The sequence below is a fragment of the Bradyrhizobium sp. CW1 genome, from assembly GCF_023100665.1.
Taxonomy (GTDB): Bacteria; Pseudomonadota; Alphaproteobacteria; order Rhizobiales; family Xanthobacteraceae; genus Bradyrhizobium; species Bradyrhizobium canariense_D.
The window spans coordinates 285628-343144 of record NZ_CP064685.1 but is presented as its reverse complement, the minus strand read 5'-3'; the positions used below and the strand labels follow the sequence as shown (position 1 = coordinate 343144).

At 60.4% G+C, this 57517-nt stretch carries 46 protein-coding genes and 7 pseudogenes (2 of these 53 running past the window's edge); 26 read left to right on the top strand and 27 right to left on the bottom strand.

Features of this window, described 5'->3' with window-relative positions; all coding sequences use genetic code 11:
* Window positions 1-509, top strand: the 3' portion of a protein-coding gene (locus IVB54_RS41215) for an NYN domain-containing protein (RefSeq protein WP_247777619.1). It extends 109 nt beyond the left edge of the window; the window shows 509 of its 618 coding nt (coding positions 110-618); its start codon lies off the left edge, out of view; it ends in the stop codon at window positions 507-509.
* 1196 nt (window positions 510-1705) lie between these two features.
* On the opposite strand, the gene IVB54_RS41210 is transcribed toward IVB54_RS41215, so the two are convergent.
* Window positions 1706-3121, bottom strand: coding sequence for a caspase family protein (locus IVB54_RS41210; protein ID WP_247777649.1), 1416 nt, complete (start codon window positions 3119-3121; stop codon window positions 1706-1708).
* A gap of 364 nt (window positions 3122-3485) precedes the next feature.
* Here IVB54_RS41210 and IVB54_RS41205 point away from each other — a divergent pair, with 364 nt between their 5' ends.
* Together IVB54_RS41205 and IVB54_RS41200 are read left to right on the top strand one after the other, a co-directional pair.
* A complete protein-coding gene (locus tag IVB54_RS41205) occupies window positions 3486-4127 on the top strand; it encodes an OmpA family protein (RefSeq protein WP_247367297.1) in 642 nt (213 codons plus the stop codon).
* Between the two features lie 1126 nt (window positions 4128-5253).
* Complete coding sequence (locus IVB54_RS41200) at window positions 5254-5469, top strand: hypothetical protein (RefSeq protein WP_247367295.1); 216 nt, start codon at window positions 5254-5256, stop codon at window positions 5467-5469.
* Between the two features lie 1034 nt (window positions 5470-6503).
* Here IVB54_RS41200 and IVB54_RS41195 read toward each other — a convergent pair.
* A pseudogene (locus tag IVB54_RS41195) lies at window positions 6504-6991 on the bottom strand (NYN domain-containing protein); the annotation flags it as partial.
* Window positions 6992-7773: 782 nt separating this feature from the next.
* On the opposite strand from IVB54_RS41195, the gene IVB54_RS41190 reads away from it, so the two are divergent.
* The 4 genes from IVB54_RS41190 to IVB54_RS41175 all read left to right on the top strand — a co-directional run bounded on the left by IVB54_RS41190 (window position 7774) and on the right by IVB54_RS41175 (window position 11853).
* Entirely contained in the window at window positions 7774-8703 is a 930-nt protein-coding gene (locus IVB54_RS41190) for a metal ABC transporter ATP-binding protein (protein WP_247777618.1), read from the top strand.
* A gap of 50 nt (window positions 8704-8753) precedes the next feature.
* A complete protein-coding gene (locus IVB54_RS41185) occupies window positions 8754-9569 on the top strand; it encodes a metal ABC transporter permease (RefSeq protein ID WP_247367300.1) in 816 nt (271 codons plus the stop codon).
* On the top strand, window positions 9566-10504 hold the full coding sequence (locus tag IVB54_RS41180; protein ID WP_247777617.1) for a zinc ABC transporter substrate-binding protein: 939 nt from the start codon (window positions 9566-9568) through the stop codon (window positions 10502-10504). The genes IVB54_RS41185 and IVB54_RS41180 overlap by 4 nt, the downstream gene beginning before the upstream one ends.
* Window positions 10505-10587: 83 nt before the next feature.
* Window positions 10588-11853: a choice-of-anchor tandem repeat NxxGxxAF-containing protein gene (locus IVB54_RS41175; RefSeq protein ID WP_247371399.1), complete on the top strand. Its 1266-nt coding sequence runs from the start codon at window positions 10588-10590 to the stop codon at window positions 11851-11853.
* A gap of 2 nt (window positions 11854-11855) precedes the next feature.
* Here IVB54_RS41175 and IVB54_RS41170 read toward each other — a convergent pair whose 3' ends face one another.
* Window positions 11856-12869 (bottom strand): substrate-binding domain-containing protein, encoded by a 1014-nt coding sequence (locus IVB54_RS41170; protein WP_247478116.1) that lies wholly within the window; start codon window positions 12867-12869, stop codon window positions 11856-11858.
* Window positions 12870-12903: 34 nt separating this feature from the next.
* Window positions 12904-13923, bottom strand: coding sequence for a cyclase family protein (locus IVB54_RS41165; protein ID WP_247367280.1), 1020 nt, complete (start codon window positions 13921-13923; stop codon window positions 12904-12906).
* A 1065-nt stretch (window positions 13924-14988) separates the two neighbouring features.
* Here IVB54_RS41165 and IVB54_RS41160 point away from each other — a divergent pair.
* The 3 genes from IVB54_RS41160 to IVB54_RS41150 all read left to right on the top strand — a co-directional run bounded on the left by IVB54_RS41160 (window position 14989) and on the right by IVB54_RS41150 (window position 17562).
* Window positions 14989-16092 (top strand): DUF2336 domain-containing protein, encoded by a 1104-nt coding sequence (locus IVB54_RS41160; RefSeq protein ID WP_247367277.1) that lies wholly within the window; start codon window positions 14989-14991, stop codon window positions 16090-16092.
* Complete coding sequence (locus tag IVB54_RS41155) at window positions 16089-16412, top strand: PilZ domain-containing protein (protein WP_247367273.1); 324 nt, start codon at window positions 16089-16091, stop codon at window positions 16410-16412. The genes IVB54_RS41160 and IVB54_RS41155 overlap by 4 nt, the downstream gene beginning before the upstream one ends.
* Before the next feature lie 100 nt (window positions 16413-16512).
* Window positions 16513-17562, top strand: a complete 1050-nt coding sequence (locus IVB54_RS41150) for an HD domain-containing phosphohydrolase (protein ID WP_247478114.1) — start codon at window positions 16513-16515, stop codon at window positions 17560-17562.
* 312 nt (window positions 17563-17874) lie between these two features.
* On the opposite strand, the gene IVB54_RS41145 is transcribed toward IVB54_RS41150, so the two are convergent.
* Window positions 17875-18219 (bottom strand): hypothetical protein, encoded by a 345-nt coding sequence (locus IVB54_RS41145; RefSeq protein WP_247478112.1) that lies wholly within the window; start codon window positions 18217-18219, stop codon window positions 17875-17877.
* 1265 nt (window positions 18220-19484) lie between these two features.
* On the opposite strand from IVB54_RS41145, the pseudogene IVB54_RS41140 reads away from it, so the two are divergent.
* A pseudogene (locus IVB54_RS41140) lies at window positions 19485-19797 on the top strand (hypothetical protein).
* A gap of 1018 nt (window positions 19798-20815) precedes the next feature.
* On the opposite strand, the gene IVB54_RS41135 reads toward IVB54_RS41140, so the two are convergent.
* Entirely contained in the window at window positions 20816-22141 is a 1326-nt protein-coding gene (locus tag IVB54_RS41135; protein ID WP_247478110.1) for an extracellular solute-binding protein, read from the bottom strand.
* Window positions 22142-22430: 289 nt separating this feature from the next.
* The gene (locus IVB54_RS41130; protein WP_247777616.1) at window positions 22431-23132 is read right to left on the bottom strand and encodes a hypothetical protein; all 702 of its coding nucleotides are present in this window, start codon (window positions 23130-23132) and stop codon (window positions 22431-22433) included.
* A gap of 59 nt (window positions 23133-23191) precedes the next feature.
* Here IVB54_RS41130 and IVB54_RS41125 point away from each other — a divergent pair, with 59 nt between their 5' ends.
* Complete coding sequence (locus IVB54_RS41125; RefSeq protein WP_247375540.1) at window positions 23192-23386, top strand: hypothetical protein; 195 nt, start codon at window positions 23192-23194, stop codon at window positions 23384-23386.
* Window positions 23387-23518: 132 nt separating this feature from the next.
* Here the strand turns inward: IVB54_RS41125 and IVB54_RS41120 are convergent, their stop codons facing one another.
* Genes IVB54_RS41120 through madL form a run of 3 tightly spaced genes read right to left on the bottom strand, consistent with a single transcriptional unit; the run spans window position 23519 to window position 25416 of the window.
* Window positions 23519-24220: a GntR family transcriptional regulator gene (locus IVB54_RS41120; protein ID WP_247369423.1), complete on the bottom strand. Its 702-nt coding sequence runs from the start codon at window positions 24218-24220 to the stop codon at window positions 23519-23521.
* A complete protein-coding gene (gene madM / locus IVB54_RS41115) occupies window positions 24221-24985 on the bottom strand; it encodes a malonate transporter subunit MadM (RefSeq protein WP_247298855.1) in 765 nt (254 codons plus the stop codon).
* A complete protein-coding gene (gene madL / locus IVB54_RS41110) occupies window positions 24982-25416 on the bottom strand; it encodes a malonate transporter subunit MadL (protein WP_247777615.1) in 435 nt (144 codons plus the stop codon). Before madL ends, madM begins: the two co-directional genes overlap by 4 nt.
* A 186-nt stretch (window positions 25417-25602) precedes the next feature.
* Here madL and mdcA point away from each other — a divergent pair, with 186 nt between their 5' ends.
* From mdcA to IVB54_RS41075, 7 genes are read left to right on the top strand one after another with little or no spacing between them, the layout of a single operon-like run.
* Window positions 25603-27249 carry a malonate decarboxylase subunit alpha gene (gene mdcA, locus IVB54_RS41105; protein WP_247369429.1) on the top strand — a complete coding sequence of 549 codons (1647 nt, stop codon included), beginning with the start codon at window positions 25603-25605 and terminating at the stop codon, window positions 27247-27249.
* A 10-nt stretch (window positions 27250-27259) separates the two neighbouring features.
* Window positions 27260-27577 carry a malonate decarboxylase acyl carrier protein gene (gene mdcC / locus IVB54_RS41100; protein WP_018456505.1) on the top strand — a complete coding sequence of 106 codons (318 nt, stop codon included), beginning with the start codon at window positions 27260-27262 and terminating at the stop codon, window positions 27575-27577.
* Window positions 27574-28488 (top strand): biotin-independent malonate decarboxylase subunit beta, encoded by a 915-nt coding sequence (locus IVB54_RS41095; RefSeq protein ID WP_247371414.1) that lies wholly within the window; start codon window positions 27574-27576, stop codon window positions 28486-28488. The genes mdcC and IVB54_RS41095 overlap by 4 nt, the downstream gene beginning before the upstream one ends.
* A complete protein-coding gene (gene mdcE / locus IVB54_RS41090; RefSeq protein WP_247371417.1) occupies window positions 28475-29212 on the top strand; it encodes a biotin-independent malonate decarboxylase subunit gamma in 738 nt (245 codons plus the stop codon). Before IVB54_RS41095 ends, mdcE begins: the two co-directional genes overlap by 14 nt.
* Window positions 29205-29852, top strand: coding sequence for a malonate decarboxylase holo-[acyl-carrier-protein] synthase (gene mdcG / locus IVB54_RS41085; RefSeq protein ID WP_247478106.1), 648 nt, complete (start codon window positions 29205-29207; stop codon window positions 29850-29852). The genes mdcE and mdcG overlap by 8 nt, the downstream gene beginning before the upstream one ends.
* The gene (gene mdcB, locus IVB54_RS41080; protein ID WP_247298869.1) at window positions 29849-30703 is read left to right on the top strand and encodes a triphosphoribosyl-dephospho-CoA synthase MdcB; all 855 of its coding nucleotides are present in this window, start codon (window positions 29849-29851) and stop codon (window positions 30701-30703) included. Before mdcG ends, mdcB begins: the two co-directional genes overlap by 4 nt.
* Window positions 30697-31614: an acyltransferase domain-containing protein gene (locus IVB54_RS41075; protein ID WP_247371421.1), complete on the top strand. Its 918-nt coding sequence runs from the start codon at window positions 30697-30699 to the stop codon at window positions 31612-31614. The genes mdcB and IVB54_RS41075 overlap by 7 nt, the downstream gene beginning before the upstream one ends.
* A 1171-nt stretch (window positions 31615-32785) precedes the next feature.
* On the opposite strand, the gene IVB54_RS41070 is transcribed toward IVB54_RS41075, so the two are convergent.
* Together IVB54_RS41070 and IVB54_RS41065 are read right to left on the bottom strand one after the other, a co-directional pair.
* The gene (locus IVB54_RS41070; protein ID WP_247478101.1) at window positions 32786-33208 is read right to left on the bottom strand and encodes a hypothetical protein; all 423 of its coding nucleotides are present in this window, start codon (window positions 33206-33208) and stop codon (window positions 32786-32788) included.
* Between the two features lie 18 nt (window positions 33209-33226).
* A complete protein-coding gene (locus IVB54_RS41065) occupies window positions 33227-33448 on the bottom strand; it encodes a hypothetical protein (protein ID WP_247298876.1) in 222 nt (73 codons plus the stop codon).
* 1039 nt (window positions 33449-34487) lie between these two features.
* On the opposite strand from IVB54_RS41065, the pseudogene IVB54_RS41060 reads away from it, so the two are divergent.
* Window positions 34488-34679 (top strand): annotated as a pseudogene (locus IVB54_RS41060) (hypothetical protein); the annotation flags it as partial.
* Here the strand turns inward: IVB54_RS41060 and IVB54_RS41055 are convergent.
* The 5 genes and pseudogenes from IVB54_RS41055 to IVB54_RS41035 all read right to left on the bottom strand — a co-directional run bounded on the left by IVB54_RS41055 (window position 34615) and on the right by IVB54_RS41035 (window position 40082).
* On the bottom strand, window positions 34615-35484 hold the full coding sequence (locus IVB54_RS41055; RefSeq protein ID WP_247777614.1) for an ABC transporter permease: 870 nt from the start codon (window positions 35482-35484) through the stop codon (window positions 34615-34617). The pseudogene IVB54_RS41060 and the gene IVB54_RS41055 overlap by 65 nt on opposite strands.
* Entirely contained in the window at window positions 35477-36337 is an 861-nt protein-coding gene (locus tag IVB54_RS41050) for an ABC transporter ATP-binding protein (protein ID WP_247371431.1), read from the bottom strand. Before IVB54_RS41050 ends, IVB54_RS41055 begins: the two co-directional genes overlap by 8 nt.
* Window positions 36334-37392 carry an ABC transporter substrate-binding protein gene (locus IVB54_RS41045; RefSeq protein ID WP_247371434.1) on the bottom strand — a complete coding sequence of 353 codons (1059 nt, stop codon included), beginning with the start codon at window positions 37390-37392 and terminating at the stop codon, window positions 36334-36336. Before IVB54_RS41045 ends, IVB54_RS41050 begins: the two co-directional genes overlap by 4 nt.
* 21 nt (window positions 37393-37413) lie before the next feature.
* Entirely contained in the window at window positions 37414-38340 is a 927-nt protein-coding gene (locus IVB54_RS41040; protein WP_247298883.1) for a TauD/TfdA family dioxygenase, read from the bottom strand.
* 302 nt (window positions 38341-38642) lie between these two features.
* Window positions 38643-40082 (bottom strand): annotated as a pseudogene (locus tag IVB54_RS41035) (NAD(P)/FAD-dependent oxidoreductase).
* A gap of 373 nt (window positions 40083-40455) precedes the next feature.
* On the opposite strand from IVB54_RS41035, the gene IVB54_RS41030 reads away from it, so the two are divergent.
* The 3 genes and pseudogenes from IVB54_RS41030 to IVB54_RS41020 all read left to right on the top strand — a co-directional run bounded on the left by IVB54_RS41030 (window position 40456) and on the right by IVB54_RS41020 (window position 42940).
* Window positions 40456-41292 (top strand): class I SAM-dependent methyltransferase, encoded by an 837-nt coding sequence (locus tag IVB54_RS41030; protein WP_247441181.1) that lies wholly within the window; start codon window positions 40456-40458, stop codon window positions 41290-41292.
* A 45-nt stretch (window positions 41293-41337) separates the two neighbouring features.
* Window positions 41338-42682, top strand: a pseudogene (locus IVB54_RS41025) (LLM class flavin-dependent oxidoreductase).
* Window positions 42683-42727: 45 nt separating this feature from the next.
* Window positions 42728-42940 (top strand): hypothetical protein, encoded by a 213-nt coding sequence (locus IVB54_RS41020; protein ID WP_247298893.1) that lies wholly within the window; start codon window positions 42728-42730, stop codon window positions 42938-42940.
* Between the two features lie 750 nt (window positions 42941-43690).
* On the opposite strand, the gene IVB54_RS41015 is transcribed toward IVB54_RS41020, so the two are convergent.
* A complete protein-coding gene (locus IVB54_RS41015) occupies window positions 43691-44314 on the bottom strand; it encodes an NUDIX hydrolase (RefSeq protein ID WP_247282776.1) in 624 nt (207 codons plus the stop codon).
* Between the two features lie 804 nt (window positions 44315-45118).
* On the bottom strand, window positions 45119-45607 hold the full coding sequence (locus tag IVB54_RS41010) for a GNAT family N-acetyltransferase (protein WP_247298897.1): 489 nt from the start codon (window positions 45605-45607) through the stop codon (window positions 45119-45121).
* Window positions 45608-46123: 516 nt separating this feature from the next.
* Here IVB54_RS41010 and IVB54_RS41005 point away from each other — a divergent pair.
* On the top strand, window positions 46124-46828 hold the full coding sequence (locus IVB54_RS41005) for an MFS transporter (protein WP_247478097.1): 705 nt from the start codon (window positions 46124-46126) through the stop codon (window positions 46826-46828).
* A gap of 913 nt (window positions 46829-47741) precedes the next feature.
* Window positions 47742-48037, top strand: a pseudogene (locus IVB54_RS41000) (chorismate mutase).
* A gap of 85 nt (window positions 48038-48122) precedes the next feature.
* On the opposite strand, the gene IVB54_RS40995 reads toward IVB54_RS41000, so the two are convergent.
* From IVB54_RS40995 to IVB54_RS40985, 3 genes and pseudogenes are all read right to left on the bottom strand, one after another.
* Window positions 48123-48728: an rRNA adenine N-6-methyltransferase family protein gene (locus IVB54_RS40995; RefSeq protein WP_247478132.1), complete on the bottom strand. Its 606-nt coding sequence runs from the start codon at window positions 48726-48728 to the stop codon at window positions 48123-48125.
* Window positions 48726-49321 (bottom strand): annotated as a pseudogene (locus IVB54_RS40990) (IS481 family transposase); the annotation flags it as partial. The pseudogene IVB54_RS40990 and the gene IVB54_RS40995, both read right to left, overlap by 3 nt.
* Before the next feature lie 280 nt (window positions 49322-49601).
* Entirely contained in the window at window positions 49602-49979 is a 378-nt protein-coding gene (locus tag IVB54_RS40985; RefSeq protein WP_247337871.1) for a nuclear transport factor 2 family protein, read from the bottom strand.
* Between the two features lie 376 nt (window positions 49980-50355).
* On the opposite strand from IVB54_RS40985, the gene IVB54_RS40980 reads away from it, so the two are divergent.
* Window positions 50356-50616, top strand: coding sequence for a hypothetical protein (locus IVB54_RS40980; protein ID WP_247337870.1), 261 nt, complete (start codon window positions 50356-50358; stop codon window positions 50614-50616).
* Window positions 50617-50622: 6 nt separating this feature from the next.
* On the opposite strand, the gene pyk is transcribed toward IVB54_RS40980, so the two are convergent.
* From pyk to IVB54_RS40955, 5 genes are all read right to left on the bottom strand, one after another.
* A complete protein-coding gene (gene pyk, locus IVB54_RS40975) occupies window positions 50623-52035 on the bottom strand; it encodes a pyruvate kinase (RefSeq protein WP_247478094.1) in 1413 nt (470 codons plus the stop codon).
* Window positions 52036-52334: 299 nt separating this feature from the next.
* Entirely contained in the window at window positions 52335-54110 is a 1776-nt protein-coding gene (locus IVB54_RS40970; protein WP_247371465.1) for an FAD-dependent oxidoreductase, read from the bottom strand.
* A gap of 30 nt (window positions 54111-54140) precedes the next feature.
* Window positions 54141-54965 (bottom strand): phosphoenolpyruvate hydrolase family protein, encoded by an 825-nt coding sequence (locus IVB54_RS40965; protein WP_247285603.1) that lies wholly within the window; start codon window positions 54963-54965, stop codon window positions 54141-54143.
* Window positions 54958-56136 carry a Tm-1-like ATP-binding domain-containing protein gene (locus IVB54_RS40960; protein WP_247285602.1) on the bottom strand — a complete coding sequence of 393 codons (1179 nt, stop codon included), beginning with the start codon at window positions 56134-56136 and terminating at the stop codon, window positions 54958-54960. Before IVB54_RS40960 ends, IVB54_RS40965 begins: the two co-directional genes overlap by 8 nt.
* A gap of 919 nt (window positions 56137-57055) precedes the next feature.
* Window positions 57056-57517 carry the 3' portion of an ABC transporter ATP-binding protein gene (locus tag IVB54_RS40955; protein ID WP_247369468.1) on the bottom strand. 240 nt of this gene lie beyond the right edge of the window, so the window shows 462 of its 702 coding nt (coding positions 241-702); its start codon lies beyond the right edge, outside the window — the gene reads right to left on this strand; the stop codon is at window positions 57056-57058.

The window sequence follows — 57517 nt, the reverse complement described above, 5'->3', positions numbered from 1 at the left end:
AGTTTCAGAGCCGCGGGACGCTACTTAGGGCGTTCTACTACACCGCGATCATCGAGGATCAGGAGTACTCCTCGATCCGGCCGCTGATCGACTGGCTCGACTACAACGGCTACACCGTCGTCACCAAGGCGACCAAGGAGTTCATCGACGCCTCCGGCCGCCGCAAGGTCAAGGGCAACATGGACATCGAGCTCGCCGTGAACGCCATGGAGCTCGCCGAGCACATCGACCAGATGGTGCTGTTCTCGGGTGACGGCGACTTCCGCTCCCTGGTCGAGGCGGTTCAGCGTCGCGGCGTGCGGGTCACGGTGATTTCCACGATCGCCAGCCAGCCGCCGATGATCGCCGACGAACTGCGCCGCCAGGCTGACGTCTTCACGGACCTCGTCGAGCTGCAGTCCAAGCTCGGTCGCGATCCGTCCGAACGCCCCGCTCCGCGTGACCGCGAAGCGCGTGCACACCTGCCGAAATTCTTGCAAGAGCCGAAAGGAAACGACCCACACGATTAGACTGCTAAGGCGCGCGTGTTTCGATCAATTTGAGCAGGTTAATCACGATCGATTTCAGAAGAAAAAACGCCGCCTGCTTGAATAATCGCAGGCGGCGGCTTCCCAGCCCCGGGGGATGAGCAAAATCCCGGTGGCAAGTCCCGAGCATAAGTCGTGCCAAGAATTGGCATCGGTTCTGACTTTCTATGTCAGCGCCCAGGCATCCCCCTTGCTAGGTCGCCCACTGGAGCGTTCTTTTCATGCAGAGCATCGGGTATTCCCCTTCTGATCAAAGCCACATCTAGCGCACGTCCAGTTTGAAACGATCCATCCCTTCTTGGACGGCACTGGTCGCCTTGGCCGCCTGCTCATTACCTTCCAGCTCTGCGAAGCGGCGAGCTCAAGCAGCCAGAGCTTTATCTCAGCCTCTATTTCAAGGCTCACCGGAAGCGGTACTACGAACTCCTCCAGAGCGTCCGCGAGACCGGCGATTGGGATAGCTGGATTTTGTTTTTCCTTGAAGGCGTTGTCGAAACCGCTACGCAGGCAACTGACACCGCCGGCCAACTTCTGGACTTGTTCGAGAAGGACCGGCGAGCCACATCGGCACTCGGCCGGCCTGCAGCATCGACCTACGTGAGCACGAACTGCTGAAGAAGCGTCCGCTTTTTTCCGTCCCTGCGACCACAATGGAGCTTGGTCTTTCAAGGCCCACTCTGGCTAAGGCGATTGAGCATCTTGCAAAACCAGGCATCGTCCGAGAAATCACTGCGAAGTAGCGGCGCCGTGTCTATGCTTCGGGTCGCCGATGCCAAGTTCACCGAGTTGTTAGCGCGTCGGGTCTTTCTTTGGCTGCGGTCGGTCGACCTCAAAATGCCCGTCATCCTGCGCAATTGCGCAATATTGATCACAAGCTGATCTGGAAGGCGCGAGCCTACCACAGCGTTATGCAGATTACTGCGGCGTACGCCGAATGGATACGTTTGGAGTAAGCAGCATTTGGATAAATCGGCGGGTCGCAGCACATCAGCTACTTAACACTGAATTCGATCGTCATCCTGCCGGCAATGGATGCCAGCGGTTCAATCTGGTCTCCCCACCGGGTCCACAGACCAGAGTTTCAATTTCTAGCACGAGGGGCGCAAGCTTCCCTAAGTATTGCGGCCCTCGCTTTGGAATGATCTTAAAACTTGAACCTGAGGTCCTTGATCACCGTGTTACCGTCGAAACATACCGCGCATCATACCTCCGAAAAGCTGCCCCGGACCTGCAAACGCTCCGCCACCGCCCCCGCCCCCGCCACCGCCGCCGCTCCGGCGCGCTCGCCGGGCGGGCTTGTCCTCGGAAGGTTCGTCGCTGCTTCCCGAGTTGCTCGCAACAATCTCCCCAAGTAACGCCTTGTGCTGGAGCTTGTTGAGATAGCCGGTCGAGGGATAGCCGCGGGCGGCCTGCCATCGTTTGAGGACCGAGCGGGTATCTCCGTTGAATGCACCAGTGACCTTGTTGTCAAACCCGAGCCCGTTGAGGCGACGCTGCACGTCGCGGCGTTGACCCTTGTCGAGGCCGATCTGATCCTCGGTGAGCTGGCTGGCATCATCGGTGAAGGTAGCAGGATCGACACCGGAGGTAAGGTTACGGGCTGTGGTCGACGGGCCGTTCTCGATGGCAGCGAGCCGCGCCAGCGCCAACGCCGTGAACTGACCGTTTGGATATGCCGAAATATATGCGTTGAGTTCTTCGGGCTTGTTGGTCTCTTTCACCGAGCGCCAGTACTCAAGCTCGATGCCGTCGGAATGACTGCTGGTGCTGGCGGCCGGTGCGCTGGTGGAAGTGCTCGGTGCGGCGTTGGCGAGCTGAGTCTGCTGCGCTGGATTGAGGTAGACGGCACCGATCAGGTTGGTGTGGCCCCAGGGAAGCTGACCTTTTTGCGTTTCCTCGTTGACCTGCGCGCGGACTGAGGTCATCGCCTGCTGGATCTCGACCCCCGGCTTGGCGATGTTGTCGACCAGCGCGCGGGTGAAGGGGCTATTGTTGCCCTCCTGGCCGTCGAGCGCTGTCTGGCCTGGGCCAGTTGCAAACGCGATCAGAGTGCCTTCGCCGGACTTCATTTCGGCCAAGCCACTCTGCACGTTGACGCTGCGGGTGGTTGAGTTGGCCTTGATCTTGGCAGCGAACGGATTGTCTCGGCAGGCATCGAGAAAGACCAGCTTGACTTTGGCGTCGCTCATGGTCTGGTCGAGGGTCACGTCGATATTGATGGCCGCGCCAAGCTTGACGTCCATCTCGGACTTGATGTCGGCGTCGACGGGCAGCAAATAGTTGCTGCCGTCAACCGCGATTCCGTGGCCGGCATAATAGAACACGGCGACGTCGGAGCCCTGTGTTTTGCGGCCGAAGTCCAGCAGCTTCGCGGTCATCTGATCGCGGGTGAGGTTCGAGCCTTCGATTACCTCGAAGCCGACATTGCGCAGCGTCGCCGCCATCGCCTTGGCGTCGATCGGCGGGTTGGGCAATGGCGTCACGTGTCTGTAGGCGCCGTTGCCGACGACGAAGGCGACGCGCTTCTCAGCAAGGGCTGCATTCGCGCTCGCTAGAAGAGCTGCTGCCGTTGATGTTGCGATCAAAAAGCGCATGAATGTTGCAAATAAGAAGCGCATGATCGTGTCTCCTCGCTTGCCGCAAATGATGCTCCATTCCCGCCAACTGGACAGTTGAGTGCAATACTGAACCGATCCCGGAGAGCGGATTGTGATCTAGATCACGCCGGTATCGTGGGCCTTGATCGAACTGGCTTGCGCGCTCTCCCAGACCTGCAAGCTTATTCTTCGTGAACGCGGCCGCCAAGGGCCAAGCTCAAGGGAGAGCGGTGCTGAAGCCAATGCGAACGTCGCCCAATCGAAAACTAATTGTTGTGTGCGTGACGTGGGTCACAGTCTGGCTCCAGGATGCATCTATGCTGACCACAGCAACTGAACATTGTTACCAGGGGATACGATCATGACGCGTTTTCATCGGCTTTCTGCAATCAAGGCGATTACGCTCGGTGCTGCATTCTCGATGACAGCAGGATTTGCGCTCGCCGGGGAGGTCAACGTCTCGGCCGAGCAGATCTTCTCTGCCCTGAAGCCGAAACCGCTGACCCGCAGCCTTTCTGTTTCTCCGCAAGCGGACCCGTCTGCAAAGGCGCACACAGATGCCGTCCTGGACACCGTTCGTAACCGCAAGACCCGCTCCCTGTCGTCGAGTGAACGCGAGGAGATCGCGGAGATCGCCTCGACCAAGCCAAATATCGATCTGGAGATCAAGTTTGACTTCAACTCAGCCGCCATCAGTCCGGTCTCCCTGACCTCCGTCGAGGCGCTGGGGAAGGCCCTCTCGGATCCGAGCCTGAAAGGTTCCGTTTTTGTGGTCGCCGGGCACACCGATGCGATTGGCAGTGATGCCTTCAATCAGGATCTTTCGGAGCGACGAGCCGACGCCATCAAACGCTATCTGGTCGAGCACTACGGTCTCTCCGGCAGCGATCTCGTTACCGTCGGCTATGGCGAGACTAGGCTGAAGGATTCAGATCATCCTGACGCTGCGGTCAACCGCCGGGTCCAGGTCGTCAATATGGAAACGAAGACCGCTTCAAAATGAAATGTCCCAGTCTGATCGAGACTTCGAGCAGCTAGGCGCCTTCGAGGTCGCTCCGTCCTCTCGGCGTGAGTGCCAGCTTGCACCACAAAAGTTCATTTGGGAGATTTCGCATGAAAACGACCCCTGCCAGATTAGCGATCGCAACTATGCTTCTTGCCGCAACCTATGCACAAAGTCGTGCGGAAGATGCTGTGCTTCCTGCGCCTCCGGCAACGCCTGCCGCGAGCGCGCCCGCTGCAGAAGCTAACACTCGGCCCCCGGGCGGATCGCCGCCTGCCTCGGTGCCGCGCCCGTCGCTGGTGCCAAACACCACCGATACAGCGTCCGAAAAGCCGACCATCACGGCAGCGCGTCCCTACCGACGGCATGTATACCGCCGCTCCCAACGCTATGCCTATTGGGAGCCGTTTCCGCTTTATTTGCCGCACGTTTTCCACCAGCGGGTCCACTGGTCGCGCGTCCGCTGGTTTGGCTTGTAGCGCTGGAACTCGAATCTCGGGAAGGTCGGCACCACGATCACCATTCAGGGAGAATGCGATCGAGAACGGCAAACAGACCCTGCAAAGTGCCGTGCTGCTGCTCGCCCGCTCGCCCGTCATTGCGACCAACAGCTGAGCGACTTCACGCTGCCGCAGGAGATTGTTGCCGAGCTCAAATCCCACGCAATCGAGGCGCCAGACATCTTGCGCAGCGAGATGGGCACTTATGGTGCACGAAGTGCTGCGCCCCAAGATCAGCGACGGGACGGATGTCGGTGTTCCCTCCTCTCGACCTAGGAGCGATATTCTCAGTGGTTTCCGTTCAAGCGCCGCAGTGCAAAGGCGCACGACGAGGCACGTAGCTGGACGGCAACTTGGCTAGGTGTGCTGCTGATGATGCTTCGTGGTTTCTCAATCCCGAGCTCGAGCCGCACGCTTCTGCACGCGGTGAGATTAAGCCAGTGCGGTAGCGCAATAGGTTAGGCACGAACGCGCGCCGCCGCGCGATCGCTGCAGGTATAGCCGAATTGCCAGGTACAAAGGTTCCGCGCGCCTGCACCTAGTTTGCCCACCGCCTTAGACGGACATTCGATTACGATGACGGTCCCCCGTTGGGATCGGATTGCGTAATGCGGTACAAAGCATTCGTGGTGGACAGCAGCCGGCAACTGATCTGCGTCGCGAAGCTCGACGGCATTGACGAGCAGGCGGCGAGGCGTCGAGCCGAGCAAATGCATGGCGAGCACGACGTTGAGCTTTGGGAAGGCGATCGATTTGTTGCCGTGTTCCGAGGTGCAACGACGAACGAAAATCGGGGTGGCCGCGCGATCCTGAATAGACGGCCGGTCTCGCTGCCGAGTTGACGTTCGAACATTGTGAGGCACGCCGGCCTGGCAGGTTGCCGACATGTCGCAGGGCCACAGTCGCTGAGGCTCGCTACTGCGCGATGAAGGCGCCAGTCTTCCGCCAAATAATGGCAGATGCGAGGATGAATCGCGCGAGTGAGCCAACGCAAGCCACCCTTCGGGCCCGGCGGGTCTCTAAGCGCCTCTTGCTCTGCTGCCCGCTTTGGTACGCCGTCTTCTGCCGATTGCTCGCGCTTCTACATGTCGGAGCTTACTTCGAAGCTTCTCCACCTCTCTAAGCCCCGCCAGAAGCGCTTGGAGTCGTTCATTCAGAACAGCACAAGTATAAATCTGACGCATACTGGACATGACCGGCCTCAAATTATGACTTGAACTAAGAAGTCGATATAAAGAGTAAGGACGAAAAACCGCTCGGCCGACCCCTCAGTGAGCCAAAGCCGCAGCCGCCAGATGCTCCCAGTACTCTGCCTCAGCGAGCAGCTTCCAGCTTCTCTCAGATTGGTGCGCGGCACTCTGCCGGCAAAGCAACGCCATTGCGCGAAAGCGGCGGGCAGCTTCCATTCCAACCTCCCATGTTTTCCCCAAGCATATTTTTCAATTTTGCGATGGAGTCATCATGATTATCGAAGATAACCAATTTGTCGTTTAGCGGCAGCCAGTATAGGTTCCGCAACGAAGCTGACCGGCACTGGTTTCAGTTTGGGTTTCACCTCAGTTTCGGATGCTACTTGCTAGGGCTTTGTTGCGTGCTAAAGCGCGCCCGGCATCATCGCGCGCGTGTCGAGGAGCCGCGAAACGCAACGCGACCATGCGAAGCTCGCGAGCAAGCAGCGCAATGTCAGAATCCGAACCGACCGGCCGCCAAGACTATCCTCTAATTCGTCCGTTCCTGAGAACCGAACCATATTGGCGATCAGCCCGGCGCAAATGCCGGCTTATTCGCCGCGCCTTGTCTCCGGGGCCACGTGCGCCGGCACCGAGCTTGTACTAATGACTGGATCGCGCCACGGGGGGCTCACTCCTCGAGCACGCTATCCCTTGAGCCCCGCGACGGTCTCGCGCCGCGGGAATTGCTGCTGATAGCGCGACTCGCGTTCGCGCGGAGCCGGGCGTTCGGACGGGTCCCGACCGATCTTAGCTTGGAGCTCGACAAGGTCGGTGAAGACGTCGGCTTGGCGGCGCAACTCATCGGCGGCTGGGTGGCCACGGTGGACACCACGGTAACCCGCACGCCCTGGCGCTGCACGGCCTCGACCAGCGAGCGGAAGTCGCCGTCACCGGAGAACAGAACCATCTGGTCGATATGCTCGGCGAGCTCCATAGCATCAACGGCAAGCTCGATGTCCATGTTGCCCTTGACCTTGCGGCGGCCGCCGGCGTCGATGAACTCCTTAGTCGGCTTGGTGACGACGCTGTAGCCGTTGTAGTCGAGCCAATCGATCAGCGGCCGGATCGAGGAGAATTCTTGGTCCTCGATAATGGCGGTGTAGTAGAACGCGCGTAGAAGCGTACCGCGACTACCTAGGGACCATTAGCCTTCAAAAAGATTAATTCGGTAGACCTCGCGGCTGGGTCAGCCTTCCGGTATTCTCGCCCTGCTCGCAATTTTGTGCAGCGCAATGGCTGGCCAACTCACCCGTGCCCACAATCCTTGAAGCACCGACAAGAAAGCGAGCCGCACACGCGCGGCCCTCCTCACTTGTTAGCCTTCTTCATCGTCATCATCAGCGACTCTGTCCTCGTGTTCGACCTCCTCGTCAACGTTGGCTTCTACTTCATTCTCATCCTTGAAATCGACCTCTAGGGGCGACCGATCGTCCTCTAATCCCGTTCAGCTTTCTTAAGAGTGGTTCAAGCCCCTCTGAACGGCTCCGTGTAGCCTCAGCCTGCTTTAAAGGCTGATCGGCGGCGCAGTTTCTTGATCCTTTTGTGCGGTCGGCTGTTTCGTTTGCAGCCTTGGCCTTCAGGTCGTACGGATCGCCAATGACGAGGAGTAAGGTCGAAGCCGTGGAAGGGCGGCTTGCTTTGGTGTCGGTCCCGGCAATCAGCTCCCTCTTCACTGCCGGGCCGAACGTACGCGACGTCCAGGCGCTCAAGGGCATTCGGCATGTCCAGTTCGATTGCGCCATGACTACTTCGGTCGCGGGCAGCGGCGCGGATCTCTTGGCGGCTGCAGCAATAGCACCTAGTCCGGCCACTCCAAGCAGGACCATCCTAATCACGTGGCGGCTCCATGGGACAGGATTGACCCACCTAGTTGCGTTCCCTAGACTACTTCTGACATGTTCACCGGGACGTGTAATGGCCAATTCTTCGGATCCCGCGCGACGACGTTGGTCTGATCTCGCGGTGCTCGGGCTGGTGCGCGCCGGCACCGCATCTCTCAGGCAATCATTTGCCGTCTTGCTCGCGCCGCTTGGAGATAACGCGCAAGCTGCCTTCGCCCGTCTTTTCGACAACGGCTACCATCCCAACGCATCCGAAGAACACACTCGCCGGCTGGAAGGAATCTCGGTTCGCAATCTTTCAGTTCGATATGGTGATAGATACGCGTTTGAGAGCTTGACTGGCAATTTTGCGCCCGCGAGCCTCACAGCTGTCGTCGGCCCAAACGGCGCCGGGAAGAGCTCGCTCCTGAAAGCGCTCGCCGGGATCCTTAGGCCTGCCGCCGGTGAGGTCACTTGCGCCGCTGTTGAGCGCCATCGTCTGGCGTATCTCCCGCAGCGGGACGAACTCGACCGCGGCTTTCCGATCACGGTCGCAGAACTCGTGGCGCTGGGCGATTGGCGCAATTTCGGTGCGCTCCGCAAGCCGCCCCGGCGCCTCGCGGCGAGCGTCTACGAAGCAATCGCGGCCGTCGGCCTCTCAAGCCTCGCAGATCAGCAAATCTCTGAACTTTCCGTTGGCCAGTTCCAGCGGGCTCTGTTTGCACGGCTGCTCCTGCAGGACACCGACGTCATCTTGCTCGATGAGCCCTTCGCCTCGCTCGACGAGAACACGACCCAGGATCTGCTGCCTATCCTACAACGTTGGCGGACAGAAGGACGCACCGTCGTGGCGGTGCTGCATGATCTCGACCAGGTACGCCGATATTTCCCCTCGACCCTTCTGCTGGCGCGTTCGCCCATCGCATGGGGGGAAACCTCGGTTTCGCTTTCGGTCGACAATCTTGCGCGAGCAAAGCAAGCGCTAAATCCGCCAGAGAGCGCGCACATCGGATTGGTCGCGTGAGTGGACAGATCCTAGGCGTTTTGATCGATCCATTCGCGTCATTCGGATTCATGCGAATCGCACTCGTCGCGTGCTTCGCGCTCGCTTTGGCAAATGGGCCCATGGGTACACTTCTGCTCATGCGCCGCGAGAGCCTGGACGGAAACGTATTGTCGCATGCCGTCATGCCTGGCGCTGCGCTCGGCTTTCTTTACGCTGGCTATTCCCTGGCCGCTCTGACAATCGGGGGTCTGCTAACCGGGCTTGCGGTTGCGGCCCTCGCCGCACTTTCGGCAGGCTCGAGGTGGCAGCGCCAAGACTCAAACTTGATCGCCTTCTATCTGATATGTCTCTCATTCGGCGTCCTGATCGTCGCCGCACGCAGCAGCCAAGCCGACTTGGTGCACGTTCTTTTCGGCACGGTGCTTGCGGTCGACGTGAAGGCGTTGCTGCTAATGGCCAGCATCAGCAGCGCGACCATGCTCGTTGTGGCTGCGCTCTATCGACCCCTGGTGGTGGAATCCTTCGACCCCGCTTTCCTACGCGCTGTCGGGGGTGGCGGCGGCGCATTCCGCGCGATTTTCGTCACGCTCGTGGTTCTCAATCTCGTCGCCAGTTTCCAGGCCTTTGGCACGTTGCTTGCGATTGGCCCGATGCTGCTGCCCGCCGCCGCGGCGCGCTGCTGGACAAACAAAGTATTCCCGATGATTGTCCTTGCGACGGTCTTGGGAATGGCTGCGGCGCTTGTCGGGCTCCTCATTTCCTACTACGCGAATCTGCCCTCGGGGCCTGTCATTGTGATCAGCGCGGGAGTGATCTACGGCATGTCGCTGCTGGCGGCTGGCCGAACATGGCTTAAACCCGAGGGCCTTAGGAAAAAGCCATGAAAAGCGATCTTTCAATCCGCGCTCGGTTCCGCGTTGTTCTTGCCAGCGTTTCGATATTGCTCGGCGCCAGCACGGCCGGCGCGGAAGACAGGATCAAGGTAGTGGCGACATTCAGCGTGATCGGTGACATGGTCGCCAATGTTGCCGGCGATAAGGTCGATCTTGTCACCCTGGTCGGGCCGGCCGGCGACACCGAACTTTTCAAGCCGTCACTCGCCGACGGCAAAAATGTCGCCGAAGCCAAGATCGTCTTCATGAACGATCTCAATGACCAGTTCGAACCCTGGCTCGAGCCCCTGCTGAAACAGGTCAAGTTCAGCGGTGCCAAAATCATCGTCAGCAGGGGCGCGAAGACACATACTTCGACGGAGGAACGCGGACCGCGCAGCAAATTTGGGGAGGAAGAGATCGACCAGCACGCCTGGCTCGACCCGAAGAACGGTGTCATCTACGTCCGGAACATCGCAACCGCCCTGGCAAAAAGCGATCCAGGCAATGCCGCGGAATATCGTGCGCGCGCGGATGCCTACATCAAGGAATTGCAGGCTGTCGACGGCTGGGCGAAGGCCGAGATCGCCGCGTTGCCGGCCGCAAAGCGGCGTGTTCTGGCCTCGCACGATTCGTTGCAATATCTGGCGAAGGCCTACGGCATTACGCTGCTGTCCATCAATGGTTGGACCAACAACAGCGAGCCGTCCGCGGCTGAGCTGGCGCGACTCACCCGACAGATCCAGCAGGAGGGCATACACGCGCTGTTCCTCGACAGCATCACCGATCCGCGCGCCATGCAGCAAGTGGCCAAGGAGACCGGAGCCTCGATTGGCGGTACTCTCTACGGTGACGCCCTTTCCAAGCCAGGCGAGGAAGCCGACAGTTATCTGAAGATGCTCCGTCATGATGTGACGGCGCTCAAAGCCGGCATGATGAAGAACTGACGGAAATGGATGTCCCCCAACGGTCGCCTTTCCGCGGAGCATTGCTTGCTAGCGCGCGTTCCCGCCTAGCGGTGGCAGGTGCGGTGGTCGTATCCCTTTGGATCGCGGTGTTATGGGCCAGTCTGTCAGAACCCACCCGCAAGGCTGAAGCGCCAACGACCTCTCAAGTAGTCAATGCGTTGCGGCTGGTCGTCGCCTCCGGACAGGCCGCGCCCGGTGGCGGCAGCTTCGATCGATTCGACGTCGGCTCGCAGCCGATCGTTGCGCCCGTCAACAGTCGAGGCCAAATTGCGTTTTACGCAAGCCTCGCGCGGGCGAAGGCGGCCGAGGGTATTTTCCTTGCAACCGCCTCGGGGATTACGAAGGCGGCGGCGGTGGGCGATGCGGTGCCGGGAGGTGGCGTGCTGTCCGAATTTGCGCGGCATCCACTTCCCGCGTTGAATGATGCCGGGAAGATTGCATTCGGTGCGAGTGTTGCCGGAGCGCGTGCCAACGAGGGGATTTTTCTGGTTGTGGAAGGCCGCCTTAAAGTGATTGCGCTGAGCGGGACGGACGCGCCGGGTGTGCGAAGCGGCACGTTTGCAGAATTCGATACGCCGGTGCTCAACAATCGCGATGAAATCGCTTTTGTGGGAACGGTCAGGCGAGGCCGGGAAACGCTGCAGGTCTTGTATCTGTATAGCGGGGGCGCATTGCGTAAGCTCGTGGCGAGCGGCGACGTAGCCCCGCGCGGCGGTACTTTTGATCGTTTCGGTCTACCGGCAATCAACAACAAGGGAGTGGTTGCCTTCCCCGCGGTCGTTGAGCACGGGGCGATTTTGGGCGGAATTTTTGTCGTCGGCGCCAGCGGTTTGAACGTTCTTGTGGGCGCGGGAGAGACCGCCCCCGGGGGCCAGATGCTGGTACGGTTTTCTGAGCGGGCTGCGATCGATGATGACGACAACGTAGCCTTCGTCGCCCATCTTGGCTCGAGCGCCGCATCCGAGGCGCTACTGGTTGCGAATGCAGGCGGTTTGACACAATTGGCGGTCACGGGCGAACCGGCGCCCGGCGGCGGTCGCTTTTCCGCCTTCGGCCCTTGGCCGAATTTCGGCCGAGACGGCACCATTGCGTTCGTGGCTGGCGTCGACGACGCGCCTGGTCCCCTCGGTATTTACATCGGAGGCGCCGGAGCCATTCGGCGGGTCGCCATGGTGGGAGACCGTCTTGCCAACGGTGCCTTCCTTCCCGCCCTCGCGCTCAATTCCGTCACCTCGGCAGGATCAGACGGCAGCTTGACATTCGCCACCATGACCAATCCGGAGCAGGGCCGCAATGGCATCTACTATTATGGACCGCCGGGGAGCTGAGGTCAGTTCATGTCAACCGGCGGATATTCGGCAAATACATTCTTCGCCGAAATCAGGACATGTTTGGTGAAAATCTGCGGCGGCACCTGCTCGCCTCGCAGCATCCGCAAGGCGATTGGAAGGATCTCGTAGCCATAGCGGTCGAAAAAATAGGCGACCGACCCCAGAATGACACTTCCGCGATTGGCGGGATCAATCTCCTTCTTTTCGCTGGCGCCGCCATGAATGCTGCGATCAGCACCCTGGCTAACGATGACGCAGTCGCTCATGCGCCCGGCCGTTTCGACCGCAGATTTGGCGGCGAGCGCCGAGGCATCGTCGAGCGCGGCAACAAGTATTTTGCGCCGGGTTTGAGTGGCTAGAAATTTAGCGAGCACGCTCCCGGCGCGAACCGAATGACCGGCACTATCCAATTGCACCGGCGAAAGGTCGGGCAGTTCCTGCCGCAACCCCTCCGTCAAACCCCGAACGCGCGCGGCGACGGCAGCGCCCGGATCGGAGACGTCGCCGAGGATTGCTGCGACCAGGGTCTGATCGGGCCAGGTCTCTTTGGCGAATTTGCCGAGGGCTTGGCCGGCGATCCGGCCTGCCGCGATATTATCGGCGGCATAGAGCGGCGCGCCTGGAATGGAATAATTCACTGCAAGGAAAGGAATGCCCGCCGCTTTCAGTTGGCGTCCGATTTCGGCATTTGCTTTCGCATCGGAATTATACTCGATCAGCAAGTCGACGTTTTTGGAGACGGCATCACGTGCGTTGACGACCGCCTTGTCGGCGTCGCCGCCATTGTCGTAGTAGATCACGTCCAAGGGCAAGCTTCGCGAGGCGAGCTCAAAGCTGCGGCGGATCTCCGCGCCGGTGAAGCCAAGACCATCGATCCGCGTGCCTGGCTCCTCGTTCAAATTAGCAAAGGCCACTCGGAAGCGTCGAGATTCCGCGTCGGCAGCGCGGTGAGCTGAAATTACAGCGAGGGTGGCCAACAAGAATCGACGGCGTCCCATCCGAAACGCCGTCATGGGACCTTGTTCGCTCCACCCTGCCCCAGGCACGCTACCGGATTGCATCGATGTTGACGAAGGTGCCGGTCGTGCCGACCGCCTTCGGCACGGTCATAGAGAGGAAGAAGGTCGCACGTTTGCTGCTCGCCGCCTCAGCGGCGATCAAATCCGTGCGAACGTTCTCGATGATGTGGATGCCATTATCCGTCAGCAGGATCGCGTGGACGGGAAAGGCTTCCATCGCATCCTCGCTAGGGATCACCTCAACCGCCCAGGTGTCGCTTCCGACCAACACCACCTTCTGATCGGCAAGCCATTGCGCAGCGGCTTTGCTAATTCCTGGCTCCGACTTATTGTAATTGGCGTTCTGCGCGGGGAATTGATTGAATAGGTCGCCCCAGCCGGTATGTAGAAAAACGGCATCTCCGTCACGCAGGGTGACGTTGTACATTTTCAAACCAGCCTGAATGTCGGCATCGGTGATCACCGTGCCGCCGTCGAGACATGGCATTCGGCATGCGGCATTGGTTTGCAGTTTTCCCGCGTCCTGGAACACCTTGACCATGTCAATGATCACGCCGCGCGTCGCAAAAGTCTTGAGGTTTTCAAGCCCCAGCTTCTTCAAGCCATTCTGGGTGACGAACTTACCCATCGGCGTCTGATTGTAGTAGCAATCCATGATGCCGATGTGGCCCATGCCGTCGATATGCGTACCGACATGGCTTTGACTGAGATAGGTGTCTTCCATATAGGTCAGTTTGTTTTTGCCGTATTCGGCACCGGGCACGAGCGAGGCGGTCGTCAGCATTGTCTTGGTGAAGCGGGTACCGAACAGAGGCACGCCGTCGACTAGATTGTAGGCCATGGGAACGACAGCGCCGGTTTGGATTTCCGCAGCCGCGGCCTTTGTCACAGCGGGAGTAATGCGATTGGTCGCTCCGATCTGATCGTCTGGACCGAACGGAGAAGGTTTTACCAGAGTCTTGCAATCGCTCTGAGCGTTAGCGATGCCAAAAGTGCCTAAGAGCGCCAATGCCGACAATGCGATGCCAATGATCACGCTGTACTTCATGGTCGCCTCCTTAAGATCTGCAGTTCAGCTGGACTGCTTGGAAGTGCACGATCATGGCAGCCCCAGCGCGCCGTTTCAATCTGCGCGTTCGTGACGGTCGGTAGGTGCCCAAAAGACCGGATGAGCCCTAGCTCCGTTGATTTCGGAGCCGGTGCGACAGCATCGCTGTCGCTTTACGGAGCCAGAACTGAGCGGAAGACGCGCGGGGTCGTATCGCCCCCGTACCGTTAACCGAGCAGGATCAGTTACGACCAGGTCAATGCCCGAGTTGTGTCATTCGAGTCGCTTTGACCACGAGATGACCGCGAGTTCCGCGCTACCCCGTGAGCGGACATTCTCAGGACGGGCGAGCAAGTCTCAAAGGGGCCTGCCGTCCGGTTCTCGCTGCCGCTGCAGGTTCACGAACCCAAGTGTCGAAGGGTGCTGGACGGATGCCGCGGCTCAGGCTGCGGTGATAGCAGCACACAGGCACCTCTTCGACCAACTTCCGCCGCCACTGCAGCGCCAACCGGCTCGACTCGAAAACCGCAAAACGGAGGTTGGCTCTCGGCCCATCGCGACTTATGACCTGCCGCCGCTTCACGAGCGAGGCCCATTGCCGCTCAACCATCTGCATGGAGCAGCAACACCCGCCGCCGCGAGGGATGACGATCGCCGGCCGCCAGCCCCTTTCGTCAAACGATCAGCAGCTCATGGACTTCCATCGCGAATTCGATTGCCATGAAATCGGGCGCAAGCTGGGTCGATGATGCGGAAAGACTTCGGTGGAACTAATGTCGCACCCTGGCAGATTGATCTGCTCGGCTCGCGTCGCCGCAACGTGCGGCGAGAAGCCTACGTTCAACGACCTTGTCGAGCTGCGAAGCCGGTCGATGTCGTTGGAGCAAAGGTTCGGTGTGGGCGCTTCGGTCATCAATGGAAACGGCGCGCCTGCCGATTTCAAGGATACTCCCAAGTAATCACGGTTCCCGATACCCGGGAGACACAGATCATAAACCTATGTTAACAACTTCGGCGCGTGATACGTGTGATTGCATAGTTCCTTTTGACACTAAGGCCCCGCCAATGACGGGAATTGCCGCAGCCGATGTTATTGTCGAGTTGGACGCTACCATTGCGGGGAGCTCATCTGAGCGTTGTGTTCGGATGCTTCGGCGCATCGTGGAGCTGCTTGTCGCCGGGAACGCTCGGTTGCAAGAGCCGCATGTAGACTTGCTGGATGAGGTCCTTGTTCGCCTGATCGCCCGGACGGCCCCCTCCACACTTGTTGAGCTCAGTACAGCTCTTGCAGACCTGCGGGCGGCTCCGAAAAAGACCTTGCGGCGTCTTGCCTCATGCGAAGACGCCGCAATCGCGGTCCCCGTTCTGCGCCAATCTCCGGCCCTGTCGCCGAGGGATCTTATGGGCATCGCGGCGTCCAGCAGCGAGCGTCACCTCCTCGCCATTGCTGACAGGCGCGAGATCGAAATTGTGGTGACGGACGTGCTGCTGCAGCGCGGCAGCAGCAAGGTTTGTCTGGCGCTTATCGGAAATCCAGCGGCGCGATTCTCCGACACCGGCTATTCCATGTTGATCGGCAAGGCCGAGCAGGATGACGAGATCACCAAGGCTCTGGCCTTGAGGCCAGGCACACCGGACATGGTTGTCCGCGCGCTGCTATCGGCATCTCCACCACCAGCAGCCGGCACGAAGGCCGACGCGCGTCCGTGCGCTTTTTCAGGGGCAACCACGTCCTCCGAAATGCCGGTGACGGTGAAGCGCCTTTGCGAGACAGAATATGCTGCTGCGAGGCCGGAGATCGTATCGCTCAACCGCGCCGGCAAGCTGAACGACTCGACCGTTAATCGGTTCGTGATCCGGAGCGAGACCGCCAATCTGTACACCGCGCTGTCGGTGCTGTCCGGAGCACCCGTGGAGGTCGTCGAGCACGTAATGGCGGAGCCCGATTGCGAAGGCTTGGTGATGGCCTGTCGGGCGTCGCGTCTGAATTGGCAGACGACGCTGGCCATCCTCAACAGTCGCGGCCCGCGCCTTTCACTCAGCGGACGCGAACGAGCTCAGGAGCTGTTTGAAAAGCTTCATCTGTCGACCAGCCAATGGTCCGTTCGTTGGGGAGAAATCTCTGCGGGCGCGGATGATCGCACTGTGAAATCGAGAGCGAGCCGATGAAGTTCGACGGTCGCAAGGCCTCTCGGGTACGGATGGACCACAGGCAGGCCGTCAACCTGATGGGCTCCGACGGCACTTGGCGCCGAAGCTGCGTCCTGCTCGACGTCTCGGACACCGGCGCCAAGATCGAGGTCGAAGGATCGGTCGACGTCCTCAAGGCCAAGGAGTTCTTCATGCTGCTATCGTCCACGGGACTGGCCTATCGGCGCTGCGAGTTGGTCTGGATCGACGGAACCATCGCTGGGGTTCACTTCATCCAGGCAGATGGCAAGAAAGCCCCAAAAACGGCCGGCGACAGAGCCTCACCGAAACAGGCTTGAGCCGAGCAGCCTTGTCGAACTCTAATCTGATGCAATGATCGTGCAGAATCTGACGACAAGGCCCAATTCAGACCGGCACCCGACAAAAAGAGGTACAGTCATGTTGGTACATGTCCTGGCTGATACTTCCGATAAGCTCTTCGGGCTCTGCTCGGTCCTTGAAAGGCAGTTCACTGTCGCGGGCGAGCGGCTCGACGTCGAGGCAAAGCTACCGCATGCGCCTGCCGCCGTGGTCATCCGTGCCGATCTACGATCTGTCGAAAACATTGCCGCACTGAAAAGGGGAGCTTTGCGTCTCGCAAAGGCCGGGAAGCGCATCTTCCTCGTCGAGCAAACCTCCCACGTTTGCATCTCGCAGGCCTACGCGCTGGGCGCCACCCTCGTTTTGCCCGGCAAGATTGATCCGACCAAGCTCATGGGCGCGCTGTCTGATCCGGCCGGGAGCGAAGCCCGTTCGCCGTGCGACATCTCGCAGCCTGACGATGCGGTCGAGATCGGGGCCAACGCCATCGCATCGTTGTTCACTTTGGTCACACTCGGAGAGCGGATCGACGTCGACGGCACCAAGGAGGCCGGCCGCATGATCACCAACCGAATTTCCGAGCACGGGCTGTCCGAATGGCTGAAGACCGTGCGGCGCCATCACGAGGGAACCTATCAACACTGCCTGCTCGTGACCGGCATCGCGATAGATTTCGGCCTCAGTCTTGGCGTCCGCAAAAGCGATCTCGAACGGCTCTCTACCGCTGCCATGTTCCACGACATCGGCAAGGCCAGGATTCCCCTGGCTATTCTCGATAAGCCGGGACGGCTCGACAACAACGAGCGCGCGCTGGTCGAGACCCATCCGGCGGTGGGCTATGACGTGCTGAAGGAGCACGGCTCAATTTCTTCCGAAATACTCGATTGCGTCCGGCACCACCACGAATATCTCGACGGCAGCGGCTATCCCGACGGCCTCTGCGCCGAGAACATCACGGACATCGTTCGCATTCTTACCATCTCGGATATCTTTGCGGCGCTGATCGAGCACCGGCAGTACAAGCCGACGATGCCGCGCGAGGCGGCCTACGGCATTCTCTGCGGCATGAATGGAAAGCTGGAAAAGGCGCTCGTATCCTCGTTCAAAGACGTTGCGCTCACCAGATGATTTCGATGCGTTTCGCGGTGCGCCTCATCAGCTTCTCCCTCAAAATCGGGAGCGAATTATAGCAAACCGATAGTCTTTTCACTCCGTCAGGGGCAGTCGCTGATCTAGCGTGAGCATGCGACGAGGTCTGCTGTGGGGTTAAAATGCGGAGAGCTCAACCTGTGAGCAAATCAAGTCCGCCCTGTCGCACTGAGCGGGCATTCATGAGGCCGGACGCTACTTCGCAAAGAGCCATGTGTGGACGGCTCAGGGTTGGCAAGGAGAATCGTCACTTGCGGCGTTGGTCCCGTGCCGCCGCGTAGAGGCGGCCCATCACGCGCGCCGTCTCGAGGCCAAGCGGCCGTAGCCGATGAGGCGACGGACGACCGCACCATTCTTCTGCTCGACGAACGCCTGATCGTTCTTCTTGTACGCGCGCGAGCGTGTGACTTCGAGCTTCTTTTCGCGAGGCCATGGCACGACCGCATCGTTCATGAAGGCATGTCGTTGTCGAAGTCCACCCCGCGCAAGAACCAAGGCGCGCGCGCCGGAAGAGGCTCTGTGCCCGATTGATCGCCCGACGACGAGCGAACCTTCCCGCGTCACCAACGGCAGACACTCCGTCCAGCCCGTGGCGACATCGACCGTCGTCAGGGACTGGATGAACGAGTCAGCCACCGACGCGCCGCCATGAGCGACCATGTCAACCTAGCAGAACCCGGGCGGCGGACTGTTCCGGTCATTGAAGTGCGGATCGGGATCTCGCGCCGGATTGCCGAATACAATTCGGCACGGCGCCGCCTGCCGCCGCTCGCCGCGATCTTCACGTCGGCGAGCAGGCGGTCGATGGTTGCGGCGCTGATGACCAGAACAGTGGAGGACGCAACCCTTCTCCGCCCGTTTGGCCGACCGGTAACGCTCCACCACCGTCGACAACACCTCGCGCCCCGCGCCCATGCTGATCTTTCTCGCCATAGAGGCCACGAACCAGTTTGGTGGCGCTGCTGCAGTCGTCAGCGGAAATTGTCCAGTAACATTCTGCGTGAGGCAATGCGGGTCGAAAGTTCGGCGCTTACTTACATCCGGGTTTGCGGCCATGGACGCGGCCGCTCGCTCGGCCGCGTCCAGATACGGCGCGCGGCGCCGCCCTCACCGGTCATGATCGCCGCCCGAAAAGCTTGATGGAGCGACCACCGCTCAAAGAACGAGGGACGACTGTGGCTGCACCGCGCAAGGGTTGATGGGGCTGCCCGACTAACAAGCAAAAAGGACAGGACCGCGCTCTTATCGCTTGCCAAGGAGGTTTGATATCTTATCGGGCCTAAAACTTTTGATCGATATTGTTTAAGACGCTGCAAATTTAACCGTGCACCGGTGGGGATTTTTATTGATGCAAAGCGATTTAGGGCGCGCCGAGCGTAACGCGGCGAGTGCCGCTGAGATAGAAGAGTTCGCCGCCGAGCCTCTAGCGACCGGCAGCCCCATAGCTGCAAACGATAACAATGAGGACGGGCCCTGGCTGCTCGCTCCATTTTCCTGACGATTGGTACGCGACGTGTTGAAACATGGTCCAAGATAGGGGCCTAGTGCCTTGGCGCGGGTCGCGTCGCGCTCGATCGTCCGCTCCGGCTTGACGGCCTTGGCGGCTGTGTCGGCTGTGAAAGAAGCATCCGGCAACTTGGCGGTCGCTTAACTTTCGACCCTGCTTCGTCGCCGAAGCCCGCCCGCCGACAGCCCTCGGCGGTTCATGCACGGCTTCATAAGCCGCCTTTCGCTTCGCGATCAGCCTCGCCCGTTGCGCCGACGTCAGGTCGCGGCGGATTAGGCTTTCGTCCGTCTAGGCCAGCAGACGACCGCTGACCAACAAGAAGGTACAATGAAAGTTGCGAGAGCAGGAACACTATTAACCGAGGCGAGCCCCGGAAGCGCGCGCACGTCGTCTTTTGCGAGAATGGTTATCTCCGGAACAGCGCGCGCAATTTGATGTCAATGGTTTTTTTTGAAGTCACTGGCTCTCATACCGGGCGGCGATACCGAATTCATCTGGGCACCGTGACTAATGTTTTGGAGCTGGATGAAAAACTGGAGCCTAAGACGGGGTGCTGCTTCCTTCCCGAACGGGCCCTGGCAATTGGCGATGTGATGCTCGCCCAGAAGATCGCGCTCGAAACTGACGAAGCCGCAGTTCTCGCGATCGCGAAGTCGTTTTCTCCGAGACTGCCGTCTGTGCCCCGAGCGATGCGCCGCGCTCACTAGAGCTGATCACGGGCGGGGCCGCCGCTTGTGACGGCGGCAGCCCCTTGCCGCGAACACGCCAGTACGCGAGACGAGGACGACTTCGCGACTGCATCGAGCATCGGCGCCGCTGGCGCCACGCGCAAGAACGTCTGTGCGTTAATGTTAATTGGACCACTTGACGGTGCCTGATGGCGTGAGGGATTGGTTCCGCGCGACGAGCTCTTCAACAGTTTGCACAGTCCGCGCTAATTTGGACGGCAAGTGCTGCGCGTGTGCCGCATCCGTCGGCTCAGATATAAATGCAGTCTTTACGAGAAAGCTGTTCAATCCCGATGTGACCAGAAGATGTGTCAGAGTGTTGCGAGCGCAAGTGCGTGATCTGTCGTCGCATCTCAACTAGATCGAAGCGATCATCGTCGAACTTGTTCGGCAAATGAAGCTCGTCCGTGCGGCGGATAAACTAAGCCGCCGCGCCGAGTATCTTGGCGCGACGACTCGACGACCTAGCCATGGTGAACCCGGATGGAGCAACGTCCGGTGGCTCAAGGTAACCAGCCGAAGGCTCGCCGTAATCTAAGGGTCAACTTAAGCTGATGTCCAGACGGAAAGGTATTTCGGCAACCGAGAAAACGTACCGGAAGGTGCTGAGCCGGTGAATGCGTAGGAAGGAGAGGCCAATGTCGGAATTCCTTGACTCAGCAACAGCTGCGAAGGTGTACACTTCGCCGCTTCTCACACACTCGTTTTCAAGCTGCTGAGCGTATAAATTGCGGTCGCGAGGAGATGCTTGCTGTGAGCTCAGTTGTCCACAGCCACTCCTAACGGGAGGCATTAGGATTGCACAACGGGCAGCATCCGTAGGCCCCGTTCACCAACCTGATGAGCCACCTGAATCACTCCATGGCCTTTTGGCCACAATAGGCAGTGGCGCTCATGCACAGCGCGCCACTACGAATCGACGATTTGCAATGTACTTGCTAGCTTTGATAGCGGATGCGCGCTCAACGTCTAACCGTCCGGGTGGGCACCGACGTTATCAGGTTCGCATGAACCCTTCGCACTCGCCTTCTGCCCACGTGAGTGTTTTCTCCAGTGGCTCGCCCTGCGAGTAGCGCAGCGCCATCTTGGTCATCGTCGCGCGCGTGTAGATCTGCTGCGCGACCTTCGGCGGGGCCGGCCACCCCGCAATGGATAGGTTTTGATGATTGAACGGGTTAGCATAGTGATAGAGCGTACCCTTCGGTGGCTCCGCTTCCGCCCATACGGGCATCGTCGTCAGCTTTTCATAGGCCGGCAGGTCATAACGGGCGCTGGCGACCACAAGCTTCTCGGTCGATGACGGCTGCGACAAATGCGCAAGCAGGCTCTTTGCTGCTTTCTTGTTCTTGGAGAAAGCCCAGATTGTCCAGAACGCGGGAAGATACGGCGCGAAGCGCCCCTTAGGCCCAGCCGGGAACCCGTAGGTCCACAATTGTTCGGCGAGTCGCGGAGCGTCGCGCTTCGCAACTGCCCACGCGCTCGGCGGATTGAAAATTAGGGCGGCTTTTCCGGCTATCAGCAGTTTGTTGTTCGATGCATCGTCCCATGCGCCCACATCTGGCGGCAAGAAAGCCAACAACCTCCTATAGAATTCTAGTGCCTGCCGTACTTCATCGGTTTTGACCGTGAGATTACCATCGGCATCAACAAGATGAGCGCCGAATGACTGGAAGATAGCTCCGGCGGTACACACGCTATCGTTGGTATCGCCGAGTCCAATCCCGAACGGGAAACCCGCCTTGTGACAGGCTTCAGCTGCCTTCAGGAACGTATCCATGGTCCAATGTTCGGCTTTCGGCGGCAACCCCGCTGGATACATCGCCTGCACATCGATCTTGGCATGCTCCTTCATCAGGTCGATGCGGGAGCACGGGGGCTGGATTTGGCTGCCCTGGCAAGCGGGAACCCCGATCCATCTACCGTTAGCTCGAGCAAGATAGTTGACGGTTTCATTCACGCTGCCATTCTGTTTGAGAACGGGCTCCATCACATCGTCAACTGGCTCAAGCAACTCGGCGAAACTGTGGGGCTGCCAGGTCGCCTGACGCAATACGTCGTGACCGGTCTTCGCTTGTGCTTCGGCTTGGCCGGTCAGGAGAAGCTTGTTGCCTTGGCTCGTGATGTAATCAATCTGAACCTCAACGCGTTCCCGCTCGGCCCATTCAGTAACAAGATCCGTCGCGCCCTTGTTCGCTCCGGGAACCCAGTGATCCCAGAAGCCTATGGTTAGCTTGCCGGCCGCATAGGCCCCGCGCACATACGGCGCAGTGACGAGTGCCGTAGATGTCGCAGCTATGAATTCTCGTCGTGACAGTTTGGACATTTGCTTCTCCTGCTTGGCGCCTTTGTCCTCTTCGGTCACGCCGTGCTGAAGAGTGCGGGCTGGAAGCCTGGTCGGTTGCCGGTTAGCGACGAGAGCGTAATCGCGGTGATGGAATTGAATGCCTAAAGCGGCGTTGGGACAAGCAATCTAAAGCGGCAGTCGCACTGCCTTAGTCTCTTGCAACAGTCAATCGCCGCAATAGGTGCTCCTGGCCGCTTCCTTGATGATTGTGGCGGGCGTTTCCGGATCATTGACCTCAATCGCCCTTCTTCAACCCGAACCACTCGGCTCAACCAGTCAGCTCCTTGACGGACATTTGCGTTCGCTCATGTCCTCGCACCCGACGGACGTTAGTTCCTCCGATCAACATACCTTCAAGCCATGGTTCAACGGCCGGATCACGCAAGGCCCCCAGGTTGTAGATCTGGTCGGCCAGGGTTTTCGAGTTGCTCGGGGGGCGAATAGACGTCATATCCGGCACACCCTTACCGACGCTGGTGTATCGCAGACGCCAACACCTCATCAGCTTGACTAAGACCCTGCACGATGGGGCGCCCGAGAACGGCGCGATTCGACAGAAGGGCGGATACAGCATCGTCAGCTGGACGGACGACAAACGTTCATTCGACGCAATATCAGATCTGAACGTCGCTGGGCTGACGAGCTTCGCGGAATCCTTTCGAGAGATTCGTTGAGCGAGTTCTTGCTGTGACAGAGCGTTTAATTTGCATGGGCTCATCTTTGAAAGTAGCACATTGCGGCTGACCGTTAATTCCGTTGTCGCCCTACTTTCGCACCGCACTAGGCTTAGGCCGCCGATCTGCGTCAGGTTGCGGGACAGCACCGTCGGGGTGACGTTCAGGTATCGTTCGCTGAACGATGTCGTGAGGAGCGACACGATCGACATCGCTACAGGTGCAAGGTCGATCTTGAGCGTTCCCGCACAGTTCGTCACTAGCCGCGTCGCCTGCGGTGTGAACAAGCCGATCATGGTCAGCTAGCGCCTGTCGCGCCCATGCGAAGAATGTTTTCGTCCTTGGCCGAAAAGCCATGGACGCCCGATTGGTGCCGAAGCACGATCGCAACACCAAATCGCTTCTCAATCTGCTGGACTGCCTGAGACAGCGCCGGCTGGCTGATCAGCAATGCCTTTGCCGCCCGGCCAAAATGCCGTTCTCGCGCCAAAACGAGGAGATAGTGCAAATGCTTGATTTGAAGGTTGTCTTCAACCCATGTCGCCCCTAAGTAGCTCGATTCCTACAAGGTGGCTGAACTAGTCGCAACTCCAACGAACGAAGCCTCGGCCTGAATAGCAGGCGGAGATCTCATCCGATCACTCGATTGATCACCAAACGCGCAAGTTGGGGGATCCTACTGTCACGCTCGACCTTCTCCGCCCGCGCGGTCGTCGATGTAGCGCCGAAGCGCCGCGGCGGCGTTCAACATGTGCGCGCGCATTCGGCGAGCGGCCGTATCGCCATCGCCCTCCGCAATCGCCTGCATGATAGAATCATGCTCGTCCCGGGACTTGCGGATACGATCGCCCTGCCGCAATTGCGTGCGGCGGAAGGCGCTGAGACGCGCACGGACCTCCTGCGCCTGCTCGGCCATGAACGCGTTGTGCGTTGCGCTATAGATGCCTTCGTGGAACAGCCGGTTAAACGCATCGTAGGCATCCACGTCGTTGGCGTCGACCATTGCCAGCGAGCTGTCGTGGAGCTCGATCAGATCGCTGCGCTCCAGCGGTGTCATGCGATAGGTCGCGAGCCTGACGCACATGGCTTCCACCTCTGCGCTGGTTTCAAACATGTCCATGATGCGTTCGGGTGTCATCCGTGCCACGACGAGCCCGCGACGGCCCCGCACCTCGACGAGCCCGCTGACGACAAGCTGCCGGAGGGCTTCCCGCACCGGCGTGCGGGAAGCCCCAAAGCGATCGGCAAGCTGCTGCTCTTCCAGCGCCGAACCGGCAGCCAGCGCACCGGAGGCAATCTCGTCGGTCAGCGCATTACGGACGCGATCGGAGAGAAGGCCGCCATCTTCTTCTGCCTCAGCCGCAACTTTAAACAGACCTGCCATTCAGCTTCCTATGATTGCGCGCACCGTGAAGTAGAGAATGGACGGTGCGACGAGGCATCCCAACCCGGTATGAAACGTTGCTGTTAATGCGCCGTAAGGCACCAGACGCCGATCTGTTGCCGCCAGGCCTCCGGAAACGCCGCTGACCGTACCCATCAAGCCGCCAAACACCATTGCGCTGCGCGGATTATTTAGGCCGATCATCTTCGCAACAAAGGGCGTACCGATCATCACGATCACCGCCTTGAATACACCGGTCGCGATCGACAGCGCAATAACCGGCGAGGAGGCGCCAATCGCCGCTCCCGTGACCGGCCCGACGATGTAGGTGACCGCGCCGGCGCCGATCGTCGTCAGCGATTCGGCGTCAGTGTAGCCAAAGGCTGCGGCGACGAGAACGCCCAGAATGAACGGAACGACCGTCCCCAATCCGAGCGCGACCGCACCGATCAGTCCGGCCTTGCGCGCATGGACGACGTCGACCTCGAAGGCGGTGGCGACGATGGCGAAATCCCGCAGCATCGCGCCTCCCATCAGTCCGATCCCGGTTAGCGCCGGCAGGTCGGCGAGGCCCTTTTCACCGCCGGTGGCGAGGCCTCCGAAAAACGCGAGCAAAAGCCCGAGCATGATCGCGATCGCCGAGGCGTGAATGCGCCCGAAGGTGAGATATTTCGAGATCGCTCCGGAGATCCACATCAGGATGCCCACCGCGGCGAACGCCGTGATCAGCGAGTTTGCGGCAAGAACGTGGGATATCATGGTCATCCGATCCTCCCGGACTTGAAGTGGGGCACATTCGCCTCGATCGCCTCGCGCGCCTCGATCTCGTCCATCGTCTCGACAAGGCCGCTGAGTCGAGTGATCAAAGCGACCTGGGCGAAACACACCGCCACCGCGCCGATCCCCGCAATGACAACGATGGGACCGCCTTTTGCCGCAGCGACGACGTTCTGCTGCGCGGCCATGGCGACCACGATGGGAATATAGAAGCTGCCCCAGAACTCGACGCCTGTCTTCAGCCCGTGGCTGAGGAGACCGTGCCGTAGCAGCCATAGCCGGGCGGCGATCAAGAACATCATCGCAATGCCGACGCCGCCGACATTGGCCTTCACACCGAGGACGACGCCGAGCAGGTCGCCGAGCAGGACCCCGAGCAGCGTGCAGATCGCGAGCAGAGCTACGCCGGAAATGGTCACGGGCGCCTCCCGGCTGTGAGCGGGGCGCTGACCCCCAGAGATCGAAGCTGTGTATGCACTCGCATCGAAAGTTCCCTCCTGTGTATGCCATTGTCTCCTGCCGTGCGTATACATTAATTGACATCGGAAGGCAATACGCATACACTCTGACTCGTGGAAGCCAACCTCGCATGCCAAGGAGCCGAAATGAGTAGTTGGGGTATGCAAAGGGCCGCCCTGGGAGAGCGCTTGGCGGCCGGCCGAAAGCACGCGAAGGGAAAGGTCGTCCCGATCCCGAGCCTGCCCGCATTTTTGAATGCGGTGATCCGGTCAGGAGACCGGGTGTGCCTGGAGGGTGACAATCAGAAGCAAGCTGACATCCTCGCCTCAGCGCTCGCGAACCTTGACCCCGAAGACGTCCGTGACCTCCACATGGTCCAGTCCGGGGTGGTCCTCCCATCCCACCTCGACATCTTCGACAAGGGCATCGCGCGGCGGCTCGACTTCTCCTATTCAGGCCCGCAGTCGGCGCGGATCGCGCGGATGCTATTCGGGGGAAAGATCGAGCTCGGTGCCGTCCATACCTATCTCGAGTTGTTCGCCCGCTACTTCATCGATCTGACGCCGAACGTCGCCTTAATCGCGGCCGTCAGCGCCGACAGGGACGGCAACCTCTATACGGGGCCAAATACCGAGGACACTCCGACCGTCGTCGAGGCGACGAGCTACAAGAACGGCCTCGTCGTGGCGCAGGTCACGGACATCGTCGACAAGGTGCCCCGCGTCGACATTCCCGGCGACCTCGTGCATTTCGTGGTCGAAGCCGGCCGTCCCTTCTATGTCGAGCCGCTCTTCACCCGTGATCCCGCGGCCATCACCGAGACCCAGATCCTGACGGCGATGCTCGCCATCAAGGGCATCTATGCGCCCTACCGCGTGCGCCGGCTCAATCACGGCATCGGCTTCAACACCGCCGCAATCGAGCTCTTGCTGCCAACTTACGGCGAGAAGCTCGGCCTCAAGGGCAAGGTCTGCACCCATTTCGCGCTCAACCCGCATCCCACGATGATTCCGGCGATCGAATCCGGCTGGGTCGAGCAGATCCACTGCTTCGGATCGGAGGTCGGCATGGAGGATTATGTTGCGGCGCGCTCCGATATCTTCTTCACGGGTCCCGACGGCTCGCTGCGATCCAACCGCGCCTTCTGCCAGACGGCGGGCCTCTATGCCTGCGACATGTTCATCGGATCGACGTTGCAGATCGACCTCGAAGGCCACAGCTCGACGGTGACGACGAGCCGCATCGCGGGATTCGGCGGCGCGCCCAACATGGGCTCCGATCCGCGCGGGCGCCGTCACCCGAGCGAACCCTGGCTCAAAGCGGGTGCCGAGGCCGACCCCGCCTCCAATGCTGCCCTGCGCCGAGGCCGCAAGCTCGTGGTGCAGATCGGTGAGACATTCGGTGACGGCAATGTCCCGCTCTTCGTCGAGCAACTCGATGCGCTAGAGCTGGCGCGCAAGCTCGACCTCGACCTAGCCCCGGTGATGGTCTACTCCGATGACGTTACCCACATCGTCACCGAGGAAGGCATCGCCAACCTGCTGATGTGCCGCAGCAAGGACGAGCGCGAGCAGGCGATCCGCGGCGTTGCCGGCTACACCGATATCGGGCGCGCGCGCGATGCAAAGCTCGTGGAGCAGCTCCGGCAACGCGGCGTGATCCGCCGTCCCGAGGATCTCGGCATCGATCCGCTTGACGCCGACCGGCGCCTGCTGGCGGCCCGCTCGATCAAGGACCTCATGCTGGCTTCCGGCGGTCTCTACCGCCCGCCCAGCCGCTTCCGCAACTGGTGAGGAGTTTCGCATGGAAAAGCTCAGCTTCAGACTGACTGCACCGAACCGCGCCGGCGGCACCCGCGCGCAGGCGATCGTCGGCGTGGTCGCCTCCGGCAATCTCGAAGTGCTGCTGGAACGGACCTCGCCGGCAGACAGCTGCACGATCGACATCGCAACCGCAGCTCACGGCTTTGGCCCCGTGTGGGACGCCGTGGTCCGCGATTTCGTCGCCCGCCGCTCTGCCGGGGGCTTGCGCATCTCCATCAATGACGGCGGAGCCCGACCCGACACGGTCGCGCTGCGGCTCGCGCAAGGCATCCGCAAGATCGAGGAGCCGGAACGATGACGGTGGCCACAGTCAATACGGTTTCGCTGAGCTGGTATGAGGCGAGCGCCCGGCAACGCATAGAAGCGCTGGTCGATGCCGGCAGCTTTGCCGAATTCATCGGTCCCGAGCAGCGCGAGATGAGCCCGCATCTGGCGATCTTCGACCTGCCGGAGCAGTTCGACGACGGCATCGTCATCGGCCGCGGTCGCCTGGATGGCTCGCCGGTGTTCGTCGCCGCACAGGAAGGACGCTTCATGGGCGGCGCCTTCGGTGAGGTCCACGGCGCCAAGCTCAACGGCCTCCTGCGCGCAGCTCGCACGCTCAAGCAAGATCTGCTGATCCTGTTCGACACCGGCGGCGTGCGGCTCCAGGAGGCCAATGCCGGCGAGCTTGCGATCGCCGAGATCATGCGCGCGATCATCGAGGCACGCCGCGGCGGCATCCACGTCGTCGGCCTGATCGGCGGGCGCGCCGGCTGCTATGGCGGCGGCAGCCTGATCGCCGGCACCTGCTCGCGGCTGATCATCTCCGAACAGGGGCGGCTCAGCGTCAGCGGCCCTGAGGTGATCGAAACCAACAAGGGGATCGAGGAATTCGACTCGCGCGACCGCGCGCTGGTCTGGCGCACGATGGGCGGCAAGCACCGCTATCTCATCGGCGGTGCCGATATCTTCGTCGACGACGAAGCGACGGCGTTTCGCGAGGCGGCCATTGACGCGATCAAAATAGCCAGACGATGCGACGCCGAGATTCTCGAGGCCGAGCAGAAGCGCCTCGAACGACGGCTGCAGCGTTTTGGTGAGGCCAAGGACGCCGTCGACATCTGGGAGACGCTCGGCATCGGGCAGCCGACCGAGATTCCCGCACTTCCGAGCGGCGCATTTCTTCGCGCGGCAGCCAACAGGGAGAATGCCGATGACGCTCGATGACATCCTGGCCAGCCTATTCCCGAACGGCCGCAAGATCGAAACGACCGGCGCGATGATCGCGGGACAAGCAACCCTGCCTGATGGCGGACCGATCCACGTGCTCGGCATCACGCAGGGGAAGCCGCTCGGCGTGGACGAAGTCATCATGCTCGCGGGGCGGCTGGTCGAGATCGTCCAAACGAAGGACCGTGCGCCGATCCTGTTCCTGGTGGATTCCGCCAGCCAGCGCATGAGCAAGCGCGACGAACTGCTGGGCCTCAGCGAGTATCTGTCGCATCTCGCCAAGGCCCTGCTGCTGGCGGAAGCCGAAGGACACCGCACCGTCGGCCTGCTCTATGGCGGCAGCGCCGCCGGCGCATTCATCGCCACCGCGCTTGCCACCGGCACGCTGGTGGCGCTGCCCGGCGCGCATCCCGCGGTGATGGATCTGCCGTCGATGGCGCGGGTCACCAAGCTTCCGATCGACGTCTTGAAAGCCAGGGCCGAAGCCACGCCGGTGTTCGCGCCCGGGCTCGACAACATGGTGCAGACCGGCGGCATTCACGCCGTCTGGGATGAACATGCGCCGCTGGCGCCGCAGCTTGCGGCCGTGCTGCAACGACCGCACGGACAGGATGATCGCGGCCAGATCGGTGCCCAACGTGGCGGCCGGCGGAAAGCGGCCGAACTTGCCGAGCGCGTTGTCGTCTCAGCCACTTCACATCAAGGAGCGCCAAATGGGTGAAGCTCTCGCGCGCCACAGCATGGTCAAGGTCACAGCCGCCGGCTGGACGGCCGTGATGAAGCGTTATCCGGAACTCGCCAGCGAGCCGATCGTCGCAGGCTGGGCGCACGTCGGCCGTCCTCTCGTCGTTCGCCGACCGGCTTGCAGCGATACTGCAGGCCTCGTTCCGCTCGGACTGCCGCTGCCGCCGAGCCATGGTAAACGTCGTATTGCGGTCTCGCTGGCCGCAGCCGATATCGTCGCGTTCGCTCAGCCTCCGTTGCTGGCCGACGCCGCGGCCGCGGCGCCGCCCGCTTGGCGCGAGACGATCGAGAAACTCGTCCAACTCCTGCCGGAGACCCGCGCCTATGGCAGCCTTGCGTGGCAGCACCTCACCGGCCTGCCCTATCTTTCGGAGTGCTCGGACCTCGATCTGCTGTGGCCTCTCTCGTCGGCCGACAAGACAGGAATTCTGTTGTCCGACATCGCGCGGATCGCAAAGCAGTCGCCGATGCGGCTGGACGGTGAGATCACAGGTCCCGCCGGCGGGGTTCAATGGCGCGAACTGACCGGCACTGACGAAGACGAAGTGCTTGTGAAGAGCCCGGCAGGAGTGACCACCACGACTCGCGCGGCCTTCCTCACAGGTCATGTCTCATGACCATTGCGCTCAGATGGCAATCACAGCCGGGCGGCGCGCTTGATGCCGAGCAGCTCGGTCATCTTGCTTCGCTATGCCTGAAGCTGGAAGTAAAAACCTATCCGAAGCCCGGGCTTGTCAGCCATGTCGACAACGGTGCGCATCGCGACATGGACGCCGGGCTGTTGTGCCTGAGCGCTGAGACCTTGATGCCTTTCTTCAGCGATCTCGCCCTCGCGGGCGCCGCAGGTGCGGGCATGAACCGGCTGCGCGCCATCGGGGTTGCCGCGGAGCGCGCGATGATGGCTGCGACCTCCGGCGTCAACACCCATCGCGGCGCGATTTTCGGACTTGGCCTGCTCTGCGCCGCGGCCGGCTATCGGAGTGCCGTCGGCATTCGCAAATCTCTTGGCCGGCTGGTTTCGGAGCGTTGGGGCGAGGACATCCTATCTGGCCCGGTATCGCTGCGCAGCCACGGCGCTGTGGCCGCGCGGCGCTATGGCGCCGGGGGCGCCAGGGGGGAAGCCGCCGACGGTTTCCCGTCTGTCTACGACATCGCCCTACCCGCGCTGCAGGCAGCGCGCGAGCTTGCACCTCATGACGAGGAAGCCGCTCGCGTTCAGACGTGCATGAGCTTGATTACTAGCGTCACCGACACCAACCTCCTGCATCGAGGCGGGCTCGAGGGACTGTGCTTCGCGCAAGCCAGCGCGTCAGCGTTCCTTTCCGCCGGCGGTGTTGGATCACCGGAATGGCGCAGGCGTGCCGCCGACATTCACCAAGCGTTCCTGACCCGCAATCTCAGTCCCGGCGGCTCCGCAGACCTGCTGGCAATGGCGCTATTCGTCGATGGGATAGATCGCGGATGTTAGCACTGCTCTGCGGCGGACAAGGTGCGCTTTCGGGCAAGATCTTTGATCTTGTCGCGGACCAGCCTGCCGCGGAGTCAATCTTCGCCGCGGCGACGGCTTGGCTCGGTGAGGACCCGCGGGAATTCGTTCGGACGCGCACCCCCGAGCAACTGTCCGAGAATTATGCCAGCCAGATCCTGACCGTCACATCGGCTCTCGCGACCCACGCCTGCATCGCTGACCTGTTGACCGAAGAGACCGCTGTCACCGGGTATAGCGTCGGCGAGATGGCGGCCTGGAGTATCGCGGGAATCTGGACTGCCGAAGAAGCGTTGCGGCTCACCAATATTCGTGCCCGGCTGATGGAGAACGCAGCGGGGCCCACCGGTCGCCTGGGTTACATCCGCGGGCTCGACCGGGCTACGATCGAACCTCTGCTTGCAAAGCACCGCTGCGAGATCGCGATCAGGAATCCGGACCTTCTTTTCGTGATCGGAGGCGTGGAGCGGGAGGTCATTGCGCTCTGCGACGAGGCTGCCCGGAAAGGAGTGCGAACGGGGCTTCTGGCCGTCAAAATCGCGTCGCATACGACAAGGCTCGCGCAGGCCTGCCAACCTCTGCAACAGGCACTCGATGTCAACAGGGACGCGGCCGTCGCAAACCATCGCGTCTTACTTGCCGGCGGTGACGGCGAACGCATCTTCTCGGTCGCGGGCGCGACGGTGAAGCTGGCAAACCAGGTCGCCCATCCTATTGATTGGGCGGCAACCCTGGACGCGCTTACAGAGCTGGGCGTCACCGAGGTACTAGACCTCGGGCCCGGACACGCGCTGGCGGAGATGATGCTAGCATCTCAGCCGGACACGCGCTGCTACGCCGCCGACGGCTTTCGCACGATCGAGGGCCTACGTAACTGGGTTGCTGCCGTATAGCAGGAGATCCGGAAGCGAGCCACGCTCGCGTGCGTTGCAAAGCAGGCCGGATCCACATGGGCCCGAACAGGACTACCAACCGATCGTCGCACGGGTACGGTACCTCCGACAGAAGATCCTGGTTGTTTTCTGCCCACCTCATCGCCTCAGCCCCCAGAGCACGATGCAAGAGCTGGCCAGCATCAGGATGCCAACCCACACGAAGCCGGTCGTCACCAGCATCTCTTGCCAGGCCGGCGCACCTCGACCCGCGGCTGTGATGGGTGAGAGTGCGGCTGTGCCGGTCACAGCGGCGAGCGTTGTCGTCGCCCAATTGCCGTATGTCCCCGCCACCAGCGCTGCAAACGTGCCGCGCTCAAGCGCGGCGGATAGTCGAACCTGTGTCCAACAGCACCCCAGCCCCAAAGGAAAGTCCCGTTCATGACGCCCTAGAGGTGCGCCGCAAGCCCACCCTCCTGTTCGAGAAGCTTTGTTCGGCCAAGCCGGTCAGCAACCCCAATAGGAACAGAACCATCCCGTGCCACAGCAGCCAACGTCCGATTGTCTGCACGCTTCGCCGTCTGCGATTTCGGGTTCCGGTATTTAACCTGCAGCCCCGACATCAAGCTTAATTCGCGACTTAGGTTGACCCGGCCTCCGGCGACGCTAGGCTGAACACCGGACATTGCCCCCCGTCCGGGTCCATCAATGGCGAAGTCGGCGCGCCATCACATTCGGCGCGTCGGTTTCGCGTTTTTGCTATGGATAGCGCGAGCCCCGTTTTGACGAATAATCCCGGATGATCACCCGCTCGATTTAGTCGAGACACAAGGAGAGATCACGGCGTTGCGCTCGCAACACTCTGACAATCGTCTCGTCACATCGCGATTGAACCGCTTCCTCGTCGAGATTCTTAGAGCCAAAAGATGCGGCGCACACTCAACATCTTCGGTCTGAATCCGCTCGGATGCTGCGAGCTGTCGAGGAAATGGTCTCACGCGGCCGATCCACGAAGCGGCCGAACGTAGTTAGGCCGCGGTTCAAGTAACACTAACGCACGGACGATCTTGCGTCGATCGGGCCCAGCGCCCATGCTGGATGCAGTCGCGAAGTGGTCCGCGTCTCGCGTAACGGCGCCTTCGCGGCGAGGGGTCGCCGCCGTCACAAGCGACGGCCCCGCCCATGATCAGCTCTAGTGACCGCGCCGCACTGCTCGGGGCACAAACGGCAGTCTCGGAGAAAACGACTTCGCGATCGCGAGAACTGCGGCTTCGTCAGTTTCGAGTGCGATCTTCTGGGCGAGCATCACATCGCCAACTGCCAACTCCCGTTCGGGGAGGAAGCACCACCCCACCTTAGGCTCCAGTTGTTCATCCAGCTCCAAAACATTACTCATCGTGCCCTGATAAATTCGGTATCGACGGCCAGTAAGAGAACCAGCGACTTCAAAAAAGCCATTGGCATCAAATTGCGCGCGCTGTTCTGGAGATAACCATTCCCGCAAAAGACGACGTGCACGCGCTTCCGGGCCATTTTGCTCGTTGAAGCTCCGATAAAGGGCACGCAGGGCACGTAGACGCGCGCCCTGGGCGACGTTACGTCCGAACAAAAGCATCTTTGATGCTGGACGGTTCTAACCGCCGACTAAGTGCGGATAGAACAGCGTTTCATCCGCTGTTGGATCAAATGACCGTATCAGCTTGAGATCGCCGGCCGGCGTCCGAGTGGCAGCGGTAAATCCCTGGGCGGTGAACTTCTTGAAGCGCCGCTCAGCCTCGGCGAGCCCCTTCGGGTCCTTTCGCTCAAAGAAATGTCTGCTGTCGCCTGTGCTGTCCATTACGATCTGGGTAGCCATGGAAGAGAACTCCGCGATCCCTAGCCTCTGATGAAAAACAAACCTCGCCCCGGTGAATAGTGTTCCTGCTCTCGGCAAATTTCGTTCTGCCGTCTTTTTAGTCGGGATCGTCTGGCTCGCTGAAATCGATGAGAACCTGATCCGCGACCTGAGGGCGGCACAACGGGCGAAGCTGGTCGCAAAGCGGAAGCCGGCTTATGAGGCGGTGCATCCGAGACGAAGAAGGGCGGCGACCGCAGATCAATCCGCCAAATTGGCGGTACGGGCAGCTTCGCAAAGGACACGGCAGAAAAAAGCGGAACACCGCTTCGTACGGTCGAGCGGATAGTACGCGCACTCGGAAGCTAGGCCCCGATCTCGGACCATGTTTCAACAAGTTGCGTACCAACCCTCAGGAAATGGAACGAGCAGCGAGGGGCCGTCCTCGTTGTTATCGTTTGCAGCTTCGGGCCTGCCGGTCGCTAGAGGCTCGGCGGCGAACTCTTCCACCTCAACGGCACTCGCCGCGTGACGCCCGGCGCACCTTAAATCGCTTTGCATGAACAAAACTCCCCACCGGGGTACGATCAAATTTGGAGCGTCTTCAAAGATTTCGATCAAAAGGTTACGGCGGCAAAATATCAGGTCTCCTTCCCAAGCGATAGGAGCGCGACCCTGTCCTTTTCGCATCCTAATCGTGCAGCGCCATCGGCGTTGCAGTGCAGCCAAGAGTCGCCCCTCATCGTTTGAGCAACGGACGCGAGTTGCAACGGCGAAGCTCGCTCGCCACAGTCACGTCCATCTCAGCAGCGCACACACAATGTGGAAAGCCGCCCCCGTGATGCTTTGCGACGGGAGGTGATCGGCCGTCACGACGTCGTCATGGAGCAGCTCGTAGGTAAGGTCATCTTCGTTCTCGAGCCCACTGTTTCGCGAGCACGTAGCACTTTTGAGCCTAGGCCAGAACCGGGGCACGTCTGCATGTCGTTCTCCTCAACCGCCTCAGCATTGCGCTCGACAGCCTGTGCGACCAGGTCCATCGCGCCGCGCTCTTCATCGGGCGAGCGCGACCATTTTCGGCCGGATCACGATCGGCCGCGGCTCGACGATTGGGGGCAACGTCTGGGTGACCGAAGATGCGCCGCCAAACAGCTTCGTGACGCAGGCTACGGCCCGCAACAACGGGGCTAGGCCGCTACGGGCGCCTTCCAGCGCATCAAGCGACGTTCCAGCGCCTCGAGGATCGCGTTGAAGACGAGGCCGATCACGGTGATGCCGAGGATGCCGAAATACATCTGCGGGATCAGGAAACTGTACTGGCTGTTGATGATGAGATAGCCGAGCCCGGACTTGGCGCCGACCATCTCGGAAGCCACCAACACCAGCATCGCGGAAGCGCTTGCCAGCCGAATGCCGACGAAGATGGTTGGCAGCGACGCCGGCAGGATCACCTTGCGGAACAATTGGCTTGGCGTCGCGCCCATCGTCCGCGCCGACTTGACCAGCAGCGGATCGACCTGCCGGACCGCCGCGATGGTGTTGAGCAGCAGCGGCCAGGCGCAGCTATAGACCACCATCGTGATCTTCGAGAGCTCCCCGATGCCGACCAGCAGGATGAACACCGGCAGCAGCGCCAGCGGCGCCGTGTTGCGTGCTATCTCGATGGTTTGGTTCAGCAGATCGCCAAGCCGGGCGTACCAACCCGTGAGCAAGCCGAGCGGCACCATCAGAACGACCGCGATCAGGAATCCGCTCAGCGCCCGCAGCAGGCTCGCGCCGACGTCTTCATAGAGTTCACCGCTCTGCGCGAGCTGCCAACCCGCGGCGATCACTTCGGAAAACGGCGGCAGGAACGTCACGTCGATCAGACCCAACCGCGGCGCCGTCTCCCAGACTGTCAGGAACAGCACCAGCAGCAGCGATCGCTGCCCGATGACACCGAACCATCGCGCGAAGCCGCTCGTGGCCGCGGTAAGCGCACCGACGCGTTGTGCGGCCCGGTGCTTCGGACTTCCCTCGGCCAGCTCCAGCAACGTCAGCACCTCCAGATTAGACATGAGCCAGTTCCTTCGCCTTTGCGACGCTCTCGCCGTCCGCTGCGGCGACCTGAGCTCCTTGCGCCTTCAACACCTCGTCGCGCAGCAAGGACCAGACCTCATGCCGCACATGCCCGAACTGAGGCAACGAGCGGACGTCCTCGGTTTCGCTATGTAGTTCGTCGGGAATATCGACGATCTGCTTGATGCGGCCGGGACGCGAAGTCATCACCGCCACACGCTGGCCGAGGACGACGGCTTCGTCGATGCCATGCGTGATGAAGAGGATGGTCTTTCCGGTGCTGCGCCAGATCCGCAACAGCTCGCCTTGCAGCGTTTCGCGCGTCTGCGCGTCCAGCGCCGCGAACGGCTCGTCCATCAGCAGCACCTCGGGATCGTAGGCGAGGCTGCGGGCGATGGCGACGCGCTGCTTCATGCCGCCCGAGAGCTCGTGCGGGTAGCGGTCGGCAAAGCCGGACAGCCCAACCAGGTCGAGATAGTGCAGCGCCCTTTCCCGCCGCTCCCTGGCTTTCAGGCCGGCGATATCGAGCCCGAACTCGACATTCTGCACAGCCGTGCGCCAGGGAAACAGCGCGTATTGCTGGAATACGATGCCGCGGTCGCGCGCCGGTCCGTCGATGACCTTACCGTCGAGCAGGATGCGCCCACTGCTCGGTGCCGTCAGGCCACCGAGCAGATCCAGCAAGGTCGACTTGCCGCAGCCGCTCGGCCCGACCAGCGCAAGGAACTCGCCGGGCCGAACATCCAGCGTGATGTCGTCCAGCGCAGTGAAGCGTTGCGCCGGCCCGCCATCCTTGCCCCGGACCAGGAAGTCCTTCCGGACATGCTCGAAGCGGATCTTGGCCATGGTCATTTGGCCTCCGCGGTCTTGCCGGCGCGGAAATAGTTGAACTCGTTGGTGTAGAGATCAGACGGCTTGAGCTGGTCCGGCTTCAAGAGACCATCCTTGACCAGCCAGTCGACCCACACCTGCAGCTCGGCATCACCGATCACGCCGCCCTTGGTCGCAACACCCGTGCTCTTCCAGTACTTGATCGGTGTGGCGTCCTCGTTCCGCTTGCGATCGGCGATGATGCGCTCGAAACGGGCGCGGACTTCCTCCGGCGGCGTCGTCTGCGCCCAGGTGATGGCACGCGACACGCCCTCGACCAGCCTGCGCGAGGTGTTGGGATTGTCCTTGATGAACTTGTCCCTCAGCACGTAGGACCCGCCGGTGAAGTTTCCGAAGATGTCGGTATCGGCAAACAGCCTGCGGATGCCGCCGCGTTCGAGCGCCTTGTCGCGCAACACGCCGTTGAGCGTGGCCACCTCGACCTGTCCCTGCCGCAACACCTGCTCGCCGGTGACGGGCGGGATCGCGACCAGCGTCACCTGCTTCGCATCCGCCGGCGTAAGGCCGTTACGAGCCAAGTATTCGCGCAGCACGAATTCGAGATGTGCACCGAGCGTGTTGACCGCGACCTTCTTGCCGATCAGGTCCCGCGCGGTCTTGATCGGGCTGTCATCCTTCACGTAATAGCCGTTGTAGGTGTTGTCGTCCGAGCCGTAATAGCCGACCACCGCCTTGATCGGCGCCTTGGCCGCGATCAGCTTGATGATCGCGCCATAGAACGCGCCGCCGATGTCGATATCGCCGGTCACCACCGTCTGGATGTCCTGCGGACCGCTGATGGTGTTGCCGATCCATTTCAGCTTGAGCGGCGCGAGATAGCCGAGGTCATCGGCCAGCTCGATAAACGTGACTTGGCCGGCCCAGCCTTGATAGCGGACCTCGGTCCTTTCGAGCTGCGGCTCGGCCATGGCGCTGCCGACGAGCCCTATCAGCCCGAGGGCGGCGAGGCCAAGTTGCCGCCCTCTTGCACGCAGACCGGCAACCAGGCGACGCAACGCAGAGATAGCGATTTCCATTGTATTCACTCCTCGCTCGTTTCAGGCGGCCTTCGCCTGTGGCTTGGTCGACTTGACGCGGGTGACGCTGTTGCGGCCATCGATGCTGACCGGCACTTCGCCGTCGATGGTGGCGCGCCGGACGACGCGGTGCTGGTCGCCGTAATCGTTGACGGCGTAGTGCTGGGTAGCGCGATTGTCCCAGATCACCACATCACCCTGCTGCCAGCTCCAGCGCACCGTATTCTCGGGCGCAGTGATGTGGGACTGGAACAGGTCGAATAGCTTCTGGCTGTCGTATTTCGACAGGCCGACGAAGCGCTGGACGAAATTGCCAAGCACCAGCGTCCGTTCTCCGGTCTCGGGATGGACGCGAACGACGGGATGCTCGGTCTCGTAGATCGTGCCGGTGAAGACCTCCTCGAAGTGCTTCCTGTCGGCCTCGCTCGCGCGGGTCTTGACGGCGTAGTCATAGGCGTTGCTGTGCACCGCCCAGAGTTCGTCCGCGAGCTTGCGCAGCGGCGCCGGCAGATCGAGATAGGATGCCGCGGTGTTTGACCAGATCGTATCGCCGCCGAACTCGGGGATCACGACGCCGCGCAGCACGGAGATCTTCGGATAGGCGTCGACGAAGGTAACATCGGTGTGCCACTGGTCGGCGCGGCCGCCGCCGCGTCCGGAATCGAGTTCCAGGATCGACGCCGTTCCCTTGGTCGCGCCGACCGTCGGGTGCGGAACCAGTTTGCCGAGCCTCACGGCAAAACTCTCCTGCCCCGCGTCGTCGAGATGGTTCTGGTCGCGGAAGAAGACGACCTTGTGCTCGAGCAGAACCTGGTTGATCGCCGCGATCGTCCGGTCCGGGAGATCGCCCGAGAGCTTGATGTTCCTGATCTCCGCGCCGATACGTGCCGACCGCTTGACGATATCCGCGCGCGGAATGACGTTGTCGATGGTGATTGCGTCCGTCATGTCATTTTCCCCAAGATCGCGATCCCGTTTGGACAAGGCTCCGCCGTTCGCCGATCGCTGATGCGATGGCGGAGTAAATACACAGCTGATGGTCGTGATCGATCCTCTTGCAGTATCGCCGTCTGCTCTGGCGGCAATCGGGTCTGGCGGGATCTTCCCCGAGAGACGGCATCAATGCAGCCTCTCGCTCAGTCACAGGATGCTAACTCAAGACTTTCGGAAATAGCTTCCAAAGTTGGACGAAGGTGGAAAATAGTTGCACGCACTCGCACGACGTATCCGATTGATATCTGCGCTTTCTGCTATTCAGCCGCGACGACGCTCTGCGTGCGCCACACCGCAGGCGCATAAAGTGCAGGTTCGAAATCGTCGGCGATCGGCGCATTGATGCGGGCCTCATGCGAGGCAAGATCGTCCAGAAAGAGATCCCTGCTGATTTGCGCGATGACGGCCGGGATATCACGCTTGAAGCTCGGGACGTCTCCAATTGGCAAGCCGAAGCTCACGAACGCCGCAGGGTTGAAGACGTGGATGTTACGGAGATAGGGCGCGCGGCCGGGTGCCTTCTCGAGGAATTCGTGCCCCGACCCGAGATAGGGATGTGCGCTCAGGGTTTCGTCCTGCTCGTCCGCAGAAGGCGAAAAGCGGTCGCGCCACAACAGGATGTTGTCGGAGAAGGCGGCCAGCTCCGGTGTTTTTGCGAGATCGACCCGATAACCCGTACCGGCGATCACGAAACCGAATGCGATATTGCCATCCGGCGTGGTCGCAAGCAGCCGCCGCTCGAACGGCTTGGCCGACGTCCACGGCGCCGACAGATGAAGGTGGAAATTCGGGAACTTGACGGCGCGCGCGACCGCATCAGGCGGTGGCGTGGATCCGGCACGGCGGAAACGGATGGCCTGGTGCCAGCGAAGAGCGTCCGGCAACGATCCGTAATTGTCGTAAGCTCCCGGATAGCCGCGCGTCCTGATCACCGGCTCCGAGGCATGCCTGTCGCGCCGCGCGAAGAGATGCACCTCCCTCGCCCGGCTTCGAGCGCCACCGCCGTCGCGTCGAATGCGGAGGCCGCGCTGCCCAGCACCGCGACTAACCTGTCGCGCAGTTTCTCGAAATCGATCGCTTCCAGCGTATGAGCGTAAAGCTCCTTTGGCAGATTGCGCGAGAGCACGTCGGGAACGGACGGACCGCCGTTACTGGGGAAGCCACCGGCAAGAATGATCTTGCGGGCCGTTTCCGTTCGCGCTTCGCCGGCCAGGTCGAGATGAAGCCGCAAATGATCAGCGGTCGGCTCGACACGGAGAAGCCGCGTCCGGCAGCGCACGTTGATGCGAAGCGTGCTGCGATATCAGTCGAGGTAGGCGGCCCAATCCACCTGGGCAATGCGATCGATCGCTTCATACGCGGCGGCGCTGTGGCGGGCTTCATACCAGGCCTTGGAAACTCAGCCCTGTCAAACCGAGTTCGGGCCCAGGCAACCCTTTCGGCGTACGCAGCTTGTTCATGCGCGCGCTGCTCAACCAGGGGCCGGACGAAGCAGCGTCGCCGGCGGCATCGATCAGGGTGACCTTGCCGATGCCGGCACGACGCAACGCAAAGGCGAACGCGCTTCCGGATTGCCCGCCGCCGATGATGGCGACGCTGTGATCGATCCCCTGACGGTCAGGGATCCAGTTCTGCGGATCGGGTCCAATCAGGCGCAAGGTCTCGCGCGCCGCAGTGTCGACAACGGACTGAAACATGTTCGCACCTCGAGGTTTCAGCATCAAATGCGGTCAAATCGTAGAAGCGAACGATACTCAGTCAATGAAATGGAATCGGCTTTGTTTTTCAACCCGCACAACGAGCCAATCGCCGGGCTTCGGCGTGTTGAAAGATTTGCGTAGTGTCGTGGAGCGAGCCAGAGACCGGGGTGAGACGCTCGGCATGCGCTGGGGCATCCAATTGAGACGATCGGTTTGCAACATCATCTCTTCCAGGGATGCGCGCCGCTAGATTCATGCTCGCATCACACCGAACAACGTAATTCAATTTCATCGACATTCCTCGTTCCGACAACATAAACTTCGTCCAATCAAGCTGTCTCGACGGCCCGTTGGAGATTTGAGAAGCACGATGTCGACCTCCGGCGTCATCAGCCTTGAACGAGACACACCCGAGCTTGCTCGCACCTATGAGCAGGCCGGCATCCTCCAGTTTCATCACGGTAAATTCCTCGTCGGCCCGCTCGCATTGAAGGCCGGGAATCACGTGCTCGATATCGGTGCCGGTACGGGCCGCCTTACCGAATTCGTCGCACAACTTGTCGGGCCTGACGGCCGTGTGACCGGCATCGATCCTCTCGAGAACCGCATTGCCATCGCGCGTCTCCGCGCGTCGAAGACGTTGACATTCGCGATCGGCCGCGCCGAAGACCTTTCGCGCTTTGAACCTGCGGAATTCGATGCCGTCTATCTCAACAGCGTGTTCCATTGGATCTCAGACAAGCGGCGAGCCCTTCACGAAATTCACCGCGTTCTCAAGCCGGGCGGCCGGATCGGGTTGAACGTTCAGGACCCGACCAAAACTCACGAGTCCCGCACTTTGCTTCGGCAGGCGACCGAACAGGCTGGGTTCGCCGAGAGGAGTGGTGAAGCGCACCGGGTGCTCGGAGCCACCGACGACGAGCTCAAAATGCTCTTCGTTGAGGCCGGTCTCGTCGATTACCGAAGCGACCTGCGTTCACTGGTCGATTTGCATGACGACGTGAGTTCGGCGCTCGGATGGTCCGAGGCTAGTGCATTCGGTAACTTCCTCGGCGGCTTTTCCACAGCGGAACGGGAAGCGATCGAGCGCGCCTTTGCTGGCTTGGTCGAGGCGAAGCGTACCCCGGAGGGCCTCCGCCTGGAGCGATATCTGCGCTTCGCGTTCGCTCGAAAGCCGGAGCCACGGGATTCCTCTCCGGGTCTTTAATCGTTCAAGTCTCACCATTGGCCATCGCATCGGAACAAACGAACCATGAGCAACCAACGCCAGCTTCTTCTCAATCTCTTCATCTATCCGGGCGGCCATCACGAAGCGGCGTGGCGCTATAAGGGATCTGAACCAGACCGCATCCTCGACATCACCCATTATCAGGAGCTGGCGCAACGGGCCGAGGCGAGCAAATTCGACGCCATCTTCTTTGCCGACGGGCCGGCGCTGGCCGACAATGTTCGGTACGCCCAGCGCCTTCGTTTCGAACCAATCACCTGGCTCGCAGCGATTGCCGCCGTCACCAGCCGTATCGGGCTGATCGCGACGGCGTCAACGACCTATACCGAGCCGTACAATCTGGCACGGCTGTTTGCGTCTCTCGACCATCTCAGCCGGGGTCGCGCCGGCTGGAACATCGTCACCACCGGTGCGCAGCAGGCCGCACAGAACTTTGGGTTGCCTGAACATCCCCCTCACCACGAGCGCTATGAGCGCGCCCGCGAATATCTCGACGTGATCTCCCGGCTGTGGGATAGCTGGGAGGATGACGCGCTCGTCAACGATCCGGCTTCTGGCATCTTCGCCGACACCAGCAAGATCCACACGCTCGACCATTTCGGCAAGCATTTTCGCGTTCGTGGCCCGCTGAACATCTCGCGGGCGCCGCAGGGACGGCCGGTCTACGTACAGGCCGGCTCCTCCGACGACGGCCGCGCGTTCGCCGCCCGGTTCGCGGAGGCAATTTTCACGGCGCATCAGACACTGGAGTCGGCGACGGCGTTCTATGCCGACATCAAGCGCCAGGCCCGCACCTTCGATCGCAGTCCCGACGAGATCAAGATCCTGCGCCGGCATCAGCCCCTTCATCGGCAGCACGCAGGCTGAAGCCGATCGACTTCAGGACGAATTCAACGAGCTGATCCAGCCCGAATTCTCCCTGACGCAGCTGCGTCAGATGATAGGCCTCGACCTCACCGGCTACGATCTCGATAGCCCGGTTCCCCGGGATCTCATCGACACAGCGAGCGCGCGCGGAGTCGCGAGCCGCTTCAAGCTCGTGGTCGATATCGTCGACCGCGAGAAGCCGACCATTCGCCAGCTGGTGCAGCGCCTCGCCGGCGCGCGCGGCCACTGGGTCATTGCCGGCACGCCCGAAAAGATCGCGGACAACATGCAGACCTGGTTCGAGCGCGGCGCAGCCGATGGCTTCAACGTGATGCCGCCATGGCTGTCCGGCGGCTTCGATACCTTCGCCGAGCAGGTCATCCCGATCCTGCGCAAGCGCGGCCTGTTCCGCGAGGACTACACCGGCACGACCTTGCGCGAGCACTACGGACTCGCGCGGCCGGCCAGCGTCTACTCCAGCGCAGTCAAGGCGATTGCCTGAGACTGTTTCCGCACCCACATCCAGACTCGCGAACAGTAAGCAGGCATGAAGACGGCGTTCTTTCTCCTCTCCAGCCTTTTGGCCATTTTCCTCCTCGCCGCCGGGTCCTATGTCGATTTCTCAACAGGTGCTGAAGCCAACAACGCCGTGTTCAAGTCCGAGATCGACTCCATCCTGATTCGTACAGTCGTGTCGGCCTTCTTGCTATTAACGATCGGGCTGGCCAACTATTTCATTCTAAATCGACGCGACCGATAATAAGGTCCGGTTCTACGCGAAGGGCGGCCGACCGCGTCAACCGACGCAATCCCAAGGACCGAGTGTTGGAGAGTCGGCAGAAATGGGCGGTCGTTCGCCAAGGGCTAGTAAGTTCAGGTCGCGGGAGCAAACACGGTTTCTTGCGATTGATCGACAGTATAGTTCCGCGACGGATTGCGTGGCGTAAATGTCTTCCGCTCGCCGGTCGCAACGTCAGGCGACAGAAACGACGTTTACTGGGTGCCGGACGAGGATTTCGCGCAGAGCTTGAAGGACATGCTGAGGCAGATGCGGGTTGCTGCGGGATCCCCCTCGCCGACCGCTGACGCGGCGCGTGGACAGCCTCCCGATCATCGGCGCCCATCCCAAGCACGGGGCAAACGCATTTGAGCGTGGCATAGAGGCGGTCACCAATGCAGTCGAGTTTCAGCGCCCTTACGTTTGTTGGTGGACGTGATCGCTGATGAAGCTGCTTGACCAGCATCAGCTACGTTGGGCTGCGATGACGCAACCGAAACCATTGAGCGTTCTGCGCACCGACCGCTCTACACCACCGAATGAGTGCCGAAGGGCTCGGTCACGACCTTCACTAGAAGAGAAGATAGCGACCAGCGACCGACTTTCAAAGCACGCGCAAGGCGCCGTGGTTGATGGCGCCCGAATGATTCTCTCTGTCATGCGGAGCTCTTCATTCGGCAACATCGTTGTTGACGGACGAAAGAGTGCGGGCCAAGAGAATGGATCGAGCTCTCAATCGAAGAAGGCAGGTTTGTTCGCGTCAGTTGCGAATGCGAAGGCTGCTTCAACGTCACTCTCGATAGTTCTACCTCGCGACAGCGGAGGTAGCCGATCTTTCGGGAAAAAGATCGCCTCGCTCGTCTCCAATCTGGGCCGGGCCTCACCGCCTGAGAGCCTATCGCAAAGAAAGAAAACTTTGTAGAAATCCCGGACATCAGGCGAATAGGAAGCGCCGGCCTTGTGTCGGACCCCGTAGAGGCGACGAACAGACACTTTCAATCCGGCCTCTTCGTACAACTCCTTTGCGATATTTTGGGCAGCAGAAAGGCCAACGTCTGCAAAGCCGCCAGGCAAGGCCCAAAGACCATCGCTCTTCTCACGGACCAGAAGGACCTTGTTCTCTTCTACGATCGCTCCGCGCACATCGACTTTCGGTGTCGCATAGCCCTTCGCGAAATCAGAGATGAGCCCTTCTATCCTCTCGATGGGAACACTTCCCAAGTTGGCGAGCATTTCATTGGCTATAGAGGCAATCTCCTCGTAACGTTCTCGATCAAATTGATCTCGCGCAAAATGGAGCCCACTAGACGCAATAGCTTGCAATCGCTTCCCATACGTCAGCCACTGAGGCTCCATAGCGCACTCCGTCATCATTCCGGTGACATCATAGCAAACGGCGCATTGAGGCGAAAGCTTATGCTTTGGAATTCAGCCCGAGTCAGCGCAAACAGCCATAAATGACCAATCCCGAGTCGCCGCGCATTCCAGCGAAGTCGCTCCCGCAAAAACGGATTGCGAGGCAGGGTCTTGAATGCCCAGCGCGGCGATCATCGGACAACGAAGGGCGGAATTCGCCGCGACGCGGCCTCCTGAAGATCGGGATCTCCTGCCCCAGCTTCTGTGTACGGGTCCTGTGACGGCCCCTGGTACGTCATTTTGAGCTGAGCGCGCTTGTGCGGCGTGAGCGATGTGATGAGGTCGCAAGTTCCAGCGCACGAGTCCGCAGATGCGCTTGGCGCGATGTCCTGGAGATCGGCCTGCATCAGAGGCCCGTGTCGATGCTTGTGCCGGTCGCCTCCATACCGGGCGTCCTTGCAAATCGCCGGACTCGAGGCTACGCGGCGGCGACTAATTAAAAACTAGCTCCGCTGTGGCAGGGTGGCCGGTGCGAAGAGCGAATTGGGGTTTAAGGCGCAGCAAAGCAGGCAAGCTGACATCGACTGCTTCGATGATGACAAATGTGTTCCTGGCGAAGCACCGATTGTTCGAGCGGTCGAAATGAGTTTCGTTCGTGCGATCGGAAGAGGTGAGACGATGGTCTAGGTTGTTCGTGGCGGCACGTCGTGCGGCTTGGGAGGAAGGCTCGATCATGATGTTTCGAAATCGCGCCGGCCTGCAGATAGAGATGATATCTGAGGACCAAGTGCTCTGCACTCTGCTCTATCGTGCCATTTCCATGAGGACAATCTCGATCGGATCTCCGCCAAGCCCATGAGAGAAGTAGCCCTTCTGGATGGCCCTGAAGCCATGACGTTCATAGAACCGTTGCGCGTTCAAGGTTGACTCGATCTTGATTGGTCCTGGGTGTTCCTTTGCCGCGGCTTCAAGACCAGCTTTGAGCAATCGCTCACCAATTCCGCGGCCTGATGCCTTCGGCAAAACGAAAAGGCGGGTCACCTCGCCAGGAACTGAGTCGACGAACCCCAATACCTCTCCGTTCTGCTCGGCTATGATCGTGGTGCCCGCAGCGATGACATCCTCGTAATATTTGGCAGTACGTTCTCCCATCCACCCCTCCAGTTGCTCGGGCTTGTAATGGGTGATTGCCAGTCCTTGAACCGATTGTGCCGTCACGTCATAGAGCGCCTGGGCATCGCCAGTGCAAGCCGCGCGCAATACCGTTTCGCCATCAACTTTGGTGCCGCTCATTGGTGATTCCTTCGCAACCATTCACCAAAACTTATCTCAGATTGTGGCCGCAGCATTCCCGCAAAATTGCAGCGGGATGAGCCAAATCGTGATCTGTAGCGGGTCGCGTGCACCGAATCGCTGCATCCTGACGCCGCGCATTTGCACGCCCTGCCGGGCGAGAAGATGTACGCGTCATGCCAGCGTGAAATATCTCCACTTCGAAGGGGCCAAGCTGCGAGACGTCATACTCGCCGAGCTCGCCGGGGTGGGGTAGATCGACGCAAAAGCATCAAATAAGCCGCTTTTCGAAACGACAGCGCCGGTTGTAGCGAAAAAACTCCTGGAGGGCTTGTATGATGCGGGACTTACGCAGCGTGGTGCTCGAATATCCTGACCAGCTTGAGATCACACAGGATGTGGAGAGGTGCTGGGGCCGTGGCAGCTTGGCCGTCGTCCCCGGGTATTCAGGCATGGCCATCGGCTGGCCCTTATCCTGAGTTGCATGACGGCTTTGAACACCTCACGATGAACTGAATGGCCAGGATCATGAGCTTATCCCCTCCTGATACACGAACAAAGCTAACCCTTGCCGCTCTGATGATCGCTGCGTTCGCGATTGGCCTAGATACGTTTGTCATCATCGGGGCACTAGAAGTGATTTCTCGTGACCTCAACATTTCAACCGGAGCGGCGGGATGGATCATCTCAATCTACGCACTCTCCTACGCGGTTTTTGCGCCGCTGAATGCCTGGATGTTCCGGGCCCTAATCCGCCGCAATGTCCAGATCCTATCCGTTTCAATCTTCATCATCGGCAACGTGATCTGTGCGATCGCTCCGAACTTTGCAACCATGGCTGCAGCTCGCGTCATTTCAGCCTACGGCGCAGCCATGTTCACCCCGGCGGCCACCGCATTGGCAACCGAGCTCCTGCCGCCCGGTCGCAAAGGGTCGGCATTGTCCCTTATCTTCGGTGGTATGACCGTTTCACAAGTTGCGGGTGTTCCGGCGACTAGCTGGATCGCTGATGCCATCGGCTGGCGTTTCGCATTCGGTTTCGTGGCAGTTGCGGGGCTCCTGGCATTGCTGATCTTCGCCCCTATGATGTCCGGTGTCTCTGCAAAGGCGCCGGAGCGCGGAAACGGCCCGGCTTCGAAAGACTTCCCCAGGGCTATCTACGGTGTTCTTTCGGTTACCCTATTCGTGGTCATTTCCGAGTTCGTGTTTACTCCTATGTGAGCGTCATTATCACCGGTTCTCTGCTTACAGGCGTGCCGCTGCTCTCAGCCGCGCTCTTTGCGTACGGTTTCGGAGCTGTGACAGGAAACGCAGCGTGCGGCTTTCTAACCGATCGCTTCGGCCCCTACAAAGTTCTCATTGCGGTGATCGGCGCACAACTAATCGTTCTCGTAGCTCTGGTTGGATTCGGGCATCATGGTGCCTTAACCGTGCTCACCGCATTTCTTTGGGGCAACGCGAGTTACATGTATCTCGTTCCGATCCAGCACCGGCTTCTCGATCTAGCCGGGGAGAGGTCGAAGCTAGTTTTGGCAATGAACAGCTCGACCACCTTCGCAGGAATAGCCATCGGGCCGTTCTCGGCGGTATCCTCGTCGAAACTAGCGGGGTCACATCCCTTGCTGCAGGGTCGATCCTGATTGGCCTCATCGGCTTCGGACTGGCTGTTGCCTTTATGAGTGAAGTTGCAGCTGCAGAAGCTGCCACTCCGGCAGTCCGTGGGTTCGACTAAGGCATACGACCCTATGACCAGACCTCATAGAGCAACGGCATCCACCACTTGGCACGCTCGACGATCCTTCACCGCGCCCAAAAGTAAGAATGCGCTGGCCTGGTCGCGCTGGCCCGCACCGCGACGGCTGGCAGCAGGCTAGGAAGTGCAGTAACGTACGTGGTTCTTGAGATTGTTGGCCAAAGACCCGCCGGCCTCGATGGCCACATGGGCCAATACTGATTTACTGCGCTCGAGTCAGAAATGCTTTCAATGCCGAGGTGGCGTACTGAGATTGATCGAATTCGTTCAATCAGACCGGGCTGTTAGGGCCCAGTGACTCGGAAAGCCTGAAAATGTTTCAGCCAGAGACCACCCGGTGTCAAGCTGGAAAGTATGGTTGCATAGAAAGGAGACGCGAACTTGGAAACTCCATCCGAATTGAACGAACTGCGGAGCAGCATCGACAATCTCGATGCGGCCCTTATCCACATTCTCGCGGAGCGTTTCAGGTGCACTCGGCAGGTCGGAAAACTAAAAGTGCGACTTCAATCGCCTTCGGCAGATCCAGCTCGTGAGGAACGCCAAGTCGAAAGACTACGCACGCTCGCACAGGCAGCTAGCCTTGCCCAGAGTTTGCCGAGAAGTTCCTATCATTCATTTTCAAAGAAGTGATCCTGCATCACGACCTTACTCGTGGAGCAAACGCCGACGTGTAAAATTGCTCGACCACGCGCGTTCTCGTCGGAGCCGGTGATCTTCAACTTGGCTGAACAGGTATGCGCTCGATCAGTGTAGGTCGTCTTAGCATGGAGGATCACGCTCGAGCCAGAAGCCCGGCTCGCTAAACCACACATTCTCTGAGTCGTTAAATCTCGGCTCACCTACGTGCAACGCGCGAATTGGAAGGTTGCGAAGCGGCAACCGGTCGATCGCGTTATGTAGACGTCTTGCAGCGTCCTCATCGCGTCCACCCGTGCAAGGATAAATGGAGACGGCACCAATGGAAGAGGCCTCGAAGTGGTCTCGACGCCGTACCACATGGAGAAGAAAGCCTTTCCAGGTATCGTCCGTCATAGGCATCAGAAGCCGGCCACCTTCGACAAGGCGATCAAGCCAGACACGGGATGGGTGAGTGGCTCCGGCGAACACGATGGCGATATCAAGCTCGCCGACATCTACCGCCCGGCCGTCGCCCGAGACGACATCGACCTGGGGCCAGCTCTCGAGGTTCACTCGGGCCCGCGACGCCAACTCTGTGTCGGTTTCGATCGCCGTCACACGACCAGCGGGTCCGACAATCTCGGCCAGCACCGCCGAATAGTATCCGGTGCCGGCACCGACTTGAAGTACCTGCTCGCCGGCGGCGATGTTAAGATGGTCAAAATTGCGGGCCCAGAAGCTGGGCATCCCATTGTCGGTGAGAACCGTGTGGAGTCTGTAGGGGACCGCGGCGATCAGAGCTTCGAGGAAGGCCGAGGCGGAGGTCCTTTCCGCCTTCTTGACCAGTTGCACGAAGGCGAACTTACTGGTGCGATCGATGGGGAAGTAGAGGTAGAGCTTGGCTTCAGCGGTCTGGAGCTCAGCAATGTTGATGTGGAAATAGCCGATCGGATAAGCCTTGAACTGTTTCTTCGAAGGCTTGCTGCCTTCGACCTCCGGCAATCGGCTAATCCCATGACGCTGGAGGTAGCGATGCAGAGATGACCTCGTCAGATGCGGGATGGTTGGCTGCAGCGCATAGAGGCAATCGTCCAGTGGCAGCAGCGTATGCCGCCCGGAAGGCGACGATGATCGCCTCCGCCTTGATGCTAAGGACAGTCGACTTGGCTTCTTTGGGGGCTGTCGAGCGATCGGCGACGGTCTCGCGCTGCTTCCCCTTCGCGACGGTCTTCTGGTTGATAGTAGCGCTTCGCGAGCGCTCTCAAGCTCTCGTGACTACTTTGTATTGCTCGACGGACGGCCTCCGTCGTGGTGGCGCAGCCGTGTAAAACTTGACCAATAGCGCATCCTTCGAATCATGCGATAAGAATGCACGATCAAAGCTTGGGACCAACCACCTAGTCGCGCACCAGCTCGAAGGCGTCGCGTCGTTCGACCAGGGACTGCCCTTCTGCCGTCAGTCGCTTCAGCAAAGCAGGCGGTACCTCGCTGCCGTCCTGTTGTCGTTGCGAGCGCTGCAAATTGTTGCGATCCAGCCGCACGATGGGCAGGCTGGCGAGAGGCAGCCTGAGTGTGCCACTTCAGCTACAAACTCCGATACCGCAAAGCTTGGTTCGGCGATCAATCGGGGATGGCAGATGAGTGATGGTGCACGATCTTCCACACGCCGTCCTCGCGACGTAATACGAAGGTGAACCGAGCCGGTATCGACACCTCATGACCATTCCGCAACTGTGAAAAGACATAATTTCCCACCACCAAAACAACGTTGTACGCCAAACTGACGGAATGCCATACGTCCATTTTTACGGTAGAGATGCCATGAAAGTAAGTGCCTATCTCTTTAGCCCCGATGCAGAGCTTAGCACTCGATGTACCCTGAAACAGCGCATCATCGGCGTATAGCACAACCAGACGTTCCGGCGCGTGCACATTGAAAGTTTGCTCCCAGAGCTCCAGGAACTCGCTGACGTCCGGCACCAAGGAGTTGTTGTTCACTACAGATCCCGTTTCGTTCGAAGACTCTGATAAGCTGGAATGCCGCTTCCGGTACGCGTGTATCACCGCTAACCCCGGCCTCGCCATCAAGCACCCGAGCCTGACGTTTCCTTATCCGATGCTGATGACAAGGCCCGATTTGGTGGAGCCAGTAAAGCCTTGTGGTATCGCAGTTGTCGCCGAACAGTGGGGCGCTCGATGACTTTGAATGTCACACTACGGTGCGGCTGTGGGACGAACGGTACCGACATTTGGCGGATCGTCATTCGGGAAGCGGACGAAGGGTTCAACCTATCGCCGTCGGACGCCGGGCTTGCCGACCAGCGCCGAAGAACGTATTCCGCCGCGCTTTCATCACCTCGTCGGCATCGGTTGAATGTCATTGTTTGTTCGAACCTCCGAGGAGCGCAAAAAAGCCGCCAGAGCATTGCATCCGGCCCGCCGCATCACTGCACCAGATTTCGACCGAAAGCGTTTCTTCGATAACCGGGAGCAAATCAAAGAGCCGAATGCTGTAGTCGAGCCCAAGCAAGGTCAGCTCCTGGTCTCACCGATGAAGAATCAGAGCGTTGTCGGCGATCATTGTTCGGCCCGTAGTGCTTCGTTTCTTAGGGCGGATGTAGCGAAATTGTCCTGAACCATTTTAGCAGGTGACAATACGGACGTTGTTGGTTGCACCTATTTGCCCAAACGGCACGCCGGATACGACGATCATCAAATCACCTGCTTCAAGATAACCTTCGTTGCGCGCCACCCCTGCGGCTATCTGCGTCATCTCCTCGTCGGTGGCGGGGTCGTCTGAAACGATGCTGTGCACCCCCCACAGCAGGCACATGCGCCGCGCGACTTTCTCATCTGGAGTGAGAGCAAGAACCGGGACCGGGGGCCGCTTGCGCGCGATGCGCGCCGCCGTCGTGCCGCTTGCGGTGAAACCGATGATCGCCTTCGCATTGAGGGTCACCGCAAGGTCTGCACCAGCGGCGGCGACTGCATGCGGTGGGGACATCTCTTCGTCGGCTTGCGAGGCTTGGACCAGCGACCGATAGAGATGATGCCGTTCAGTACTTCTGATTACTTTGTCCATCATGACAACTGCCTCGATTGGATAGGCGCCGCTTGCCGACTCAGCCGACAGCATGACCGCGTCAGCTCCATCGTAGATGGCGGTAGCGACGTCTGAGGCTTCCGCGCGCGTCGCTGTCGGTGCAGCCACCATCGACTCCAACATCTGTGTTGCGACGATCACGGGCTTTCCGGTCAGCCGACAGGCGCGGATGAGTTCCTTCTGTCGGCCCGGCACCTCCTCGGGCGGGATTTCGACACCGAGATCACCGCGTGCGACCATAATGCCGTCTGATAGGCGAATGATATCGTCGATACGATCGAGCGCCATTGGCGTCTCGATCTTCGCAATCAGACCGGCACGCTCGCCGATCAGCCCGCGCGCCTCTAGGAGGTCGGAAGGCTTCTGGACGAACGACAGGGCGACCCAGTCGACCCCGAGGGCGAGGCCGAAGGCGAGGTCGCCGCGGTCCTTCTTCGTCAGAGGAGATATAGCAAGCAGCGAACCTGGCAGGTTTACCCCTTTGCGATCGCGGATAGCTCCACCGACGAGAACTGTCGCGATGATCTGCCCATCGCCCGGACTCTCAACGCGCAGGCGCACTCGGCCGTCGTCGACGAGAAGAGTCTGGCCCGGACGTGCGGCCGCGAATATTTCCGGATGAGGTAGTGGGATCGATTGCTTTCCGCCCGTAGCTCCGTCGAGCACAAATCGAACCTTCTCGTCGGCGCGTAGATCGAGCTTGCCGCCTTCGACGGCGCCGATGCGGATCTTCGGTCCTTGCAGATCCTGCAGGACGCCTATTGGCGTGCCGAAGTCCCGTTCGAGACTGCGGATCGAGTCATAGACCCGTGCGTGATCGTCCGGGCTCCCGTGACTGAAATTTAGTCGGAACGTATCTGCGCCTGAGAGATAGAGAGCACGCAATCGTTCTGGTGCAGCTGTCGCCGGACCAACGGTCGCAACGATTTTGGCGAGGCGCGAACGACGCATGTTGATTCCAGACGTAAGAGGATGAAACGCGTGTGAATAAAATGCGAAGGTCGGTCTTCGATGACGGCGTTCAGACACTCGCGTGATGGGCTCGCATCCCGCCGCCACAATGCACCTCCGCCGAAGGCGAAATTGATCGCACCGGTTCAACGCGGTCCGGGAGGCATCCAGCAGAGGTTCGAACAGGAGAACGCCGCCAGAATGAAGACATGGTCCTTGCTTCCCAAAGCAGCAAAATCGACGGCACAAGATGACTGAATTGACCTCTTGTCGCGATACAGATGCCGTGAGACGCGATTTCACGTTGCGGATGCAGGCGCCTTCTGCACGCGATGAGCGGATTCCAGAATGTTCGAAACTGCCCGGTAAGCGAAGACTATGCCGGGGCCGATGGTGATGCCTGCTCCCGGATAAATTCCACGCATTGGTGAGGTCATATCATTGCCGCAGGCATAAAGACCCGGGATTGGCTCGCGTTCTGCGTCCAGAACCTTGCCGTAGCTATCGGTCGCCAAGCCAGCGGCTGTGCCGAGCGTTGCCGGAACGATCGGCAGCGCGATGAAGGGGCCACTCTGGATGGGCCCAAGATTTGGATTTTTCGTTCCTACCAACGGATCGCCAAGCGTGCGGTTGAACGCCGATTCACCGCGTTTGAAGAGCGGATCGACGCCAGCGGCGGCGTGCGCATTATGCTCCTCGACCGTCCTTTTGAGCTCGCCGGGATTCAGGCCGATTTGCATGGCGAGCTCCGGTATCGTTCGGCCCAGTTTGATGTAGCCGAGCCGCGCGTACTTCCGGATATTCAGCGTCCATGGCCAAGGCAGCAGATGTCCCATGCCCCTCAGCCGAACGAACTCGTGATCGCAGACGAAGTAGAACCGCTTGTCTGCGGGATATCCGTTTCCAAACATTGCGAGGCAGATATCGTGGTATGAATTGGATTCGTTGACGAAGCGTTGCCCATTTGGGGCAACCGCGATGACGCCGGGTCGTCCGCGGTCGAGCCATCCGTAGGGGACAATTTGGGAGCCTGTCCCACTCCTGAACATCGAGACTGGAGTCCAGAACCCTGCAGAAGCGACATCCTTGTCGATTGCAGCTCCGAGCTTCGTGGCAAGGTTAATGCCATCGCCTGTAACATCGGCATGAGCCAGCGTGTCGTCATGCTGGTGTGGGCCGCTCAGCTCGGCTCTCAGCTGCGCGTTGCGGGCGAAGCCGCCTGTAGCGAGAATGACAGCGTGGGATGCGCGCACGCGGATCTCAGAATTGCCGCGCTTGACGATTGCCCCTGTGACGCGCCCGTCTTCCATGACGAGCTCAACGAGAGGAGACGCCGGCCATATTTCGACGCCTAACTTCCGCAAACTCACGAGCAGGCGCGCAATCAGGGCATTGCCTCCGCTGAACTCGGTGCCGCGCCTGTAGCTCAAGCGATCCCGCGCGTAGCGAGTCACGCGACGCAAGACATGCTTGAGGGAAGCAAACGATTGGAACGGATTCAGGAAGCTTCGGACTTCGCTGGAAGAAATCATCATCCCCCCGAGCACAACGCGAATGGGGTCGCCGATCAGATCGAAGTCGGAGCCGAGCAGCCGCGCATCGTAGGGTGCAGGGCTGAGTGCCCGGCCTTTGTCGACTCCGCCGACCTGGCTTGAGTGATAATCGGGCGCCGAGGCCAGCGTGAACTTGACCTCTGTCCCGGTCTCGAGAGCGGCAAGCGCAGTCGGCCCGTCCTCAAGATAGGCTTCGATGAAGTCTTGCCGATAGTAATTGCCAAGCTCATGCTCAAGATAAGTCCTGGCTTTTGGAAGCGAGTCATCGATTTTGGCGGAGCGCGCCTGAAGCGAACAGGGAACCCAGATCATGCCATTCGACAGCGACGTGGTCCCGCCGAGACGAGAAGACTTTTCGCAAACCGTCACGCGAAGGCCATTCTTTGCGGCGTAGAGTGCCGCCGAAAGGCCGGCTGCTCCGCTACCGACCACGAGCACCTCTGTTTCGAACGTTTGAGTAGCACCTATTGCTGGCAATGCCGCTGTCCTTTTTTCGCCTGATTGGTTGATCGGCTTGTCCATCTCCGCCTCGCTGCGGTGTTTCTTTGAACGTCAGTGATGTCGCGGAAGGGGAACGGCTTTGAACTCCTCTGCCGCCGCTTTGACCGAGCGTTCAATCGGTATTCGTTCGATTGAGGAGGCCCCGACAAAGCCGACACACTCGGTCGACCGATAGACCTCGAACGTGTGCTGGGGCTCCGCGACCGCCCCACCATGACAGAGCAGGATGACGTCCGAGCGGACCGCTTGCGCGGCCGCGTTGATCTCGTTGATGCGCCGGATCGCCTCCTGGATGGACTGGCCCTCCTCATGGCCCACGAGCCCGCCGCGCGTCGCGCCGACATGTGGGACGATGCAGTCGGCTCCGCTGCTTGCCATGGCTTTGGCATCTTCGGGGCTCGCAACGTAGGCAAGCGAGAAGATGTTCTTCTTGCGGGCAGTCGCAATCATCTCGAGCTCGCGCTCGAAGCCAAGTCCAACGCGACCGCGGCGGTCGCGCCATTTCTCTCCCATCGTGGAGATGGTGGGATAGTTGATCACACCGGAGAATCCGGCGGCTAGGAAATTGTCGAGAAGATCGTCGAGATCGAGCCGCAGGGGATCCCAGGCCTCGACGCCGCCTATGACGGGGACGGAAGACACGACGTTGCGGATTTCTGCCGCAAGCTCCAGCGTACGCGCGTTGGAGTCACCGATACGACTGGTGGGGAGCCCCATGAGCCGCGAGAGCCCAGTAGAGTAGACCACCAGCATATCCGCCCCTCCGAGTGCGGCGCATTTTGCGACGAGGCCGCAGCTGCTCGCCGCGGCAAGGATCGCTTTTCGCTCCGCGACCTGACCTGCAAGCCGCGAGAGAATGTCGGTTCGCTCAAACATCCGCACGGGACGAGCCTCCTTGACCTAGTTGTTTGAGGAGCCACGTCACGGCGGCCTCGGCAAATTCGGGGTCGTTGATGTGACAGTCCAGCTCGCAAACAACGATCTCTGGCCGGAGATTGTCCTTAACTGCCTGGAGCCATGCCCCATCGGCATCGGCATCGCGAAAGACGCCACCCTCTCGGTCGTAATCGGACACGCCTTTGGCTGGCCAAAGCACGGCTGCCGGCCCGCGTGCTTGCGAGAGCCGCTCGGCCGTAACCCGGCCGATTTTTGCGCTCTCCGCAGGCGTGGTTCGCATCAGTGTCGTGTACGGTGTATGTGAATAGAATTGGCGGCCGCGAAATTGATCGGGAACGCTGGCCGGTGGACCAAAATTGACCATGTCGATCGCGCCGGGCGCGATGATTTGTGGGATTGAGCGGCGCGAGGCCGCCTTGAGCCGATCGGGCCCGGCGCTGGCCGTGCCTCCCATGAGTTCATCGGCCAATTCCGTTGTGGTCAGATCGAGCACGGCATCGAATTCGCCGGCAGCAATCAGCTGCTCCATTTTGCGACCGCCAGCACCGTTGGCGGGAAAAACGATCGCGTCTGCGCCGGCCTCTGCAAGACGTGCCACGCATTGAGTTGCCGCGGGCGTCGTCACACCGAAGGCCGTGATCGCAACAATCTTTCTTTCGCACCCATGCTTGGCCGGCACATAGCGCATGGCCGCAATGGCTCGGCCTGCATTCTCCAGCACCCTTGCCGTGAACGCGTTAATGCCGAAGAAATCGACCAAGGTTGGATAGAGCATGATGTCGTTGTGAATCGCGAGTTCGGCCAGGAGCGCTGGTCTTGCACTGGTCACCAGCAGCTTGGGGAAGCCGTAAGGCAAATCAGACACGACCTCGCCGAAAACAGCGCTTCCCTTTCCTCCTGCAATGGCCACAATCGCGCTGATTGCGTCCGAGGCGAGCAGGCCAGCCACCTTTATGCGGGTAGCTGCGGCAATCTCTTTCAGGAGCTCGGCGGGCGAGGCTGAGCGCGCGCGGCTCGCGTCAGTTGCGTGGGCGGCCTTCACCTCATTATTCGAGGTCCCGATATCGATCAGGATGGTCTTTCGGCCGCATGTTTGGATGATGTCCGAGAGGAAGGATGCTTCGGGGCCTTTGGTGTCCAGCGTAGCCACGATTGCAACCGCGCCTGAGGCGCCGGCCGTAATCCCAGATCGATTACCATCCCGGACCGACCCCTGGTCGCCCGTGCAATGGTGAGACACGATCTTCCTCCCGGATCATTCTTAATAGCATGTGGTCTAAACCGAGCCGACGCTGGCTATAACATCGGCGAGGAGTGTGATTGGGTAAGATTGGGTAGATGCCCTGAAACGGTGGCCTATAGGAAGACTGCCGGCCTCCCCTCGGCTTTTCTCAAAAGCGTCCTTCTGGAAATTGATGTAGCGTGTCTGTGGGCTCGACCAAGCAATCCTGCTGTGTCACAGCCCTGGAACGAATCCCTCATCGAGGTTGCGTTGCGCTTGCAGGGGCGCCAGTTCGCCTCCATGCCACCGCAGGTGGAGTGCATTCGGCAAAGGCCGCCGCGCTCTACGAATTGGACGTGAGGACCTCCGTCCTCAGCAACAAACCGCCGGGCCCGTGGTGGGCCTATTCGTGCTGCACGCCGGCGCAATGCCCGCCCCCCTGCGAAGGTCACACGTTTGTGGGACGTCATCGACTGCGCCGAGACACTCTGTGGCGGTGCGATTGAGCGGGCCTATGTCGACAGGGGCACTGCGGTCACGACGCACAAAATCCACCTTCGCGTCTTCATTTCCGGGAGAAGCGCGGCGTCTTCGGTGTCATGAGGCGAGAGCTGCGCCGCCGCTTCCCCATCACAAAAGCCGAACGTGACCTCGGCCACGTACCTCAAGTGCAGCGCCGACGATGCCGCAAATGTCATCCTCTCAGCCGTTGACCACAACGTGCCGCCGCATCCTCGCTGACAACAACGCTTGAGCGGCCTGTTCGCCGACTGCTATGGCGAACCCTCGCCTGCTCCGCCAAGCTCACTTAGCGAGTGAGTTAACTATCTCGGACTGGCGCTAGAAACTAAGGTGCGAGGTACCGCAGAAGTTCCGGATTGCCGCGGACATCGCCTGCCGCGCCGTGCAGCGCGATGCGGCCGCGATCGAGTACGTACGCGTGGCTCGCCACGCGCAAAGCGAGATCCAGGTGCTGCTCGACGATGATCACCGCGATCTCCTTGGTGAGCGCAGTCAGGCGTTCAGTAATCTCCTCGATCACGCCGATCCAAACTCCCTCGGTCGGCTCATCCAGCAGCAGCAGCTTTGGGTTTCCCAGTAGCGCACGCCCGATCGCTAGCATCTTACGCTCGCCGCCCGAAAGAGTGCCAGCTGCCTGATCCAAGCGGTGGCCGAGCTTGGGAAAGATCGTCAGGACCCGATCAATCGCCGAAGCGTCGGTGTTGGAGAGCGATCCCACTGCGAGATTATCACGTACCGAGAGGCGTGCGAACACCGAGTGCTCTTGCGGCACATAGCCGATACCGGC

Excerpts from the sequence above, each read along its gene's own strand:
- IVB54_RS41210 (WP_247777649.1), bottom strand. The coding sequence starts at position 3,121 with ATGCGCTTTTTGATCGCAACATCAACGGCAGCAGCTCTTCTAGCGAGC.
- IVB54_RS41205 (WP_247367297.1), top strand. The coding sequence starts at position 3,486 with ATGACGCGTTTTCATCGGCTTTCTGCAATCAAGGCGATTACGCTCGGT.
- IVB54_RS41190 (WP_247777618.1), top strand. The coding sequence starts at position 7,774 with ATGGCCAATTCTTCGGATCCCGCGCGACGACGTTGGTCTGATCTCGCG.
- IVB54_RS41185 (WP_247367300.1), top strand. The coding sequence starts at position 8,754 with ATGCGAATCGCACTCGTCGCGTGCTTCGCGCTCGCTTTGGCAAATGGG.
- IVB54_RS41180 (WP_247777617.1), top strand. The coding sequence starts at position 9,566 with ATGAAAAGCGATCTTTCAATCCGCGCTCGGTTCCGCGTTGTTCTTGCC.
- IVB54_RS41170 (WP_247478116.1), bottom strand. The coding sequence starts at position 12,869 with ATGACGGCGTTTCGGATGGGACGCCGTCGATTCTTGTTGGCCACCCTC.
- IVB54_RS41165 (WP_247367280.1), bottom strand. The coding sequence starts at position 13,923 with ATGAAGTACAGCGTGATCATTGGCATCGCATTGTCGGCATTGGCGCTC.
- IVB54_RS41160 (WP_247367277.1), top strand. The coding sequence starts at position 14,989 with ATGACGGGAATTGCCGCAGCCGATGTTATTGTCGAGTTGGACGCTACC.
- IVB54_RS41155 (WP_247367273.1), top strand. The coding sequence starts at position 16,089 with ATGAAGTTCGACGGTCGCAAGGCCTCTCGGGTACGGATGGACCACAGG.
- IVB54_RS41150 (WP_247478114.1), top strand. The coding sequence starts at position 16,513 with ATGTTGGTACATGTCCTGGCTGATACTTCCGATAAGCTCTTCGGGCTC.
- IVB54_RS41135 (WP_247478110.1), bottom strand. The coding sequence starts at position 22,141 with ATGTCCAAACTGTCACGACGAGAATTCATAGCTGCGACATCTACGGCA.
- IVB54_RS41130 (WP_247777616.1), bottom strand. The coding sequence starts at position 23,132 with ATGATCGGCTTGTTCACACCGCAGGCGACGCGGCTAGTGACGAACTGT.
- IVB54_RS41125 (WP_247375540.1), top strand. The coding sequence starts at position 23,192 with ATGGACGCCCGATTGGTGCCGAAGCACGATCGCAACACCAAATCGCTT.
- IVB54_RS41120 (WP_247369423.1), bottom strand. The coding sequence starts at position 24,220 with ATGGCAGGTCTGTTTAAAGTTGCGGCTGAGGCAGAAGAAGATGGCGGC.
- madM (WP_247298855.1), bottom strand. The coding sequence starts at position 24,985 with ATGACCATGATATCCCACGTTCTTGCCGCAAACTCGCTGATCACGGCG.
- mdcA (WP_247369429.1), top strand. The coding sequence starts at position 25,603 with ATGAGTAGTTGGGGTATGCAAAGGGCCGCCCTGGGAGAGCGCTTGGCG.
- mdcC (WP_018456505.1), top strand. The coding sequence starts at position 27,260 with ATGGAAAAGCTCAGCTTCAGACTGACTGCACCGAACCGCGCCGGCGGC.
- IVB54_RS41095 (WP_247371414.1), top strand. The coding sequence starts at position 27,574 with ATGACGGTGGCCACAGTCAATACGGTTTCGCTGAGCTGGTATGAGGCG.
- mdcE (WP_247371417.1), top strand. The coding sequence starts at position 28,475 with ATGACGCTCGATGACATCCTGGCCAGCCTATTCCCGAACGGCCGCAAG.
- mdcG (WP_247478106.1), top strand. The coding sequence starts at position 29,205 with ATGGGTGAAGCTCTCGCGCGCCACAGCATGGTCAAGGTCACAGCCGCC.
- mdcB (WP_247298869.1), top strand. The coding sequence starts at position 29,849 with ATGACCATTGCGCTCAGATGGCAATCACAGCCGGGCGGCGCGCTTGAT.
- IVB54_RS41075 (WP_247371421.1), top strand. The coding sequence starts at position 30,697 with ATGTTAGCACTGCTCTGCGGCGGACAAGGTGCGCTTTCGGGCAAGATC.
- IVB54_RS41070 (WP_247478101.1), bottom strand. The coding sequence starts at position 33,208 with ATGCTTTTGTTCGGACGTAACGTCGCCCAGGGCGCGCGTCTACGTGCC.
- IVB54_RS41065 (WP_247298876.1), bottom strand. The coding sequence starts at position 33,448 with ATGGCTACCCAGATCGTAATGGACAGCACAGGCGACAGCAGACATTTC.
- IVB54_RS41055 (WP_247777614.1), bottom strand. The coding sequence starts at position 35,484 with ATGTCTAATCTGGAGGTGCTGACGTTGCTGGAGCTGGCCGAGGGAAGT.
- IVB54_RS41050 (WP_247371431.1), bottom strand. The coding sequence starts at position 36,337 with ATGACCATGGCCAAGATCCGCTTCGAGCATGTCCGGAAGGACTTCCTG.
- IVB54_RS41045 (WP_247371434.1), bottom strand. The coding sequence starts at position 37,392 with ATGGAAATCGCTATCTCTGCGTTGCGTCGCCTGGTTGCCGGTCTGCGT.
- IVB54_RS41040 (WP_247298883.1), bottom strand. The coding sequence starts at position 38,340 with ATGACGGACGCAATCACCATCGACAACGTCATTCCGCGCGCGGATATC.
- IVB54_RS41030 (WP_247441181.1), top strand. The coding sequence starts at position 40,456 with ATGTCGACCTCCGGCGTCATCAGCCTTGAACGAGACACACCCGAGCTT.
- IVB54_RS41020 (WP_247298893.1), top strand. The coding sequence starts at position 42,728 with ATGAAGACGGCGTTCTTTCTCCTCTCCAGCCTTTTGGCCATTTTCCTC.
- IVB54_RS41015 (WP_247282776.1), bottom strand. The coding sequence starts at position 44,314 with ATGGAGCCTCAGTGGCTGACGTATGGGAAGCGATTGCAAGCTATTGCG.
- IVB54_RS41010 (WP_247298897.1), bottom strand. The coding sequence starts at position 45,607 with ATGAGCGGCACCAAAGTTGATGGCGAAACGGTATTGCGCGCGGCTTGC.
- IVB54_RS41005 (WP_247478097.1), top strand. The coding sequence starts at position 46,124 with ATGGCCAGGATCATGAGCTTATCCCCTCCTGATACACGAACAAAGCTA.
- IVB54_RS40995 (WP_247478132.1), bottom strand. The coding sequence starts at position 48,728 with ATGCCCAGCTTCTGGGCCCGCAATTTTGACCATCTTAACATCGCCGCC.
- IVB54_RS40980 (WP_247337870.1), top strand. The coding sequence starts at position 50,356 with ATGTCATTGTTTGTTCGAACCTCCGAGGAGCGCAAAAAAGCCGCCAGA.
- pyk (WP_247478094.1), bottom strand. The coding sequence starts at position 52,035 with ATGCGTCGTTCGCGCCTCGCCAAAATCGTTGCGACCGTTGGTCCGGCG.
- IVB54_RS40970 (WP_247371465.1), bottom strand. The coding sequence starts at position 54,110 with ATGGACAAGCCGATCAACCAATCAGGCGAAAAAAGGACAGCGGCATTG.
- IVB54_RS40965 (WP_247285603.1), bottom strand. The coding sequence starts at position 54,965 with ATGTTTGAGCGAACCGACATTCTCTCGCGGCTTGCAGGTCAGGTCGCG.